Here is a 57,671-nt window from a genome sequence, read left to right as displayed (position 1 = left end):
AGCCTCTACGGTCCGGACACCCTCGAGCAGGTAGCAGTCCAGTCCCGCGAGATCGCCGACAAACTCGATGCAGCACTTCCGGTCTCGGTGGTCTGGAAGCCGGTACTGCTCGACGCGTCGTCCATCCTGCGCGCCATGCGCGAGGCCAACGCCGCCGACGAGTGCGTGGGTGTGGTGACGTGGATGCACACCTTCTCCCCCGCCAAGATGTGGATCGCCGGCCTCGACGCGTTGGACGTTCCGCTGCTGCACCTGCATACGCAGGCCGGAATGTCGTTGCCCTGGTCCACGATCGACATGGAATTCATGAACCTCAATCAGGCCGCCCACGGCGACCGCGAGTTCGGGCACGTCGAATCCCGGGTGGGTGTTCTGCGCACGATCGTGGCGGGCCACGTCGACAATCCTGCGGTTCTCGAGCGTGCGGAGCAGTGGGTGCGAGCAGCTCTCGGCCGCGCGGAGCTGAGGTCACTGTGCCTGGCACGTTTCGGCGACAACATGCGTGACGTCGCGGTGACCGAGGGCGACAAGGTCGAAGCGCAGTTGCGATTCGGAGTGTCCGTCAACACCTACGGGGTCAACGATCTCGTCGAGGTCGTGGACAGCGTGAGCGATTCCGCGATATCGGACCTGATCGACGAATACCGGTCGTCGTACGACATCGCACCGAGTCTCGACATGGGCGGTGACCGCCATGAATCTCTCCGCTACGGGGCCCGCGTCGAGGCCGGGCTGCGACAGTTCCTGACCGACGGTGGCTTCAAGGCCTTCACCACCAACTTCGAGGATCTCGGTGGGCTTCGTCAGTTGCCGGGACTCGCAGTGCAACGGCTGATGGCCGACGGGTACGGCTTCGGCGGCGAAGGCGACTGGAAGACCTCGATGTTGTTGCGTGCCATGAAGGTGATGGCCGATGGCCTTTCCGGCGGAACCTCCTTCATGGAGGACTACACCTACAACCTCGTTCCCGGCGCGGAGAAGATCCTCGGCGCACACATGCTCGAAGTGTGCCCGTCGATCACCACCTCGCGGCCCACGCTCGAGATCCATCCGCTGTCCATCGGCGGCCGCGAGGACCCGGTGCGGCTGCGCTTCACCGCTGACCCCGGCCACGGCGTTGTGGTCGGACTCTCGGACGTGGGAGAACGATTCCGCCTGACTGCCAACGTGATCGATGTCGTCGAACCCGACGAGGCACTGCCGAAACTACCCGTGGCGTGCGCTGTATGGGAACCGCAGCCGTCGCTCTCGGTCTCGGCGGAATCCTGGCTCACGGCCGGTGCACCACACCACACCGTACTCAGCACCGCGATCGGTTTGCCTGTGCTGGAGGCATTCTCGGACATGATCGGTGTCGAGCTCTTGGCCATCGACTCCGACACCACGACGCGCGGATTTCAACAGACATTGCGATGGAACGCGGCGTACCACCGGCTCGCTGCGAAATTGTGAGCTCCTGGCGTTCCGATCACCCATGTCGTCGACGGTATTCCTGTTCGGCTCCGGGATGGAGGGGGATGCTGCCGGTCATGACGAGCGACCGCGCGTCGAGAAACTGGCTACCGATCGCCTGACCGGGAACCAGTTCGGACGACTGATCGAGAAGCACACTCACCAGTGCGGCGACCACACGGTCCGGCACCTCCGGATGTGCCAACAGAAGATTCGGAATGCCGACGGTGGTGACCTCCGGGTGTTCGCCGTACACGTTCGCCGGAACCCGCACCGCCTCGTATGCGGTACCGAATTCGCGTCTCAGATCGGCGACGACGGTGCCGAGATCGAGTAGACGAATCGCAGCTGGAGGCTGAGCAAATGCCGGAGTCGGCAACCCGCCCGCCCACATCACGGCGTCGACCTCGCTGCTCGACAGGGCATCTGCCGCCGAGCTCATCGACAGCTGAACCTGCTCTACTGCACCGGGTTCCGCCACCCCCGCCGCGCGGAGGACTCGCTGCGACACTTCGGTCGCGCCAGATCCCGGGGCACCGATGCTCACGTTCCGGCCGCGCAGATCGTTCATGGTCTCGATGGTCGAGTCCGCTAGCACGGCAACTTGGAAGTAGTTCTCGTAGACGCACCCGACCGCCGCCAAGTCTCCGCTCGGATGACTGTAGGCGGCGTCTATGAGCGTCAGGGCCAGCTCGGCCCGGCCAGATCCCAGCGCCTCGAGGTTGTCGACCGAGCCGGCCGTCGTGAGGGGAACGATCTCCGCGACATCGGTTTTCGAGGAAGCGTCGGACAACAGCCCGGCGAACTCCCAGAAGAAGCCGCCGACCTCACCCGCCGCGAGACGCAACTGCGTCGGTGAATCCGGCGAACACCCCACTGTCGCAGCGCCGAGCACAGCCAGCACACCGGCCTGCAGCGCCGTTCTACGCGAGAACGACGCTGCGGGCGGAGTCATATCAGTCACCCTATGGCGTGGTGGACTGCTCGAACGCTCGACCCTGCTCGCGGTCCAGGACGGTCTCGGTCTTGTTCCGCAGAACGAAGACGTACACCAGCAGCGAGATGGCGATGACGATCGTGACGTAGAGGATGAACCAGCCGACGTGCCCGCCGTTCTTCGCGGCCTGGTAGATCAACGGAGCGGTCCCGCCGAAGGCAGAGTTCGCGAGCGCGTATCCCAAACCGACGCCGAGTGCACGAATGTGCGAGGGAAACAGTTCGGCCTTGACGATCGCATTGATCGAGGTGTACCCGGTGAGAATGACGTAACCCACGCAGACCAGCACCAAGGACTGCACCACCGACGTCGCCGACGGCAGATACGTGATGAGCACGTAGGTGTACAGCACCCCACCGACTCCGAAGAAGACGAGCAGGGGCTTGCGACCGACCTTGTCGCTGATCAACCCGCCGATGGGCTGCAGCAGCATGAGGAAAACCAGCCCGAACAGGTTGATCCACGTTCCGGTCATTCCGCGGTCCTCGTACGCAGCCTTGATCATCGAGGGAGCGTTGACGCTGTAGGTGTAGAACGCGATGGTGCCACCGGCCGTCACCATGAAGCAGATCAGCAGGGCGCGCCAGTGCTTGGTGACCAGTTCTTTCATGGATCCCGAAGATTGATCGGCTCCGCTGCGCACGGCCTCGAGCTGATCCTTGGTCAGCGACTCGTCCATGCTGCGGCGCAGCCAGAAGACGACCACTGCGGCGACGCCACCGATGAAGAACGCGATCCGCCAACCGAAGTCCTCGATCTGTTCCCGCTCGAAGAAGACCTGCATCACCAACAGCGTCACCTGCGCCAGAACGTGTCCGCCGATCAGCGTGACGTACTGGAACGAGGAGAAGAAACCGCGACGCTCACGGGTGGCGGCCTCGGACATGTAGGTGGCCGACGCTCCATACTCACCGCCGGTGGCGAAGCCCTGCACCAGACGGCACATGATGAGGATGACGGCGGCCCACACGCCGATGCTCTCGCGCCCGGGGGTGAACGCGATGACCATCGAGCAGGCCGCCATCATCGAGACACTGAACGTCAACGCGGCACGACGGCCTCGTCGGTCTGCATAGCGTCCGAAGAACCACGAACCGACCGGACGCATCAAGAACGTGACCGCGAAGATGCCGTAGACGTAGATGGTGGAGTTCTTGTCGGCCGAGTCGAAGAACTGATTCTCGAAATAGGTCGCGAAGACGGTGTAGACGTACACGTCGTACCACTCGACGAGGTTGCCCGACGACCCCCGCAACGTGTTGTACACGGCACGACGAGTGGCCGCGGGAGACGAGACAGGCGGTGTCGGGCGAGCCGATCCGGCAGTCGAGGTGGCCTCGTTGGCCATGGTTGGTCCTTCCACGATGAGCGGGTCGGGTTGCCGAGAGAACTCGACAACCGAAGTCCCCCTACTGTGACGGCAAGCACAGCCTGGAACCAAGCCGATTCGGATTTCCTAACACTCCCTTAGGAATCGGTGGTCGGTAGACGCAGCTCGATCCGCAGTCCCGATGGCCGACGCGCACTCACCTCGAGACGACCACCCGTCCGCTCGGTCAATGCCCGCACGATGGAGAGGCCGAGACCCGTGCCCGCGCCGTGCGCAGTCGACGCCCGGAAGAATCTATCGACGATCATCGGCAGCTCGTCCGCGGGTACACCCGGTCCGGTGTCGGCAACCCAGACCATTGCGTCGGTGCCGAGTGTGCGGTAACCGATCTCGACATGGGCACCCTCGCCGGCGTACTTGGTGGCATTGCTGAGCAGGGCGTCGAGAATTCGGATCAGATCGTCCTCCGGTATCGCAACACGGAGCCCCACCTCGAAATCCGGCTCGTCGAGGCGAACATCGATGCCGGCCGCAGTCATTGTGCTCGACCAGAATTCGACTCGATCGGTGGTCACTGCTCCCAGCTCGCATCCGATCGTTCGGCTGCTCGCCGGTGTCTCGGCGGCGGCCAGTACGAGCAGATCTTCGACCACCGAACTCAAGCGGTCGACTTCGACGGTGGTCCGAAGGTGCACCTCGTGTGCCGAATCGGGAATCCGCATTCCCAGCACGTCCATTCGAATCCTCAACGCTGCCAGTGGATTGCGCAGTGCATGAGCAGTGTCGGCCACCAGTCGACGCTGCGCCGCGGTGGCCGCCTCGACATCGTCGGCCATGGCGTCGAACGCGCGGGACAGTTCTCGAACTTCCGGCGGCCCGTCGTAGGCGGCCGGTTCGGTCGTCGGGACCTCGTCGATCGGTAGCTGATCGTGGAACTTGCCGCCGAACGAGTGAACGCGCGAAGACAGGGCGGTCAATGGTCGAACTACCCAGCGAGACAACGCAACCGCGATCGCCGCCACGGTAGCGAGAATGAGCAGGGCACCAGCGGCGATGACCATCCACGCGAACGCGACGTCACGACGCGCCGAGTCGGTGGATGCCGCGAGGACCACCGCGCCGTCGACCTGCGTTCCCCCGCCGACCGGTGCAGCGATCAACACCGTTGATTGCGACCACGGCGTCAGACTCGACGGGAGGTCACCGCGCTGATTTCGCAACGCACCTGCGACGGTCTGTTGCACGTCCGCACGCGTCAGGTCCAGGCCCGACAGAGCCCGAGCCGCTCCGGTCCGATCCACGACGGCGATCCCCTCGCCGTACAGATCGTTGTAGCGCCGCACCGACTCCAGCAGACGAGGCTCACCCGATTCGTCCTCGCGCAAACTGAGATCGGCAAAGAACGTTGCCGCGGAGGCCCTGTTCTCACCGAATCGTTGCGCCCGCTCCCGACCGACCAGCAGTGCCAACGGCACCGACAGTGCGAGCACAACGACGGTGGAGTAGATCATCAACACCAGCAGAATGCGGCCGCGCACGTCAGGTGTCCCAGCGGTAGCCGAAGCCGCGAATGGTGACGATGGTGCCGGGTCGGTCGAGTTTGGAACGCAATGCCGTCATGTGCACATCCAGCGTCCGCGAAATCGCCACGTACGCGTCGCCCCAGATGGCATCCATCAATTGCTCCCTGCTGACCGCTTCGCCCCGTCGCGTCACGAGGTGAGCCAGAAGGTCGAACTCCTTGGTCGTCAGCGCTATATCGCGCCCGCCGATTTCGACACCTCGACCGACGAGGTCGACGGCGATGTCGCCGAGAACCAGCCTGTCTGCGGCGGTGTCGTTCGTCGCTCTCCGACGACGCGCGGCCACTTCCAGTCTGGCGTGCAGTTCACCCAACCGAGCGGGTTTCACGACGTAGTCGTCCGCACCACCCCGCAGTGCCCGAACCACCGAGCGTTCGTCGTCCCGTGCAGTCAACACCACCACCGGGACCGAACTCAGAGTCCGTAGTTTGCGCAGAACCTCGAGGCCGTCCATGTCGGGCAGCCCGAGATCGAGCAGAACGACATCCATCTCGTGATATCCGAGCAACAGGTCGGCACCACGACGCATTCGAACAGGTGCGTGCCCCACCTCGGTCAGCGCGTCGACCAACGCGTCACCGACTCCGTCGTCGTCTTCCACCACAGCAATGCGCATCGAGATCAAGATAGGCCACGGGACGCTGCCGGTGCGGCGTGAGCTGCTGGCTACGGGGCGGGGCACGCGCCCGCACGTGAGTGTTCACGATCGGGTGGAATGCGCGGGATCCTGCCGTTGGGCAACGGTAATGAACGCTCAGGTTCGGCATGGATCGACGAAGATGATCAGCGTCGCTCGACACCCGCGGCCCGCGCGAGCACCCAGTTGGTCAGGCGGGCGCGCTTGCGCGAAAGCCGGGTATCAGCGCGATATCGATTGCAACCCCCTTGCTTGCGCACCCGCACGCGTTGATGCAAGGTGGCTGGCGTGAGCAATGAACCCGGCTCGACCCCAGTGCCAGTCCGCTTGGAGGGCGTACCGGTCAACGAGATTCCGGTCGTGGTGCCCTTGCGGCTCGTACTCGCGCACACCGACACCATTGCGGTATGGCTCACCGGCGCACACATTTACAGCCGTTGCGTGACGTTGTCGGTCGAAGCCGCGGTCCCGATGACGGATCGCTTCCTCGGTATGTACGGCTTCGGAAAGCCCGAATCCGGCCATACCCCACCCATGTTGATCGGCTTCGAGGATGCACAGGGCAATGTCTCCAACAACCTTCCCGGCCGACCCGGAAGCCTACAGGCGAACGGTGGCAACGGAAGCGGCATTCACGGGCGGATCGGACTCGTGCTCACGGCTGTACCTGCCCCCGGCCCGATGAGCATTCACTTCGCGTGGCCGTACTTCGGAATAGACGAAACGCGGTACATCATCGATGCCACCGAATTCGCCGCTGCAGCGCGAGATGTGACGACTCTGTGGGACGATCCCGATCCCGAAACCGCGACGCAGATCGACATGAGCAATCGCGAGATTCCCGAAATCGACATTCCCGAAGGCGGTTGGTTCGCCGCTGCTGCCGAACGGCAGAAGCCACCCCCACGCGACCCCGACGCACCGAGGCGAATCAACTTCGCGCACGTCGACGATCGACCCACATCGTTCCCGTAGTGTCCTGTTCGTGATTCGATCGTGGACCGTGAAAGTATCCGTCGTCGGAGCCGCACTCGCGGCAGTTCTTCTCGGCGCACCCTCGGTGGCATCAGCACACCACCAAGAGTTCACTCCCCTCCCCTACAACATCTCACTGGGACAAGAGCTGTCTTTGCCGTGCGCCGGCGAGGTCGGTGGCAACGTGTACACCCCGCATGACCGTCCGGGCATCGCAGTAGTGACATTGACCTGGCAGACGTTTTTCGTCAGCAACTGCCCACTCACCGTGTACGTGAACATGAACAACTTCGACGCACCGTGGGTCGATCCGTACAGCGGTGACAAGCCGACCGGCGGCACGTGGCTGGTCCACCTGAACTCCGCATCTGTCGGGGCGGTTCCGCCCGAAGGTAGCGAGTGGAGCAAGCAACTCGCCATCGACATCGGATCCGGCAACGCCGGGCTGACGGTGACAACGGACTCACCCCTGAACACCACTCTGCTCGACCCGGCCGGAAACACAGTGAGGTTCACCGTGGCCTGAGGACGCCCCGGACCCAATTCGTTCTGGGGCAGGTTGTTTCGGTAAAATCGAACTCGAAGACCATAGCTCCTCTTGATCCCGTGATCACGGGACAAGTGTCTGCTCCAGCGAACGACCGACGCTCAGCAGCGGCTTCTCGACGCGCCAATTGGTCAGCACCGCACCGCCGAGACAGCCGGTGAGCACGATGGCACCCATGGTCGACGTTGCGGAAATTACGTAGAGAACCGAGACGACCAGGATGACGATGGCGGTGCTCGGAGCCATCTCGTCGCGCAGCACGAGGTCGACCGATGCATTGTTCACCACCTGCAGGTTCAGATTGTGGCTGACCGCATCGAACAGGAGGCAGCCCATGACGAGGATCTGCAATACGAGGCCGATGCGGGGGGCAATCTTCCCCGGCGCGGCGTCTCGGTGGCGGTCAAGGCTGTCTACTGGGTAGCGGTCGATGTCACTTCTTCCACCCTGGCAAACCGCCGAAGGCACCGGCACGCCCCAGTCAGTAAGGTCGAAGAATGAGTGTGCGAGCGGGTGTAGTGGTCACGGGGACCGAGGTGCTGGCCGGTCGGGTCGCCGACAGAAACGGCCCGTGGGTGGCCCAGCAACTCCTCGAGCTGGGCGTCGACGTCGCACACATCACGATCTGCGGCGACCGACCCGATGACCTGACGGCACAGGTGCGATTTCTCGCGGATCAGCGCGTCGATCTGATCGTCACCACCGGAGGACTCGGTCCGACCGCCGACGATCTCACGGTGGCGACTGTCGCTGCGCTGTACGGCCGAGAGATGCACCTCGATGTTCGACTCGAGAAGCGGATCTCGGAGATCGTTGCGCGTTGGCGCAGCCGGCTCAGCTCGGCTGTCGACTCCGAGCCGCTGAAGGCGGGAATTCGCAAGCAAGCTATGGTTCCCGAAGGCGCGCAATCGATTTCACCGACCGGAACTGCCCCCGGCGTGGCGATACCCGCCAACGATTCCGGGACACTTCCCGTGGTGCTGATACTGCCCGGACCGCCTCGCGAACTGCAGGCGATGTGGCCGGAGGCACTCGACAGTGCGCCCGTCGCCCAGGTATTGACGCGACGCTGTCGGATCCGTCAAGACACGATTCGCGCTTACCGGTTGTCCGAGGCCGACCTCGCCGCAACGTTGCGGACGGCAGAGATCGAGATCGAAGGATTCGACGCTCTCGAGATCACCACGTGCCTGAGTCTCGGAGAGTTGGAGATGGTGACCCGCTATGCGGAGTCGGCAGCAACCGCATACTCCGATCTCGTCGCACTCATCGACAAACATCATGGTGCACAAGTCTTTTCGACCGACGGATCCACCATCGACGACATCGTGGCCGGCCGATTGACCGGCCGAAGAATCGCCACAGCGGAATCGTGCACCGGCGGCATGATCGCGGCACGACTCACCGACCGCGCAGGCTCGTCGGCGTATGTGATCGGCGCTGTTGTGTCGTACGCGAACGAGGCGAAGACGGGTCTACTCGACGTTCCCGCCGAGTCCATCGAGCAGCACGGAGCCGTCAGCGAGCCGGTGGCTGCATCGATGGCCGAGGGCGCTCGGCACCGATTGGGCGTCGACATCGCGGTATCCACCAGCGGAATCGCCGGACCGGGCGGCGGCACCGAACTCAAACCGGTCGGCACCGTCTGCTTCGCAATTGCCGCTGCCGACCGACCGACCGTCACCCGCACGCTCCACCTCCCCGGCGACCGAGCAAGCGTGCGTGCGCTGTCCACCACAGCGGCAATGCACATGATCGCCGACGCGTTGCAGTCGGAATGGTGACGAACTCGCCGAGTGACCGGCGGGGTGTAGTTCTTCGCTCGGCGGGGCACTCCCGAAAGGTCCTGATACCGGCGACCGGTCGCCTCGACCACTAGGAGATTCCATGACGATGCCGAGCGATGCAAGCGAAGCAGTCCCCTCCCACGGCAGCAACGACGGCCCGCGGGACCACACGCCCGAGACCGATGCGGTCGAAGGCGCGCACGTGGACGAAGAGAACGTGCCGCACCCTCCGGAGGACGGCAATCCACAGCACTGAGCTGGTGCCCGATGGCTACCGGTCGGTCGAGTCGCATGGCGACGTCGATCTTCGGTGCCATCGTCCTCACCGACGACCCGAGCCGATGGCAGAACTCACCGCAACTCCCCGCCGGAGAATGCTGATCCGGCAATAATTCGGTACCGCCTGCGAGCCGATACGTGCCAGCCTCGAGTCATGTTTTGGCCGATTCACGAGTACGTCGAGGAGTGGCGGCTACCGTTCGTCCCGGATTCCGGTGACGGAGCACCTACACAGATTGTCGACGCGTGCGGTGCCGTAGGCCGTGATCTGTACTGCCGCAAGCACGGCACCGACGAACACATCGAGCGGTCGCAGTGGACGATCGCACTCCTGGAGTCTGGAGACTGCCATGTCGGACTCGAGCCCGGCCCGTGGCACGCGCCTGTCGGCCTCGAACAGTTCCGAGGATTCACTTTCGGCGCAGTGCACATCGATCAATCAATCGCCGACGCCACCGTTGTCATCGCCGACGCGGTGCAGGGCGAACTTGCGGGCTACTACCCGTACATCCAGTGGCCGATTCAGGAAAAGCGACTGCTCTTGCCTGTGGTCCGCGACGGCACGGCGGTGTGGCGGGATCCGCGCACCGACCTGATCATCGCCGAGATAGGGCTACTGACCGACTGACCACAGATCCATCACCCTCAGCAGGAATCCACGGACAATACGGTCTGTCATGTACAAACGTTGTGGACCACGACAATCGACTTCACAAGTACACAGATTGTCCGCGAAATCCGTTACGTCCGAAAACACAAAGCCACCGATGCCCGATCCGACCGAATCCCAGGCACCCTATGAAGCTCAAATTGATTGCCGTCGTTGGGGTATCGTACATGTTTGCTGCTGTCCTGTTCGCCTGGTTTGCGCAGACTTACGACACTGTGTCGTGGTTCCTGGATCCGCCTCCGAACATTTCGGTGGCGGGCCGCAACTACAAGCCGAGCAATTTCCCGCCTTCCACGCACCTCCCCGACAGGGAGGGCATCGAGTGGGAAGTGAAAGGCCACATGTGGCCGCTGGGATACGACATCTACGGAGCACGCGGATACCCGACACCCACCGAGATGGAGCTCGAGTGGCGAGACGGTTCGTACCACCAGTACACGTTGCAGGGAGGCCCCTGATCGAGCCGGTGCCATTGCCGGCAAGTCCCGACTTGTCAGGCTCCCGACCACGAGAGCACAATTTCCCACCATGGCATTGATCTCGAAAGGCTTCGTGGGCCGACGACGCGGCGACGACGGGCGCACTCCCCCCGGTCAGTATCTGACCAAGGATTTTCCCGTCCTCGCGATCGGGCCTGCGCCCGTGGTCGCGACCGACACGTGGTCGTTCTCGATCACCACCGAACGGGGCGAGACTCGCAGCTGGACCTGGGACGAATTTGCCGCACTTCCGCACGACACTCCGACCGTCGACATCCACTGCGTCACCAAGTGGTCGAAGCTCGACACCACGTGGAAGGGCGTCAGCCTGGACGTTCTGTTGGACGGACTCGACACCGATGCCGGGTACGTCGTTGTGCACGGCTTCGACGGCTACACCACCAACCTCCCCCTCGAGGACCTGAGGGATGGGAAGGCCTGGCTGGTCACCGAGTTCGACGGCGCTCCCCTGGCTCGCGAACACGGTGGTCCCGCACGGCTTCTCGTCCCGCATCTGTACTTCTGGAAATCGGCGAAGTGGATCTCACGCATCGAGCTCACCGTCGAGAACGAACAAGGCTTCTGGGAGCGCGGTGGATACCACGACTACGGAGATCCGTGGCGCGAGCAGCGCTACCAGGGCGACTGACGTGACACAGGTAGCCGGCGCAAAACCCTGGCTCGTTGCCACGGTGGCGGCCGTGCGGCGTGAGACACCCACCGCGTCCACCCTCGTTCTCGACGTCGAAGGATGGCCCGGCCATCTTGCCGGGCAGCATGTGGACGTCAAGCTCACTGCAGAGGACGGCTACAGCGCGCAGCGAAGTTACTCCGTGGCGTCGGCTCCCGACGGCACGTCGCGCATCGAGATCGCGGTCCAGAATGTCGCAGACGGCGAGGTGTCGCCCTACCTGGTCGAGTCCGTCGAGGTCGGAGATCGCATCGAGATCCGCGGGCCGGTGGGTCGATGGTTCGTCTGGAGACCGTCCCAGCCCTCCGAGACCGCTTCCCCGCCGATCCTGTTGGTGGGTGGCGGTTCCGGCATCGTCCCGCTCCGGGCGATGGTTCGCGCGCAGGCTTCGGCGACGGGCGGTCGGGTGCCCTTCCGGGTGCTGTACTCGGTGCGCGAACCCGCGGAGGTCTACTTCGCCGACGAGTGGGCTCACCCTCCGGCCGGCGTGGACGTCACCATGATCCACACGCGGCGCGCTCCCGCCGGTGCCCGGCGGCCTCTCGGCCGCATCACGGTCGCAGACCTCGACGCCCATGGATGGCCGGCGGAGTTCGAGCCGCGATGCTACATCTGCGGCCCAACGAGCTTCGTCGACACAGTGGCCGACATGCTGGTGGAGCGAGGTCACTCGGCAGCGAACATCCGAACCGAGCGTTTCGGACCGAGCTGACGGAGGCCCCCAGCTAATCGATCGAAGTCGTCCACGCTGCGGTGAGACCGCGGTCGACCACGCGACGCCAGCCGGGCGGTGCCGCCTCGTCGCGGCTCGACGTGCCTGCCATCCACAACATCGCCATGAGGTCATCCGCGGTGAACGACGTCGAGAGCACCCCGGCGGCATGTGCCTCTTCCACGAGTCGACCGCCCAGAGCCGTAGAACGCTCGCAGGCGTCGATCAACGTGGTCGCGTTCGGAAACCGTCGGAGCATGGCGTCGTTCAGCGCCGGGTCGCTCAGCTGAAGATCGATCATGCCGGAGACGAACGTCTGCAACCTCGCGCGGGGCGATCCCTGGGACAGCGTGTGCGCGGTCAGTGCCTTGAGCTTCTCGCCCGCGACAGCGGGAACGACCGCGTCGATGAGTGCTTCGCGCGATCCGACACGGTTGTAGAGCGTGCCGATGCTCACGCCTGCTTCCCGAGCAATGTCCTCCAAGGGAGCTCCCAACCCACGCTCGGCGAACACTCGAAGAGCCGCCGAGTGGAGCTTGCTCAGGTTCGCCTGCGCGTCTCGACGAAGGCCTTTGTCGGGGACCATGCCAACTCCTAGATGTTGAGTACGGCCTCAAGTTAAGGCATGAATTAGATGAGGCCGACCTCAACTTAGCCCATCACGTACCTGCGCCGCCTATTCGGCGGTTCGCGAAAGGATCCACATGCCTCTCATCACCATCATCGGTGCCGGCCCCGGCCTCGGTCTGGACATCGCTCGTGCCTTCGGCCGCAAAGGCTTCGACATCGCACTCGTCGCCCGCAACCAGGCCAAGCTCGATGCCTTGTCCGACACTTTGACCGAGGAAGGATTCCGAGCTCGAGGTTTCGCCGCCGATGTGAGTCGGCCCGACACGATCACCGCCGCACTCGGCCGGATCAAGGCCGACCTCGGACCGATCGATGTGCTCGAGTTCTCCCCGGCGGACCCAACTCTCGTTCCCGTAGATGTACTCGACGTGACCCTCGAGAACCTGCAGCCGCAGATCGACTTCTATCTCGGCGGAGCGCTCCGCGCCATCGGCGACGTGATTCCCGCCATGGTCGTCGCCGGCACCGGAACCATCCTCGTGACCACCGGCGGCGGCTCGATCAGTCCGATGCCGTTCCTGGGGAACATCAACATCGCCGCCGCGGGTCTTCGCAACTGGACACTGAATCTGCACAACGCCCTCGAACCCAAGGGCGTCTACGTCGCCCATGTCGGCATCACCGCCCTCATCGGGGGAGGTCACCCCGAGGCAGAACCGGACATCATCGCGAAGGCGTACACGAAGTTGTACGACGAGCGCCGGGATGCCGAGTTGCACTACGTCGCGTACGACGCTTGATCCCCCTTCGGGGATTCGGGATGGATCAGACGACGTCGCGAAGGAACTCGATTTTCGACCGGTTGTACTCTTCGGTCCATCGTGATCCCGTCACCATGAATGCGTGGTCTAGTGTCGCCTCGTTCCTGCTGTACAAGTTCAGGCGATTCTCGACACCCACTCGGTCCAGCGTGGCACTCAACTCGGCTGCCTGGTCTGGGAAAGTCCCGGTGTTGCCGTCGGCGATGAAGCTGGGCGGGAAGTCGGATGTGGCGTGGTCGACGACATTGGCCAGCGCCAACGACTCTGCATCGGTGGTGTCCAGGTAGCTGCGTGCACCGAGTTCGTATCCGAACCCGTTCGACGGACTCGGGGATTGCGGCGTACCGGCTCTACCGACATCGAGGAGTGCGCTGTCGAACACCATGGCCTTCAACGCGCTTCGATCGATCGTGGGTTCTATCCCCACAGCGCGGGCATACTCGGGGTTGGTCTGAACGTTGGCGTAACTGCCCACGATCTGGCCGCCCGCGCTGCTTCCGGCGAGCACGATACGGCTCATGTCCAGACCGTATCGGTCTGAGTTCGCGTTCAAGAACTGGAGCGCCTCGCCCAGTTGCCTTGTCTGCGTGGGAAAACGGTACTCCGGTGCGAACGCGTAGTTCACGGACACCAGGTTGTAACCGGCACCGAGCACTGGACCCGCTCCCGCAGCGAAGTACGGACTTCCCGTCGACGATCCAGGATCACCGTCTGCCTTGTCGCCGGCAACCCATCCTCCACCGTGAACCATGACGTATGTGGGCCGACTTACGGAGCGATCGTTGTCGGCGATATATACGTCGAGATACGAGTTGGGAAGCGTCGACCCGTACTCGATGTCACTGGTCAATCCCGCTCCAGCGAAGATTGTCGTGCTCATCGGCGTGCGGGACTCGAAGGAATTGCTGTCGGCGAAATCTTGCAGCGCTCGAACCACCGGTGCTGGACTCGCCGCCAGGGTGATCATCAACGCCGATATCAGAACTGCGCCCCCGGCGGCACAGCCGATCGGAATCGCAATTGCGACCTTCACCGCGCGACGAGCCCGACGCCATCTGTCGGTGGTTCGCATCGACCACGCCGCAACGAGCGATGCGAATCCCGACGCGATCGCCACGATCGAACAGATCACCCCCAGCGGGTGGATGCCCGTTCCCAACCAGGCGACCTGCGTGATCACGACGGATACACCGAGCGTTGTCCCCACCACTGCGAGCTTTCCGCCGACGCGCGATCGGACGAGAAAGACGGCAAGAAGCGCCACCGCGATGATCCACAATCCCAGCGCGAACCGGTGACGGATCAGGACGATGTCCAGCCATGCCAGCACGACACCTACGGAACCGGTGGCTGCGAGGGAGGCCACCGTTGCTCCCGTGCGATGCCCACCGCCGATCTCATGTGGCACGTTCCCCCCAGCATTTGCACATCGACGACCGATGATCACGTACGAGCGTAGGTGGGTGGCGTGCGCAACGATGTCTCGGTATCGCGGTCAGCCTGCGTGCTGAGCCACCCAGCCGCTGAGCAGCACCGTCGACGGATCGACCGGCCCCGCCATTTTGCCCTGTTCAGTGAAGAAGTCGACCAGGTTCTGAGCTTGCTGGACGTCCGCTTCGGTGAAGTCTCGACCATCGAAATCGATCTGCGACACCCGATCCTGCGCTTCGGCGGCATCCATCTGGATTTCCGAGGACACCGCCCTCGCTGCACGAGCCGGATCGGTGTTCACGATGGCAGACGCCTCGGCAATTACCGAGAACACCTTTCCGGCCAGTTCCTCGTTCGCCGCGAGCCAACCCTCGGACGCGATGATCCACTGCGAGTACTTCGCACCGAAGTCACCGGTCGTCGCGACGACTGTCGACCCGGCATCCTCCGCTTGCGCTACCCACGGGTCGAACGAGATGAGTCCGTCGATGTCACCGCGCGCCAACAGCGCCGGCTGCTCCGGCGGGCTCGTGGTCACCAGAGTCACCGAAGCGGGATCCTTCCCCAGGCTCCGGAGGTACAGATCGGTGAAGTACAGGCCGATACCGGGGAAAACCCCCATCGTCTCGATGTCCGCCGGTGCGACCCCGTCCCGAAGGACGACCTGGAAGTAGCGGTCCGAATCCTGAAACACCCCGAGGGCACGAAGACTCGGGTTCGCGGCCATGACGGTCAGTGCGGTGGAATCGGCATTGCCGGACAGCTCCGACGTTCCTGCCACCACGTTCTGCGCACCGGCCGCACCGCCCTCCGTCTGGATGACCTCGACATCGAGGCCTGCGGCCTCGAACATTCCCTCACTGTCGGCGAGGAAGATCGGCGCGTACGACGGGTCGACACCGACCGAGATTCGTACCAGATCAGCGGTCGCCGCTGCTTCGGTGGCCGGTCGCGAGCAGCCTGCTGTGAGCACGACCACCGAGGCCACGACGACGGCCAGCGCCCGACCTACGGTCGGGAAAGTGCGTGTGAAGAGCATATTTCACCTTTCGATGTTGAGTGCGGTCGAAACGGATGCGGCAGGAGTCCCTTGTATCGGAAAACATGATGATGTCGGCATTCGCGCTGACGTGTACGTCCGACGGTCCGGCCACCAGACCCCACTACGAATTCATCCGACATCGTCAAGCGCTGGGTTTCGGCCACGTTAAAGACATCGGTCGGGTCCGCACGGTGGACCGCGTTGGTGGGCGTGGTCTCGGACCGCCACTAGCTTTGCTTCACACCACCGCGAATGCGGTCCAGATCACAGTAAGGAAAGCGTGCGCCCATGGCCCCACGATCGACAATCGGCAGATCGAGTCTTGTTGCAATCGCCGCAATCACCGCTTTGTTCGCAGGTGCGTGCAGCCGCCCAGCGACCGAGTCCGCGGCTGCGGCCAGTTCCACCGGCAGCATTCGCATTGCTGTCGGCATCGACGCGTCGTATGCGCCGTTCTTCTTGGCCGACGAACAAGGCCTCTTCGAAAAGGCCGGTCTGGATGTCGAATTGGTTCAGTTCGGCCGAGGTGGCGAAGCAGTCGATGCACTGTCCACCGGCCAGGTACAGATGGCAGGTAGTTCGGATACGACCACGATCGCTCAGCTCCAACAGAACCCCGCGCTTCGTGCCATGTACTCGTACGAGTCGTCGGGCAAATACATCAAAGTCGTACTCCGCAACGGCGTCGACGGTCCGCAATCGATACGCAAGCTCGGCATCGTTGCCGGACTCAGCCAGATCTCGACCGTCAAGTACCTGGAAGCGAACGGTGTTTCCCCCGACTCCGTCGAGATGATCTCGGCAACCCCGACCGACATGCCCGCACTGCTCAGCCGCGGTGACATCGACGGATACGTGATGTGGGAGCCCTGGCCGAGCGCTGCGATCGACCAGGGAACCGGCAGGGTCGTCGCGACCACCGGTGACTTCGATTGGTACTACCACCATTGGGCGATCACGACCCAGTCGTGGCTCGATGGCAACGAGGACACCGCACGGGCAGTTCGAGACGTGTTGTCCGAGGCAACGGCAGAGGTCGAAGCCGACCCGCAGGCCGCGGCGGCGGCGACGAAGACCGCAGTGAATGTCGACGAAGCCCAGACGGTGAAGTCGATCGACGAAATCGATTATGCAGTCGAGGATTTGACGCCGACCAGTGTTGCCGATGCACAGAGCGTGGTCGATTTCTACACCGAGATCGGCGCCATGAACAACCAACCCGACCTGAACACGGCGCTCCTCGTCGGTTGGTCGACGGAGGGATCGCGATGAGTGTGGACACAGTGGAGGGCGTTCCGATCGAGGCACGCGACGTAGCCATCAGATTCGGCGAATTGGAGGTGGTCAGCGGCATCGACCTCGACATTCGACCGGGCGAGTTCGTCTGTCTGCTCGGGCCGAGTGGGTGCGGTAAGTCGACGCTTCTGTCGGCCCTGGCCGGGTTCGTGTCGGTGGCAGCCGGCGACATCAGTCGCGACGGCGAGTCGGTGAAAGGAAACAACACCCACGCCGGCATGGTGTTCCAGAGTTCCGAAGCATTGTTCGAGTGGATGACCGTCAGCCAGAACGTTGCTTACGGCCCCCGAATGCACGGATCGAACAAGTCCGAACAGGCTCGTATCGCAGCCGAGTACCTGGCCATGGTCGGCCTGAAGCACGCGGGCAGCAAGTACCCGACGCAATTGTCCGGTGGTATGAAACAACGTGTCCAGATCGCGCGCGTGCTCGCCAACCAACCTCGCCTGGTGCTGATGGACGAGCCGTTCGGTGCCCTCGACGCCCAGACGCGTCAAGTTCTCCAAACCGAACTGGATCGAATCTGGCGGCGCACCGGATGCACCGTCGTGTTCGTCACCCATGACATCGACGAAGCGATCACCCTGGCCGACCGTGTCGTCGTCATGACGGCCGGTCCGAGCGCTCGCATCAAGAGCGTGTACGAGGTCGATGCCCCACGTCCACGTGACCGCAATCATCCCGCCGTCGTAGAACTCTACGAACGACTACGAGACGACATTCGAGCCGAAGTGGTCGCCTCGCTTCGCAATCAAGGTATCGAGGAGGAAACGCTATGACCGCCGTGATCGCTGGACGCACCGAGGCTGCGTCGCCGACCAAGCCTGGTCGGGGCAACCGAGCATGGGGTGCGGGAAAGTCTGCGCTGCGTACCGCTGCTCTGTTCATCGTCTCGGCAGCAATCGGTCTGGCACTCTGGTCGTTCCTGGCGTGGTGGTACGGACCGACGACGATGGCATCGCCTGCGGCCGTCGTCTCGGCTGCGAAAGAACTGTCCGACACCGGGGTCCTGTGGACATCGATTCAGGCGTCCGGGCAACGCATCCTCATCGGGTGGGTTCTTGGCGTGATCGTGGGCGCGCCGGTGGGAATCCTGATGGGCCGCATCAATATTGTCCGCCAGTTGCTCGATCCGTATATCGAATTCTTCAGGTTCATCCCGCCCATCGCGTTCGTCACGCTGGCGGTGGTGTGGTTCGGCATCGGCGAAACGTCCAAAGTCGTCCTCATCTTCTACACCTCGGTGTTCATCGTGACCGTGAGTACGATCGCTGCGACAGTTGCGATCAGCGAGAACAAGCTGCAGGCGGCGACGAACCTCGGCGCAGGCAGGCTACAGATCATGAAGACGGTGGTACTGCCGTCCACGGTCCCGGGAATCGTCACCGGAGCTCGGTTGGCCATGGGTAACAGCTTCTTGACCATCGTGTCGGCCGAGATCGTCGCCGCCGATGCGGGCATCGGCTCCATGATCTGGCAAGCGCGAAATTACGGACGCATCGACTGGACGTTCGTCGGCATCATCACCCTCGGAATCATGGGCTTTCTGTTCGACCGCGTACTGAGGTTGCTGTCCAGGCGGTTCCTCGGCCGTTACGGAGTCAAGTGATGCCGGACTCGGCCGAATCCATTGCCGAACTGGCCTCGATACCGGATGCACCCGTTGGCCTGAGCAGCACAGAAGAGCGGACTCGACGCAAGATCGCGGTAGTGGGCGGCTATCGCATATTGTCGAAATTCGGCCTCGACGAGGGCATCTCTGGCCACATCACCGCCCGTGACCCCGAAGATCCCGATACGTTCTGGACCGCGCCGTTCGGACGCCACTTCTCCCAGGTGCGGCCCGAGGAGCTACTGCACGTCGGCGCCGACGGCACCGTTCTGTCCGGATCGGGACCGCTGAATCGAGCGGCCTTCGTCATCCACTCCAAGGTGCACGAAGCCCGCCCGGACGTGATCGGAGCCGTACACGCACACGGGCTCCACGGAAAAGCGTTCTCGTCCCTGCACCGGCTACTGCAGCCGATCACTCAGGACGCCTGCGCTTTTCACCATGACCACGCACTGTACGACGAGTACCACGGAGTCGCGCTCGACGCCGAGGAAGGGTCCAGAATTGCCGCGGCGCTGGGTACGAACAAGGCCGTGATCCTGTCCAATCACGGCCACCTCACCGTGGGAACCTCGGTCGAGGCGGCCGTGTGGTGGTACGACTCGATGGAACGGTCGATGCAAGCCGAGTTGGCCGCGTGTGCGGCCGGAGATCCGGTGGTGCTGCACGACAAAATTGCGGCACAGACGTTCGAGGCGGTCGGGGTGGACAAGGTGGGCTGGTTCGCCTACTCGACCATCATCCAGAGAATTGCTGCAGAGGAGTCGGACATCTTCGACGCCCGGCCCTCGATCGAGAACTGATCGCTACCGGCCATCATTGTTAACACCTCGAAACGGGTTCACTCAGTGGACCCCGAAACCCGAACAAAAAGTGAACGAGGGCCTAACGTCGATGTTCCGGGGGGATTCAGACATTTCGACGTTAGAGGTGAGCATGTCTTCCGCACTCTCCGCACGATCTGCGCAAAGTCCTCGTCCGCTGGACATCGAGCCGACTGCGGACATGACCTCGGTGTTGGCGAAAGCCAGGCTGATCGTCGACGCGTTCGACAGTACGAACACCGACCTTTCGCTGACCGAGCTCACTCGTCGCAGCGGAGTGTCCAAAGCCAGCGTGCATCGACTGGCCGGTGAGTTGGTCGAATGGGGTTTGCTCGAACGTGCAGGCACGAAGTACCGATTGGGGCTGCGGCTGTTCGAGTTGGGACAGATGGTCCCCCGGCAGCGGATTCTTCGCGACGCTGCCTTGCCGTACATGGAGGACTTACTTCTCGCGACCCAGGAGACCGTCCACTTCGCTGTGCGTGAAGGGTTCGACGTGCTCTACATCGAGAAGATCGTGGGCCATCGTGGTTTGAACGAGAACTCGAGGGTGGCGGGGCGACTTCCGCTGTACAGCACGGCAACGGGAAAGATCATGTTGGCGTTCTCGCCACGAGAGGTCTTCGACGAGGTCGTCGCGCAGGGCTTCGTCGCACATACCTCACGCACGACGATGTCGGTCGCAGTCCTCGCGCAGCAGCTCGAGCGAATGCGCAAGGATCAGTTGGCGGTGGAGGTAGAAGAAACGCGACTGGGCTATATGAGTGTCGCAGTTCCGGTTTTCAGCGGTAACGCTGTTCTGGCCGGTGCCCTGTCGGTGACCGCACCGACCTCGAGAATGAACGTCAATCGCGTTGCCGGAGCGCTGCGCACTGCCGGAATCGGCATTTCCCGCAGCCTGCAGGCAATGCGGTGCCTCCAACCGGCGGGCGCTGCGCGCGGAGACGGAACGTGTCATCCCACCGTGTGTTCATTCAACGGCTGCGGCAAATAGTTTGGAAGAGCGGCTTCGCCGCATGTGAGTGGAAGTTCTTAGTGGAGACCGAGTTTCCGTGCACGTGCAGCGAAGCCGCTCACTCACGGCGATGGACGAGGCTTCGGCCCACCGCCGTGCGGACGTGGCCGGCTAGGCGAGGTTGATGAATGTCGTCTTGACTTCGGTGTAGGCATCGATCGAATGGGAACCGAATTCACGGCCCCAGCCACTCATCCCGAAACCACCCCACGGTGATGCCGGATCGAGCAGAGGCAGCTGATTGACGAACACCGTGCCGAAGCGCAATCTGGGCGGGAGTGTGAGTGCGGAGTCGAGTGCCTTGGTCCACACCACCGCAGCCAACCCGTACTCGGTGTCGTTCGCCCGGGCGACGACCTCGTCCTCGTCGTCGTACGCCATGACCGACAACACCGGCCCGAAGATCTCCTCCCGGGCGATGGTCATGTCGTCGCGCACTCCGGCGAATACCGTTGGCTTGTAGAAGAAGCCGTCGGCCAGATCGCCCTGGACGCGGCTTCCGCCCGTCACCAATTCGGCTCCTTGTGACCGACCGGATTCCACGTAGGAATGCACTCGATCAAGATGTTCCTGGGATACCAGGGGGCCGATAACCGTCGACGGGTCGAATCCCGGACCGATCGGCAGCGCGTCGGCTGCTGCGGCGATCTTGGAGGTGAATTCCTCTGCGCGTGAGCTGTGTACGAAGAACCGGGTGTAGGCACCGCAGGCCTGACCCGTGTTGAACACAGCGCCCTGCAGGTTGCCTGCGACGGCAGCGTCGATGTCGGCGTCGGCAGCGATGATGCTGGGGGCCTTGCCACCGAGCTCGAGCGATACGCGCTTGAGGTTTCCGGCCGAGGCTCGAACAATGTGCTGCCCGGTTTCGGTCGAGCCGGTGAACGACACCTTGTCGACACCGCGATGGGACACCAACGCTTTACCGACTTCGGGTCCTCCGGTCAACAGGTTGACCACGCCCGCGGGCACTCCTGCTTCGAGGCACAGTTCCACCAGCTTCATGGTCGACAGCGGCGTCTGTTCGGCAGGCTTGAGGATTACCGCGTTGCCCGTGGCCAGGGCCGGGGCCAACTTCCACGCAGCAATAGCCAACGGGAAGTTCCACGGGGTGATCAGCGCGCAGACACCGACCGGTACCCGCTGCTGGAAACTGAGGTTTCCGGGAATGGACACCGGCGAAACGGTGCCCTCGATCTTGGTGGCATAACCCGCGTAGTACCGGAAGACCTGAGCGGTCAGCGGAAGGTTGACGCCGACGCTCATGAACGTCGGCTGTCCCTGGTCGGCAGTTTCGAGTGCTGCGATTTCCTTGGCGTCCCGGTCGAGCAAGTCGGCGATCCGCCACAGGAGCTGCCCTCGGGCATCCGGGCTCATTCCCTGCCAGGCATCGGACTCTAACCCCACACGTGCTGCGGCCACCGCAGCGTCGACATCCGAGATCGTGGCCTCGGCGAACCGTCCGATCACCTGGTTCGTCGCCGGATCCACGGTCTCGCCGGTACGGCCATCGGAGGCATCGACCCACTCGTTTGCGATGAGCAATTGCGTGTTGTGCATGTGTTCCCTCAACATCTCGTTCGGCGAGCGCCATATCGGACTTCGACGGTCCAATGTGCCAGCCGCGGACCGACGCCGTATCGGGGAGTTTCGGTGACCGAACCGACCCCAGATATTCGACGCGTCGTAAACAACGCGTTTCGATCCGCTCACCGGGCTGGACATTGTTATCCATCTGGATAATGATGGTGGATGTGATGGGGCGCACACCCGTCACCCGTGAGCGCAGGAGGCAATCATGTCCGTGTTGGCACACCCGTTCGACCTGGACGAGGACTCACCGCTGGCTCCGCCCAACTCCGTGCTTGGAAAAGCCTTTTCGATACTCTCGGCCTTCGATGGCGACAGCGACTCGCTCCGTCTGGTCGACCTCTGTGAGCGCAGTGGCGTTCCCAAGCCCTCGGTCTACCGGCTGGCGCAGGAGTTGGTCGCGCTCGGCTTGCTCGAGCGTGTCGGTCACGAGTACCGAATCGGGTTCAGCGTGTTCGCCCTGAGTCAGCGTGCAGGCAGCACATCGTTGCTTCGCCGAGTGGGCCGGCCGGTCCTCGTCGATCTCGTCGCGTCGACCCGGGGCACCGCACACCTGGCGGTTCGCGAGGGCACGCACACGTGCTACTTGGAGAAGCTCGGAGGAACGCGAAGCGTGCACTCGCTCTCTCGTGTCGGCGGCCGTCTCCCACTGACGTGTACAGCGTCCGGAAAGCTGCTGCTGGCAATGGCTCCCGACTCCAACCGACTGCTCGAGCAATTGGTGGAGAGCGACTTTCCACGGCTGACCGCGCAGAGCGCGCGAAGCATGCACGCCGTCCGCCGCGAGATGGTGTCGATCCGTAATCAGCGCCTGGCCACGGAGCGCGAAGAGGCTCTGGTCGGATACAAGAGCTTCGCAGTGCCCATCTACGATTCCGGCGACAACGCCATCGCGGCACTGTCCCTGACCGTGCCGGTGGACCACACCGGTGACGCCGCATTGATCAACGCACTGCGGCTCGCCTCGCACGCCATCACCCGGCAGCACACCCACGCGGCCATGAGCACGCCGAGCGTCTTCCCGGCGCAACGTCTGGCATAGGCCGTATCGCTCAACGGACCCGATTCGTGTGTCGATCGCCGTTCAGCTGTGAAGCTGGAGCAGTTCTGCCACAACGGCAGTGACGCCGCAGTCCGTGAGTGAGGTAAGCCCATGCCAATTGCCACCAGAGTCGCCATCATCGGATCTGGGAACATCGGGACCGATCTGATGATGAAGATCGGCCGCTCCGAGGTACTCGAGATGGGTGCCATGGTCGGGATCGATCCCGACTCCGACGGCCTCGCGCGTGCTCGAGCACTCGGTGTACCCGTCACCAATCGTGGCGTCGAGGGATTGATCGAGCTCGACGGGTTCGACGAGATCGACATCGTGTTCGACGCGACGTCGGCAAAAGCGCACCAGGCCAATGCAGCTCGGCTCGAACCACTGGGAAAGACGATGATCGACCTGACCCCGGCCGCGATCGGGCCGTACGTCATCCCGGCCGTCAACCTCGAAAACCACATCGACGCACGCAACGTCAACATGGTCACCTGCGGTGGGCAGGCAACCATTCCGGTGGTCGCGGCCATCAACCGCGTCGTTCCCGTTGCCTACGCCGAAATCGTGGCGTCGATCGCCTCTCGATCTGCGGGGCCGGGAACCCGCGCGAACATCGACGAGTTCACCGAGACCACATCCGCCGCGATCGAGACGGTCGGCGGCGCAGCACGCGGTAAGGCGATCATCGTGCTCAACCCGGCCGAGCCGCCGTTGATCATGCGCGACACCGTGTTTGCCCTCGTGACCGACGACGGTCGTGGTGCTCTCTCCGAACGTATCCGCGAATCCGTGTCCGCGATGGTGGCCGATGTGTCCGCCTACGTGCCCGGTTATCGGTTGAAGCAGGAGGTCCAGGTTGTCGCGGTCCCCGACGATCAGCCCGTCGAGACGTTGCTTGCCGACCCGTCCGCACCGCGGCCCACACATCAGGTCTCGGTGTTTCTCGAAGTCGAAGGCGCTGCAGACTATCTCCCCGCCTTCGCAGGCAATCTCGACATCATGACCTCCGCCGGCATCCAGGTCGCCGAACGCATCGCAAGCCGAAAGGTGGCACTCCGATGAGCACCCCCATCTACGTTCAGGACGTCACGTTGCGGGACGGTATGCATGCCGTTCGGCACCGCATGTCCCCCACCGACGTTGCCCGCATCGTCGTCGCGCTCGACGCTGCCGGCGTCGACGCGATCGAGGTGGCGCACGGCGACGGGTTGGCAGGTTCGTCGCTGAACTACGGGCCGGGATCGCACAGTGACTGGGCATGGTTGGAGGCTGCCGCGTCGGTGATCCAGCGCGCCACCCTCACCACTCTCCTGCTCCCCGGTGTGGGATCGATCCACGATCTGAAGCGGGCATACGAGCTCGGGGTCCGGTCGGTACGCGTTGCCACTCACTGCACGGAAGCAGACATCTCCGCCCAGCACATTGCGGCGGCCCGCGAGATCGGGATGGATGTGTCCGGCTTTCTGATGCTGTCGCACATGGCAGAACCCGAGGCTCTGGCACGGCAGGCCAAGTTGATGGAGTCGTACGGTGCCCACTGCGTATATGTCACCGACTCGGGTGGTCGCCTGACGATGGGCGACGTCCAGGCTCGAGTTCGCGCCTACCGCGATGTGCTCGGACCGGAAACCCAGATCGGCATCCACGCCCACGAGAATCTGTCTCTGTCCGTTGCCAATTCGCTGGTAGCGGTCGAGAACGGCGCGTACCGAGTGGACGCGTCGCTGGCCGGGCACGGAGCCGGGGCAGGAAATTGCCCCATCGAAGCCTTCATCGCTGCTGCGAACCTGTCCGGATTGACTCACGGAAGCGACCTGTTCGCGCTGCAGGACGCCGCCGACGACATCGTTCGTCCGCTTCAGGATCGACCGGTCCGCGTCGACCGCGAGACGCTGACGCTCGGCTACGCAGGCGTGTACTCGAGCTTCCTTCGGCATGCGGAGGCTGCCTCGAGTGCCTACGGAGTCGACGTTCGTGATCTCCTGATGGAATGTGGCCGTCGCAGACTGGTCGGTGGCCAGGAGGACATGATCATCGACATCGCTCTCGGTCTCGTGGCCGAAAGGGAAGCACTCCCGGCGTGATTGCCCCGACCTCGTGGGCCGAGGCAGTCGAGCTCCGCGCCCACGCCGACGCCGACGGTGAAGTGATCCGTCGCGTCGGCGGGCCGAGCATCAGCGCCGGTCGGCTACTCGAGGACGCCCTGGCCATGGCCGGCTCGATGGCCGGTGTCGTCGGTGCCGGCAGCGTTGTCGCGACCGCGTGTTCGTCCGGACCCGCGGCCGCGACACTCACCACGGCCATCTCCTGGCTCGGAGCGATCGAGCTGCCGATCCCGACGGCACTGGATCCCGATGTCGCTCGTCAACTGATGACTGCGGGCTCCGCTGTGCTCGTTGTCGCGTCTCCGGCGCGGCTGGCCATGGAGCCGCATCTGATTCGGCTCGGCGAATCCGTCGGTGTCGCAACGATGACTGTCGACGGCCACGTCGACGGCCTGGCTGCGGTGACGGACGGAACCGAGACCACACCGTCGCGTCATCGGACGTCCCCGGGCGACCCGGCCGCGATCATGGTCACGTCGGGCACCGGAGGGCGCCCGAAAGGCGCTCTCCTGTGCAATGGCGTCGGGCTCGGTCAGGCCCGACGTGTCTCCCGCGCCATGCATTACGGCTCCGACGACGTGCTGCTCAATGTGTTTCCCTGGCAACACGTCAATGCCCGTCATGCCGCGTTCCTACCCGCGGTGATGTCCGGGGCCCGCCTGGTTGTCGACGACTTCTCCGCACGACGGTTCTGGCGTACCGCCAGGGAAGAGCACATCACCGCCTTCAACTTCATGGGTGCGGTGTGCGCGATACTGCTTCGCTCCCCCGCCACCGAAGACGATCGCGCTCACACCATTTCGCGCGCCTACGGCGGACCTGCACCGGACTGGATGTTCCACAGCGTGGCGGAGCGCTTCGGTGTCGAGCTACGGCAGGCGTATGCATCGACCGAGCTCGGTGACGTGGCCACGACCGATGTGGCGCCGCGCCCGGGCGCGGCCGGTCGAGTCGTCGACGATTATCGAGTGCGCGTGGTGGACGACGACGGACGTACGGTGAACGACGGAACGCCCGGCTCGCTCGAGGTACGGCCGTGTGGCGAGAACCTGACCTTCACCGAATACGTCGGAGAACCCGAGATCACCCGAAAAGCCTGGCGTGACGGTTGGTTCGTCACCGGTGACTGTGGGCGTCTGGTCGACGGGTGGCTCTACTACGAGGGGCGAACCGCCGACACGATCCGACGCCGGGGTTTGACTGTCGACGCCGAACGAGTGGAGTGGGTGGCGTCCGGCCACCCGGACGTTGCCCAGGCTGCTGCGGTCGGCGTGCCGTCCGAGCTGACCGAGGACGAGGTACTGCTCGCCGTCGTCCCCCGTCACGGACGACACATCTGCCCGCGCGATCTTCTCCGATACTGCGCGCAGGAATTACCGCGCCACGCGGTCCCCCGGTACGTCAACGTGGAGACGGCCTTGCCGACCACGGCCAGTAAGAAACTGAACCGGCGCGCACTGCGCGATCGCGGTATTCCGACCTCCGCGTTCGATGCCGAAGCGCACCAACAAGATTAGGAGCTTTCACTTGTCCGTTCCTGCGATTCGCGTACTGGACCTCACCGACCGGCTCGGATACCAGGCCGCGCGTGTGTTCGTCGGCCTCGGTGCCGACGTGGTACGGGTAGCCCTCCACGATAGTTCGGATTCGGCGGCAGACCGACTGCACTGGCACGCCGGGAAGAAGGTCCTTCGACATTCGGGGACCGTCTCGGACGCCACGTTGATCGAACTGATCGCCCAGGCCGACGTGGTGCTCGAGTCCGGCCCCGCACCCGGGCTTCGCACCCTTGCTCTGCGCGAGAGTAGGCCGTCGCTGTGGGACGCGGTCGTGCACACGGTGATCACCCCGTTCGGCAATTCGGGCCCACGCCGAGAGTGGCTCGGCGACGACACCGTGATCACCGCAGCAGGCGGGATGGCGTGGCTCTGCGGAGATGCCGGACAGGCCCCCGAGCCACCGCCACGCGAGCAGGGAACTCAACTCGCCGGCACCCACGGTGCCATCGGCGCATTGCTCGCCCTCATTGCACGACGTCGAACGAACGCAGGGCAATTGGTCGAGATCTCTGCGCAGGAGGCCGTCGCGGCCACCCTCGAGATCGGTGCCATCTCGTGGATCCACGGCGGGACGATTCCCGGGCGCACCTCGGGCATCTACGGTCACGTCGCCCACCGAGTGTTCCGGGCATCCGACGGGTTCCTCGCCGGCGGTTATTCCGGATCCCCCCGTATGTGGACGGACCTTCTTGCCTGGATGGTCGAAGAGGGCGAGGCCGAGGATCTGGCGGACGACCGCTGGCAGGACAACGAGATTCGGTGGCGCGAGCGAGCACATGTGGATGCAGTGGTGTCCCGCTTCACCGGTCGACGCTCGGCCGGACCGTTCGCCAAGGAGGCCCGTCGTCGAGCATTGCCCTGGGCCGAGGTGGCGAACGGACCTGCGCTGCTGGACAATCCGCAGCTACTGGATCGACAGTTCTTCGTCCACAGTGGAAGCAAGGGCAGCTACCGGGACGTCGGCTTCGGCTGGGAGTCACCCGCGCTACCGAGACCCGTCCGCCTCGCCGAGCCTCGCGATGTCACGGCAGCCGAAGCCTGGGCCGTTCCGCGACCGAACCCGCGCGACGACGCGGCCGAGGTACGTCGCGACGAGCGCGCGCCGGCCGACGGGGCGAGCACCACCGGCGCACTGAACGGAGTCCGCGTTCTCGATCTGACCTGGGTTCTGGCCGGCCCGTACGTCACCAAGACATTCGCCGAACACGGCGCCGACATTTTCAAGGTGGAGTCGTACCACCGAAAGGACCCCACCCGCTTCTCGCCGGGGATGAGACTGCGCCCCGACGCCGGATTCGACGACGGTGGCTACTTCCTCAACTTCAACCGCAACAAGAGAAGCGTTGCGTTGAATCTGAAAACCGAAGCCGGCCAGGATCTCTTGCGTCGCCTTGCCGCGGATGTCGACGTCGTCGTGGAAAATTTCAGCCCGGGCGTCCTGGCGCGATGGGGGCTCGACTACGAACAACTTCGCAAGATCAACCCCGGCGTCGTGTTGGTGTCCATGGCCGGGACCGGCCAGACGGGACCGTGGCGCGATGCCGTGACCTTCGCCGACACCCTCGCGGCCATGTCCGGACTGACAGCGGAGACAGCACGGGCCGATCGCGATCCACAGGGGCTGACGTTCGGACTCGGCGACATGGTCGCTGCGAATTCGGCTGTCATCGGCGCACTCGAACTGCTCTATCGCGGTGAAGGTGGCCACGTCGACCTGTCGCAGCTCGAAGCAATGGCCTCGAATTTGGGCACCGCGGCTCTCGAAAGTCAAGTGGCAGGCGATATTCCGACCGATTCGGCACGAATCCTGAAGAGTCTCGGTGACGATCGATGGATAGCGGTGGGGAGTTGCACTTCCGACGCGCTGAACGACGCGCTCACGTCGATCGGGACGGCCGTCGAGCACGATCCATGGGAAGCGCTGACGCAGACGGCCGCGACGACGGACGCCGACGTGCTCGCGGAGCGCCTGCAGAGCCAGGGAATCGCCGCATATCCCGTCCGCGACGGACGAGACCTGGTGGACACGGACGCACAGCTGCGCGCCCGCAATTTCTACCCCACCCTCGAACACCCACTGGCGGGATCCGTTGCGCACGAGGGTCTCGTCGCCCACCTGTCCGCTACCCCGGGCGGATTACGCACAGCAGCACCACTTCTGGGCCAACACACCGACGACATCCTCGTCGAACAGCTGGGTCTGACTCCGGACGAGCTGGTCGACCTGCACAACGAAGGAGTTCTTTCATGAGTACCGAACCGACCGGCCACCGCTACGAGCGCGACGGCGACATCGTCACCGTGGTGATCGACCACGGGCCGATCAACATCGTCGATCCGGAACTGATCGAATCGATGATCACACATCTTCCCACCGTGCTGGACGACCCGACGGTGCGATGTGTGGTGGTTCGCGGCAAGGACCGAATCTTCGTCGGTGGAGCGAATCTGCGGGTCATGCAACGACTCGATCCCGATACCTATCGGCACATGCGTCGATGGGTGGTGGTGCAACGCTTGCTCGAACTGGCTCCCAAACCGGTGATCGCAGCGCTGAACGGCCATGCACTCGGTGGAGGTGCCGAACTGTCGCTGGCCTGCGACCTGCGAATCCTGCACGCAAAGGCCATGTTCGGATTTCCGGAGACAGATCTCGGGATCTTTCCCGGTGCCGGTGGATCGCAACGGCTGCCCCGCTTGGTCGGGGCACATCGGGCCAAACGATTCATCATCGACGCCACCAAGTTCACGGCGGAGCAAGCTCTACGAGAAGGCTTGGTCGACGTGGTCGCCGGTGACGATTTCGAGGACGTTGTTGCCCGCGAAGCACGTCGACTCGCCGACCGTCCCACCGCCACGATCGGTTTGGTGAAGTCCGTGATCGATCGCGGCCTACACCTGCCCATCGACGAGGCCATGGCGGTCGAGGAGCAACACGTCATGGCCAACCTCGAGCTACGCGACGCCGCCGAGGGCATCGGATCGTTCCTCGACAAGCGTGCTGCGCAGTTCGAGGGTCGATGAGCTAGGGGTCAGTTGACCACGCCGGTAGCAGAGACGTTGTCGCTCAGCGACTTCACCAGCGTGGCCAACTGCGGCAGGTCCGATCGGGCGGCCGACGCAGTCAACGACACCGCCGCCAACAGCAGGCCGGTGGGCCCGAAGATGGGCGCAGCGACCGAGCAGTAACCTGCGGTCATCTCTTCCCGTTCGGAGGCGTACCCGTCGGCCCTCGCTCGGCGAAGTTGCTCGGCCAACATGCCGGGTAGCACGATCGTCGCCGGGGTCACCCGCTCCAGCGGGCCCCTGGCAAGCAGATCGTTGAACAGCTTCGGCTGCCCGAATGCGAGCAGCACCTTCCCGGTGGCCGTCGAGTGCAGCGGAAGCCGACCCGCGATCCGTGACGGGCGGGCGGAAGTGGGGCCGCCGGCGACCTTTTCGAGGTACAGAACTTCGTGGCCGTCGAGCACCGCCAAATGCACTGTCTCGTGGGTCCGGTGATGCAGGGTCTCCATGAACGGCCGGACGGCGTCGCGCAGAACACGTAATCTCGGGACGCGGCTCCCCAACTCGAAAGCCCGCATGCCGAGGCGATATTCGAGACCGGACCGCTCGAGCATTCCCCATTCGAGGAGTTCCCGGCTGAGCCTGTGTACCGATGCTTTCGATATCTGGGTGCGCTGCGCCAATTCGGTCAACGTGAGGCTGTCGTCGTCGAGTCGAAACGCTTCGAGAATCAACCGCGTTTTGCCCAGCACCGAGTTCGCGACGCTGGGTGCGGCGCAGTCATCCTGCTCGGGCACTGTCGTCTTTCGAGGGCAGGAGGAACACGGTACGGATCAGAATTTCTGCCAACCGCTGCATCTCTCGGACGTGCACCAGGTTCATGCCACGCGTGAAGTCGATGCTCGAACCATCGGGAACCGCAGCCACTTTCGGCATTCCGACCCGAGCCGTGGGCACACCGCGCATGCGAAGAATGTTCGCGTCGGTGGCACCGCTGTTGTCCATGATGATCTGGTGCGGTGAACCGGAGACCGTCTCGAAGGCATCGACCGCCGCCAGAATCACCGGTGAGTCGGGGGGCGTGTGGGTCGCCGGAATGGCCGCCACCGCTCGTGCCGACACCTCCACGCCGAGCTGCTCGCTCACCCCGGCCAGCATGGCGCGAACTTCGCGCAGCACCGTGGCCGGCGTCTGTCGGGTCGTCAGCCTCAGATCGAGCCGAAGCGTCACTGCCGCAGGGGTCGACGCCGCGAGCCGGCGAAGGCCGCCTCTGATCGACGAGACAATTCCCTGGGGCGTCATCGTCGAATATCGATGGCGCTGTGCGTATTCCTCGAGCCAGTCTTCGAGGGCGACGGCCACGCGGCCGGCCGACGCAACTGCGTTGCTGTACGGAATGCGGTGGCGACTGCCAACGTAAGTGTGTCCACCGTGCACGGTCACGTCGATCCACACGAGCCCGACCTCCTCGTGCAGCACCGTCCAACCGGGCTTGGCGATGACTGCGAAGTCGGTGGTGTACCCACGTTCGAGCATGAACCCCGCGCCGACACCGTGACCGGTGTTCGTGCGGTCCGGCGCACCGACTCCCGACACCGCGAAACTCGGCATGCCGCCGGCTCCGAAGCCGCCCACGACGTCTCCGGGCGGAGTGACGCCGGCTGCGTGCAACGCATGCAGTACAGCCAGCACCACTGCGCCGTGGCCCTTGGGATTACCGGCTCCGAGTCCCTCGACGATGTCGCCCGAGACCACCGACCGCGGTGCGAGATCCGGCCGCCACGACACGGCCGCGCCGGGGATGTCCAGCGCGGGATCACCGGTGGTGAACGTGTCGATCGGGGCGTAGAGCAGAAGGGACGGTCCGACGCCGCCGGGGATGGTCGCGACGGCATTCGCCTGGCTCGAGTCGATGCGCTGGACCTCGGCGTCGACCCCGGCCGAGGCCAGATCCGACGTGATCCACTCGGCCAGCGGTGCTTCCCCGCCGGTGGGGCTGGGAATGTCCACCATTGCCCGAACGGCAGCGAGCAGTCGTTCTCGCGTGAGATGTGCGAGAACGCGCTCGATGGCCTCGTCGGCGGAGTCCCTTCTGCTCACGGTCGTCACTTGGGAATGACCACCGCTCGTCCACGGACCTTTCCCGCGCCGAGCTTGTCGAGCGCAATCCCGGTCTCGTCCAACGAGAAACTCTCGTAGTCGAGCGTCAGATCTCCTGCAGCCAACAGAGCAGCGAGTTCGGGAACCGTGGCACGCGCGGACTGCTCGCGCCGAATCATGTTGACCGGCAACAGCGCAACGTCGTCGAGCAGCCAGTTCGACAGCCCGATCGACACGTCGTTGCCGGTGACGTATCCGATCGATACCGCGCGGCCGCCGGGGCGCACCCAACGGGATCTGACGATGAGATTCGACCCGCCCAGTGTGTCCACCAGCAGGGTGGCCGCGCGCTGCTCGGCGAGTACGGCGAACTGCTCGTCGTCACCGGCGACCAATGCGGTGGCACCGTCAGGGACCCGCGACGCCTGCTCGCGGTCGGCTACGAGGGCCGTCACCGTGGCTCCGTACCGCAGGGCCAGCTGGGTGACCATCGAGCCTACGGCACCGGCGGCACCGGCCACGATGACGTGTTCCTCGGCAGCGCTGCCGACGTCGGGCAACCACGAACCGAGTCGACCGACGTCGACCAGTGCAGCGCGGGCGGTCGTCGTCGGAACCCAGAATGTCGCTGCGACCTCGGGTGAAAGACCGTGGGGCACCTCGACCAAAGCCTTGTCCTTGACGACGACGTACTCGGCCCACGTTCCGTTCTTGAACAGTCCGAGGCCACCGCCGCGCACAACGACCTTGGTGCCGGGCTCGAACACGGCGGACTCGACGACGACGCCGCTGCCCTCCACGCCTCCGGTGTACGGCAACGTCGGCTTGATTCCGAACTCACCACTGGCGACGGTCACGTCGAGGTGCGCTACCGATGCGGCCTCGACGCGGACGAGTGCCTCGCCCGCTGCCGGCACCGGCACGTCGACGTCTTCGACGACCGGCGCTTCGCCCCACGCGTGCACCCGGGCTGCGCGCATCGTCGCACTCATGCGATCGGGTGCTTCTCGAGGAACGCGAGACTGGCCGCGTTGTACTCGTCCGCGTGCTCACGCTGGGGCCAGTGGCCGCAGTTCTCGAACAACAGAAGCTCGGATCCGGCGATGTTCTGGTGCATCGCGTGTGCCTCCGGAATGTCGCCGAACGGGTTGTTGCGCCCCCACACGACCAGGGTGGGAACAGTGATCTGAGCGAGGTCCTCGGGTGTGAGGATGTTCCGCAGCCGAGTCTCCATGTTCTGCAGCGACAGGAGATTGTCGATACCTGCGATGAAATCCGGCTGGTGATAGATGGTGTGCCGAACCGAGATCAATTCCTCGCTCGCGTTGGCCGGATCGTGCATCAGCAACTGCATCCGACGGCGCGTCAACTCCACGTCGTCGGTCTCGACGGCCTTTCGCGTACTCGTGCGAATGCGATCCATGACCTCCGGATTGGCCACTGTTCCACCGGCCGCGATCATCTGCAGCGAAGCGACACGATCGGGGTTGTCGATTGCGGTCCGACCGCCCACCCAACCGCCCAGTGACTCTCCGCCGATGTGCGCCTTGTCGATACCGACGGCATCGAAGTACGCGAGCAAGTGATCCCGGTAGCGCGGAATTTCGTACGGGTAGTCCGGCTTTCCGGTGTACCCGTGGCCGAGCATGTCGATCGCGTGAACGGTGTAGCGCTCCGCGTGCGGCTTGATGTTCTGGACGAACGCTTCCAGGTGCCCGCTGGTGCCGTGCAAGAACACGATGTGCTCGGCACCGTTACCTGCCCGAAGCGATCGGGTGGGGATGCCACCTGCGTCGATGGTGCTGACACTGAAGTCGAGCCCCGCCAGTTCCGTCCAAATTGTTCGTGCGAGTTCCTGCGTCACGTTGGATGCTCCTACTCAGTCGATACGGTGCTATTGATTGATGCGATGTACTTGGGTGTTGACGCGTGCCAACGGGTTCGGGATCAGACGCTGGTGGGTGGCCAGGCGCCCGCTGAAGTAGCGCAGCGCGCCGATCCCGGTACCGATGGCCAGCGGGATGTACAGAATCTTCACGACGGTGTCCTCGTTCGCTCGATCAGGGATGTTGGCTGGCAGTGAAGAATCCGGACACCACCGCGTGGTACGCAGCGGGCCGCTCTTCCTGCAGATGGTGCGAGACGTTGTCCATCACATGCAGATTGCCGCGTTTGATCATGCGCGCGAGCATCATTGGATAGTCGGGCGTGAGGAATGCATCCTCGCGGCCCCAGATGAACAAGGTGGGCGCCTCGATCAGGCCCAATTGCTGTGTCAGGTCCTGCCATTCGCCGCGTGGGCTGTCCGACATCGCAGCGAGTGCCGTTTCCTCGGGATCGAGGCTCTGCTGGTAGCGCATGTCCAGGGTCTCCTCGGGGAGACGATCGGGGTCGCACCATTCCAGGCGGGTGATCAGCGTCCGCATCTTCTCCCGGGTGGGTCCTTCGCCGCCGTAGTAGACGTCCCGTGCGGTCCGTCCCCGATGACCGCGCTCGGGAAGTGGTGCCAGTGGACCGTAGAACACCGGCATACTTCCGGTGATCACCAGTGAGCGAACACGCTCGGGGTGCAGGGCAGCGAAGTTCAGGGCGATCGTTCCACCCCACGAGTTGCAGACGAAGTCGGCTTGCTCGATGCCGAGTGCGTCCATCAGCGCCACCGTCTTGGCCGCATGGAAGTCCCACATCGGGCCATCGATCAGGCACTTCTCCGACTGCCCGTACTGCAGGATATCCACCAGCACGCAACGTCGGTCTGCCTCGAAATACGGTGCGACGGGGCCGAAGTCACTCCACGCGGTGCATCCTGGGCCGCCGCCGTGCAGGAAGATCGTGTCCTGCCCGGTGCCGATGTCGTAGTAGTGGTAGGTGGCACCGTCCGCTTCGATGAAGCGGCTTTCCGGGGGTGCCGAAGCGGCGGGCGACTTCCCGACCGCAACCGGTGATGCGACAGTCATGAGTTCTTCTCTCCTGGCAAGGTGTGGGGTTCGATCACTGCCACGCCCATTCCCGTCAACCATTCGGGCATCGGCGAATACGCAAGGGTCTTGCCCGGCGCGAAGCCGAGAGCAGCAGCCATCATCAGCCACGTTCGTAGCTCCTGGCCACCGTTTCCTGCATTTTCGGCAATCTGCTCGGACGTCCACTGTGTGTATTTCTGCAGATCTCCGTGTTCGAGATCGCGCAGAAACTGTTCGTCGAATTCCGGGAATATGGTCGGCTTCGCTCCGACGATGATTTCCCGTCGCCGCTTGTCGTAGCGTTCCCATTCGCCGCGCCCGTTCAACCAGGCTTCGACCAGGAACTCCTCGTCCTCTCCCTCGGGAGCGGTCCAGTCACTGGGCCACGGCAACTGGTGTGACAGTCCGCCCGAGGCGACGACCACGACGCGGCGGTCACCGAAGCTCTCGATTGCCGCGGCGATATTGCGACCGAGCTCGGCGACACGAGGAAGTGTCGGCAGGGGCGCGGCGAACACGTTGACCACCAACGGCACCACCGGGACGTCGATCCCGTCGAGCAGGTACTGAATTGCGTGGGACTGACCGTGGTCGATCTGCAGGCGTGCCGAAATGGCGACTTCGGTGCCGGCATCGACGAGGTACTGAGCCAACGCACCAGCGAATTCGGGATCGGTCTTCTGCGGGCCCTTCGGTGTTCCGCCGTCACCGGCGGCAACGACCTCGCCGACGCCCATGGTGAAGGACGGGATCATGTCCAGCCAGAACCCCCGGAAGTGATTGGATCCCACCAGAACCACGACATCCGGACGTGCTTCGACGATGCGGTCGCGGGCCGTCGCGAGTCCGTCTCGAAACGCCTCGGCACGCTCGGTGTGAACGACCTTGTCCCAGTGGGTGTTCATCAACGTGGAGTGAGATGCCCCGATTCCCAGCACGATTGACATGTTTTGCTCCTTAGGTCGAGCTCGAATCAGAGGGTGAGATCATTACGGGGTCGGTACGTCGATGCCCTGTTCGGCCAACGCATCGATCCGATCCTCTGTCGTGTCCTCGGCGAGCTTGCGCCACTGCAGAAGCGAGTCGTCGGGCCGGTACAGCTTCTCCGGCGGTGCATCGGTCACCTCGACCATCCACTTGTCCTGGCTGGAGAACTGACCGTGGAACAGCCAACGGACCGCTCCGAGGTACTTGAAGTAGAAGGGAATGGTCTTGAGCCCCTTCTGGAAATCCGCCATCACTCCCACGTAGAGGTGGTTGTCCTCGTCCACCGGTACGTAGAACTCGTAGTGAATGAAGGTGGGGTAGGCGATACGCAGAACACCCGGCATACTCACCGACGCGAAACCCGGGAACTCCTGTGCCGCAATCACCGGGTTCACCTCACGGTGTGAACCGGTGTTGCCGATGTTCGTGGTGGTCTTCGGCGGGTTGCTCTTGAACCACGCCTTCCCGGTCCACTTGCCGAGGCCGGGGAAGTCCGCATCCCAGAACTGTTCCAGCTGAACTCGGTAGATCCAGCGACCGCGCTTGACGATCTTGGTGGTGTTCCACACCGGCATCGCCTTGAACAGCCGCCACAGCGCCGTTCGGTGCAGGTACTTCGCGTGTCCCTCGTCGTACCCGTTCTCGCAGGCGAAGCGCCAGTTGCCTTCTCGCGGCATGATTCGCGATCCGATGACGGCAGCGTTGCTGACGAGTTCCTCGGGCAGCTGCTCGTCGATGGGGTGTGGCTCTTCACCGTCGCCGACGAAAATCCACACCATTCCCAGTCGTTCCTCGACGTGGTAGGTCGGTTGGGTGACCTTGCCGCAGATCGGCGACTTGGGACCGTCGGTGATGGCGGCCTTGAGGTCGCCGGTCTCGAGATCGAAAGTCCAGCCGTGGTACACGCACGAGATCGTGCCGGGAAACTGCTTGTTCCCGTAGCTCAGCGGCACTCCGCGGTGGGGGCACCGATTGGCCATGCCTCGAACGACACCGCGGTCGCGGATGACGAAGATGTCCTCGCCGAGCAGCTTGACCCGTACGGGACGCTCGCCGACCTTGGACGAGAACACCACCGGGTACCAGTAGCCGCGAAAGCCTGCTCCGGCTGCCTGATACAGGGGCCAACTCGACCAGTCCTGCCTACCGGGCAGGTTGCCGTCCTTCTTCTTCTGGGCCGGCGTCTTCACTCGGTCCGCTTCTTTCGGCGGTGTCGCGACGGTAGGGCGCGATACCGTCGACGCCGCGCGGGGTTCCAGCGTCTCGCTCATATGTGCTCTCCAGGTGCAGTTCACTCGTGTCGTGGGAAGCAATCGACTTCTCGACCGATCGCTCCGAGTCGGCACAGCACATCACTGCGTTGCGGACACCACAATCGAAGCGGTCCGCCTACCGGAATTTGTCCACGCGCCCGGCCTTCTCGGACCGAGAACCCCGCCCGGTTCCGCTCAGCGGTCCAATCCACGTGATGTATCCGACGGCGGCGCCTACTGTCCCTAGGACCCAACGAACTCGAAGGAGACCCGATGACCATTCAGCCCTCGGTCGTCACGACCGACGTCGCCATCGTCGGTGCTGGCCCGACCGGACTCTACGGCGCGTACTACGCCGGCTTTCGCGGGCTGGAGACCGTAGTCATCGACGCTCTCCCCCAGGCAGGAGGGCAGGTGATGGCCCTGTACCCGGAGAAGCAGATTCGCGACGTGGCCGCGCTGCCGTCGATACGGGGTCGTGACTTCGTCGCCAATCTCGTGGAGCAGGCCGGTGCCTTCTCACCGACTTATCTACTCGGCCGTCAGGCCATCGAGCTGACCCACGAGGACGGCCTGCCGGTCCTGACCCTCGACGACGGCACGATCGTTCGTGCCGGTGCCGTCGTGCTGACCGCCGGTATCGGTACCCCGACGCCGCGGGCGATGGAGACCGGTACCGAATGGCTCGGATCCGCACTCTCCTACTTCGTCACCGATCCCACGGTCCATGCCGACCAGGATGTCGTCATCGTCGGTGGCGGTGACTCCGCGCTCGACTGGGCAGATGCACTGGCCTCGATCGCCCGATCGGTCACGTTGGTCCACCGCCGAGCCACGTTCCGAGGTCACGCCGCGACTCTCGAACGCGTGCGTTCGGGCAAGGTCGCCATCCACACGGACACCGAAGTCCTTGCCCTGGTGGGCGATCTGGAAACCGGGTCGTTGTCGAAGGTGGCGCTTCGGGCGAAGAACGGCGAGGAAACCGTCGTCGCGGCCGATCATGTGATCGCCGCTCTCGGCTTCATCAGCAATCTCGGCCCCATCCGCGACTGGAACCTCGAACTGCGAGGCCGTTCCATCGCCGTCGACCGTTCGGGTCGAACCAACCTGCCCCGCGTCTACGCCGCCGGTGACGTGACCGACTACGACGGAAAGGTCAAGCTCATGTCGGTCGGATTCGGTGAAGTCGCGACCGCGATGAATCACGTTGCGGTCGACCTCGACCCCGACCTGGTGCTCTTCCCCGGACATTCGACCGACGGCGCCTGAGCGCCTCACCACACCAGACCTCACCACACCAGGAGGAACCAGCATGTCCTACGTCATCGGAATCAACTGCATCGATCAGCTCGATCGGTCGTGCATCGAAGTGTGCCCCGTCGACTGCATCTACATCGGCGACCGCCGCAGCTACATCAACCCCAACGAGTGCATCGACTGCGGGGCATGCGAAGTGGAGTGCCCGGTGGACGCCGTCTTCGTCGACCGAAAAGCGCGCAAGGATCCCGAGCTCGCAGAATTCGTCGCAGATTCCATCGCCTTCTTCAACGAGCCGTTGCCGGGAAGAAGCGAGCCGATCGGTGATCCGGGCGGATCTCAGAAATTGGGACCGTTGGGCGTCGACACCGAATTCACGGCGAATCACTGAGCGATCAGCTCGCGACCAGACGCCGGAGGACTTCTCGCAGCTGCTCCAGCAGCTGCGAGGTCCTGTCGTCGTCGGAGAAGACCATGTGCTGCATCACCAGTCCGTCCAGTGCCGAGAACACCAGCTCCGAGATGCTGCCGTCGGGGTCGGGCACGCCGGCATTGTCGAGCGTGTGTCGGACCTGAGCCGCATACCGCCGGTACAGTCCACGCACGTTTTCGATCGGTAGATTACCGCGGACCGCCTGAGTGGTCTCGTCGTATTGAAGCAACTGGCGCTTACGCGAATTATTGAGTGTTGGAACGAGATTGGAGGCAAACTCGTCGATCGAGTTCGCCTCCAGCCCGACGTCGTCCGAATCCTGTTCCGCCGCTCGGCGAAACGCTTCGATCAGCAACTGCTCCCGGGTGCCGAAATGGTGCCGGACCAAGCCGTGCGCCATGCCCACGCGGGCAGCCACGGCCCGGTAGGTGACAGCCTGTACACCGGTCTCACCGGCGATATCGATGGCCGCATCCAGCAGTCGATCCCTGGTGGACTGATCGGATTCATGTTCCGTCGAGTCGTCGGCAGCGTTCATCCTCACAGCAAACCACGCTACGGACGACCGCGTCGCTACTGCCCGGCCAATCCCCACAGTGGTGGTCGATCGCCTCCGAGATCGATGTTGACCGACTTGACTGCGGAGTACTCACGGAGTGTCTCGAACGACAACTCACGTCCGAACCCGCTGTCACCTCGGCCGCCCATCGGCATCCCGGGCGGCAGATCGAACCATCGGTTCACCCACACGATTCCCGCGTCCAGGCGATCTGCGAACTGATGCGCGCGGCGCAGGTTCTGTGTCCAGACCCCGGCCGCCAAGCCGTACGGCGATGCGTTCGCGCGAGCGATCGCTTCTTCGTCGGTTCGGTAGCGTTCCGCGACGGTCACCGGACCGAAGACTTCGGTCCGCACGATCGTGGCCTGGCCCTTCGGATCGGCCAGCAGCACCGGACGATGATAGAACCCACCGTGCAGAGAGTCGTCCAGATCGAGTGGCTCGTCTCCGACGACCACCGAGACACCCTCCGCGCGCGCCCGCTCGACGTGTGCGCTGACCAGTTCGAGTTGACGACCCGACACCAGCGGTCCCATCTCGCTGCTCGGATCAGTCGCGTCGCCCACCTTGATCTTTCGGGCCACCGCAGCGAACCGCTCGACGAATTCGTCGTGGATGTCGTCGTGCAGCAGTAGACGCGAGGCTGCGATGCACGCCTGACCGTTGGCCAGATAGATCCCCATCAGCGCGTCCTGAACCGCGAGTTCGAGGTCCGCGTCGGCAGCGACGATCATCGGTCCCTTGCCGCCGAGCTCCATCAAACTCGGCCGCAGTGTGCGCGCTGCGGAACCGAGAATTGCCCGGGCAGTGTCCGGACCACCGGTGAACGTTATCTTGGCGACGTCGGGGTGCGAGACCAGAGCCGCTCCCGTCTCGGGGCCGAGACCGGTGACGATGTTCAGCACACCGGCCGGCAGGAGGTCACCGATCAACCGGGTGAACTCGAGAATGCTCGCAGACGCGTACTCCGAGGGCTTGACGACGACCGTGTTGCCGGCGGCCAGCGCGGGTGCCACCTTGTTGGCGAAGGTGATCAACGGCGAATTCCACGAGATGATCGCCGCGACCACGCCGAGAGGTTCGCGCTTGGTGTAGAGCAGGGTGTCGGGGTTCGACAGCGGAATCTGCTCGCCGTTGAATGCGCGAATGACGCCGGCGTAGAACCTGAAAATTGCCACAACCGTAGGGATGTCGGCAATTCCTGCTTCGCGCACCGGTCGGCCGTTCTCGGTCGCCAACAAGGCACCGAAACGGTCGCCGTCGGCCTCGAAGCGATCCGCGATCGACAGCAGGATTGCTTGTCGCTGATCCTGCGTCGTCCTGCGCCACTGCCCGAAGGCGCGGACGGCCGCCGCCACGGCGGACTCCGCGTCCTCGGCCGTGCCCTGCGGCAGGACCGCCCACGGGCTTCCGACGCTGGGGTCGACCGCTTCGAAGGTGCTACGGGCGCTCACCCAGTCGCCACCGATGAACTGCTGATAATCCCCGTTGGGGACGAAAGCCGCGCGGGCTGTTTCCGACGAGAGAATGGACGACATTGTTCTCCTTCTGACGTGACACGTTGCGAGTACAACCTGCATCCGTAGCGCGATACACGGAGAAGGGTTGTCCCGGTTTACTACTGGAAGGAAGCGCTCACCGATCCGAGGCCGGTCAGGGTGGCCGTGACCGACTGTCCTGCTGCGACCGCCCGCATCGGTCCCAAAGCTCCGGACAGAACGACCTGGCCGGCACGCAGCGGCCGACCGAGGTCTGCCGCGGTCTGTGCCAGCCAGACGACGGCTGCGACCGGATCGCCGAGGCAAGCGGCACCGGTGCCCTCGGACACCTGAGTTCCGTCGATCGACATGGTCATCTGCACCTCGGTGAGGTCCAGATCCCCGAGCAACACTTTCCGATCACCGAGTACGTAGGCACCCGCCGACGCATTGTCGGCCACGGTGTCTGCAAAGCTGATGTCCCAGTTGCTGATTCGGCTACCACATACCTCGAGGGCGGCGACCACGTAATCGGTGGCTCGTCTGACGCGATCTGCGTCGAGAGGCCCGTCGGCCAGATCTTCGCGCAATACGAAGGCGATCTCGGCCTCGACCCGCGGTTGTGACACCTGCTCGGCGGGAATGACGGCGTCGGCACCGTAGGCCATGTCGTCGAACAGCATTCCGAAGTCGGGACGGTCGACACCCAATTGCGCCTGAACGGCTTTCGACGTCAAACCGATCTTTCGGCCGACCACGACCGCTCCGGAATCCAGACGCTCGTTGTTGAGAATCTCCTGTACCGCATAGGCCGCCGTCACGTCGTCACGGCCGATCAGGTCGCGGACCGGCTCGCAGGGCTCGCCGCTGTTCGCAGCGTGATTCAGCCGCCCGGCGGCGGCCTCGATGTTGTTCTGGCTCACAGTCACGACGCAAGCTTCGGACACGGGGGCGTCACCGGCAACAACTGCGTCTCGCTCAGCGGTCCTCACCGTCGGTCCGGTGCCGACGAGAACCAGCACCAAGGCAACCGACGCCGCGAAAGCCATCATAGTCGCCACTGCGAGGGCGTCGTTGCCGAGGAGACCGACGACGGGTGCGGCTGCCGCTGCGAAAGCGAATTGGACGCCGCCGATCAAGGCCGACGCGGTACCGGCCAGGGACCCGTAGCCGGCCAGTGCTTGCGCCGGAGCATTCGGTAGGACCGTGCCCATCACTGCCAAGATCAGCAGCACCGGCACCCCGAAACCGATCAACCCGCCCGTATCGGTCGCCGCCAAGACCACGAACACGACGGCAACGACGGTGCCGATCAGCAGCGCAGAGAGCAGAACGGTTCGAGTTGTCCATCGACGAAGAACGACGACGTTGAGCTGCGAAGCTCCGATCAAGACGACTGCGCCTGCGGCAAAGGCGATTCCGAACTGTTGCGGAGTGAGTCCGAAGCTACCTTGCAGCACGAACGGCGAGGCAGAGATGTACGCGAACATCACCACTCGGCCCAAGCCGCACACGAGCACCATCGAGACGAAGGCTCGATCCGTGCCGAGACGCGCGTAGTTCCGCAGAACCGTGCGCGCACTGTTCTGCTGCCGTGCAGCCGGGGGCAAGGTCTCGGGCATTGCGAACGCGCCGATCGCAACGGCGGTCAGTCCCAGAGCCGCGAGAATCACGAAGATCACGCGCCACGTCGACAGTTCGACGACCAGGCCACCGATCGACGGTGCCAGGATCGGTGCCACACCCATCACCAACATGAGCCGGGACATCATGACCGCAGCGGCGTTGCCCTGGTAGAGGTCTCGCACCACGGCCATGGCCAGGACGGCTCCGGCTGCACCTCCGAAACCCTGCAGGACCCGAAGCACTGCCAGCACCTCGATACCCGGCGCGACCACGCACCCGAGAGAGGCCGCAACGTGGAGCAGCGACGCCACGATCAGTGGACGTCGCCTCCCCAGTGCGTCCGACATCGGACCGATCACCAGTTGGCCGACGGCGAATCCGATCAGAGTGCCGGTCAGGGTGAACTGCACCGCCGTCTCCGATATCGCGAATTCGGTTGCGATGACGGGAAAAGCCGACAGATACATGTCGACGGTGAACGGGCCGAGTGCGGTGAGGGCACCGAGCATCACGACTAGGCGAAGACGGTGCCGACCCGACGGAGCCGTCACCGCAGACGCGGAAGCCCCGGTGCCGTCGGCACCGGAGTTCCCGTGTTCGCTCTCGGTCGCGGCGATGGATCTACTCACCGCCGGCACGCAGGGCACGCACCGATGCGCCCACTGCCAACACGACCTGAAGGGCTGCGAAGAACAACCCGGCCTGCATCAATCCCTCGAACGACTGCGCGGACAGAACACTGCCGGAGCCTGCCATGTCCATCGCTCCGTGCCCCATCGCAGCGTGATCCATGGCGCCGCTTTCCGCCGCCGTGTGGCTCGAGTGGCCCAGCGACGTCGACATCAACGCCCAGTGCACAGTGAGCATCGCGATACCGAAACCGGCGGTCACCGCGTACTCGCGTACGCGGTGGCCGTTGCCTTTCCTGCACGTGAACGCCACGCACAGGCCGGACAGAACGAGCATCGGCACAACCATGCCGAGCATCGCCGTGCCCGTGACGATGAGCAACACGACGTGCACCACCAGACACAGAATCGCAACAGCGGCGAGGACGGCATCGACCAGATCGACTCCAGCCCTGATTCTTTCGCGCCCGGGTGGCATGCCCACCACAGGCCCGAGGGTCAGTGACACGACGCTTCGCCCGGCTGGTCGTCTGCAGCGCTCCCGCCGTGTGCACTCGACGAAGCAGGCACGTCCAGCGCCGGGTTCTTGTCGAAGAAGTTCACCGGCAGCAGGTGGAAACCGACGACCTCGGTCGGCATGACCGGCCAGTCCTCGGCGCGCGGAATGTGTGTCACTCCCAGGGTGTGCCACAGCACCACATCCGTGTTGTCGGTCGCGCGATTTTCCGCAGTCCATCGGGGAAGACCGTCACCGGAGCGGCTCTGGTTCGGGAAGTCACCCGAGGGGCGCATTTCAGCGGGCGAGTACGGCGTCACCCACATGTTGCGGGTGCCGAAACCGGCTCGCTTGGCAATCAATGAGGGATCCTGCGCCAGCATCGTTGCCGAGGACCAACCGGGCAGGAACTTGTAACTGACCGGATTGCCCCAGGCGTTCTTCTTGGCGGTGTTCATGATCTGCCAACTGCGAGACGACTGCGTGTTGGTGTGGTCGTCACCGGTCAATTCGCGGTCGATGACCGTTTTCTTGACTCCAATTGCGTTGCCGTAGGGATTGTCCGGGCCGACAGGCACGCCGTAGGCATCGTTCTGTACGACGGTGTTCTGCCATCCGTCGATTTCGGTATCGAGCCGGAACGAGAACAGATGCTGGTGGTAGCTGGACACGATGTTCTTGGCGATCCGGGTGCCGTGCGCAGAGGTCTCGCCCTCTTCGACCGAGCGGGTCTGCACGATCCCCAGTAGCTTGACCTCCATCTGAATGGAGGCGTCCTGGTAGAAGTTCCAGTAGAAGCCGTAGTGGTAGTTGCCGACGGTGGCGATGAAGCTGACGACCAGGCGACGCGAGCGACGTACGTCGACCTGGCCGGTCATCCAGTCGGTGTGCTTCCACAGAATGCCCGCGTCCTCTTCGTGGATGCAGATCGCATTCTCGATAGTGGTCGGTTCACCGTTCTCGCCGGCATTCTCCGCGTCCAGGTACACGATCTCACCGAGGCAGTCACAGCCGAGTCGAAGCGAATTGGCGAGCTTTCCGAGGCCGAACTCGCCGGCGTCGAATGCGCTGCGCCAGAAGTGCTCCTTGGACGGGTCGCCGTAGGGTACGACCATTTCGCCCAGGGACGCGCGGTGCAGAACCGAGCGGTACTCGTCCCCGTCCAGGTACTCCACCGCATGCAGCACCAGCCCCTCGAGCGGATGCCAGTTGATCCGGAAGCGCCACTTCTGCCAGGTGAGCTCGCGGCCGTCGATCTTGAATCCGACGCCCTCGGGCTGAGTGATGACGAGCGGGGCGACGTCGGAGCGCATCGGCTGGTTCGCGTCCGCCGTGTAGTTGGCCTGCTCGACGTTCATCGGCCGAACGCCGAAGTCGTGGACGTCGATGACCTTCAGCGCCACCAGATCGACCACAGCGATGACACCCTCGATGGGGTGCGCGTACCCGTTGTCGTCGGGAAAATCGCGGTAGTACGAGACCGAGCCGGCCAGACGCCGGCCGTCGACGGGGTAATCGAGCACGCCGGGCACGGCCATGTTGCCGACGCCCCACGGATCGATCTGGACTTTGTCCATGTCGGTGATGCCGCGCAGCGCAAGCGCCTCGACGTACCGCGGATCCTGCTTGATCAGGTCGGGAGCAAGATCGAACTCCTCGAGCAGGACGGGTGCAGCACCGTCGGTGATAACGGAGGACGAGACCACGGCGTCGGCATCGAGATCGACGACGACATCGTGCGTCGTTCCGGAACCACGATCGACCAACAGAACCCTTGCGCGACGGGCGATCTCGTGACCTTCGCGGAGCAGTCGCTTGTCCGGCTCGTCGGTATAGACCGCGGCGAACCCCGGCCTTTCTGCGATGGCCTCACGACGAACGACATCTGCGACGCGGCGAAACTCGTCGGATGTCAGGGAATCGAAGAGCGGATGACGCACGGGTGTTCCTTTCATAGCATTCATCTGGTCGAGATCTCGAGTCGCCAGCGTGTGCTTCCTACACAACCAGTGTGCGGTCGAGCGCGCAGCTCGATGTTTTGCTCAGCGGTCCTCGAGGCAGCCGGGCCTTTGTGTCGCGAGCTCCGCCCGGGCGGCCGCCGCACGCAGTATCGCGGGGCATCTGCCCCGATCACGCTGTGCCGGTTCGCTCACCGAGACTGCGGGCCCTGCGATCGATGGTCGAGGTGGACACTGGCGAATTCTGACTGAAAGGAGTTCTGGTGACTGTCGATTCCGCACGATCATCCTGGGACCGCCGTGTTTTGGCCGCACTCTGCGACACTCTGATTCCGCGAATCTCTGCGCCACATTCGGCCTCGACGGAGGAGCAGGTGTTCTGGAGCACGAGTGCCTCCGATCTCGCCGTGGACCGGATTCTCGACTCGGTCCTCCCACTCTGGGCCCCACATGTGCACATCCTCGTAGGCCGTACCCTCGACGCCCTGTCGGAATCGTTCGTGGACTGCGCGCCTCACCGACGCGACGAGCAGTGGCTGACGGTGCTTGCCGACCCGTCGACTCGTCCTGGCGCTCTGATAGTGCAGAGCACGGTGTTGGCAATGTTCTACACCGTGCCGGACGAGGCGTCGAAGAACCCGACGTGGCCGGCCCTCGGCTTTGCCGGTCCGTTGCTCGAACCGCCGACCGCAGTGCAGTTTCCGAAGACCTTGACCGTGGCCGAGCTACCCGACAACGGGTCGACCACGTTGTCGGTCGATGCGGTGGTCGTGGGTTCCGGTGCGGGCGGCGGCGTTGCCGCGGCCCGTCTTGCGGCCGCGGGTATGAAGGTTCTCGTACTGGAGAAAGGTGGCTATCGGAACGAGCCCGATCTGCCTCAGTTGGAGGCGTCGTCGTTTCCGAATCTGTATCTCGGCGGTGGCTTCGTCTGGTCGACCGATGCCAGCGTCGGCCTGTTGGCGGGCTCGACTGTCGGTGGCGGAACCACGGTCAACTCCATGGCGTGTCTCCCGACGCCCGAGTACGTACTGGACGAATGGGTCGAGGCAGGCATGGAGGGCGCGTCCTCGGACGAGTTCGGCCCGCACATCGAATCGGTGATGCAGCGGATCAACGCTGTACCCGCCAATACCGTGCACAACAGCGTCAACCGAATTCTCAATCGCGGCCTCGACGCTGCCGGACTCCAACGAAATACCCTGGCACGCAATGCCAAAGACAATGACGACCGATTCTGCGGCGAGTGCAATGCCGGTTGCCTCGTAGGATGCAAACAATCCACGATGAAAACGTTCCTTCAGGATGCAAGCGACTCGGGTGCGCAGTTGCTACCCCAGTGCGACGTCCAGGAAATCGTGCACGCCGATGGCCGCGCAGTCGGCGTCCGAGCGGTGGTGAACACTCCCGACGGAGACCGGGACGTACTCGTGGAGGCACCGATCGTCGTGGTCGCCGCGGGCGCGCTCGCCTCGCCCGTTCTCCTGCAACGTTCCGGGCTGGGTGGGCCGAGCGTCGGTCGAAACCTGCACGTTCACCCCTCGTACTTCGTCAGCGGAGTGTACGACGAGGTCGTGAAGGGCTGGGCCGGGCAGATTCTCACCAGCGTCAGTCACGACTTCGAGCACGTGGAAGGCGAACACGGATTCGTCGTGGAAGCCGCGCCCATGGGTCTCGGCTTCTGGACGGGCCTCACACCGTGGCACTCCGGTGAGCAACACAAGCAGGAGCAGTTACGCCTCGAACACGTCTCCGGGGTCTGGGGCTTCGTTCGAGATCACGGCTCCGGACGTGTGGAGGGCGACGCTCACGGAATGCCGGTCATCACATGGGGTCTCGACGATCCGGTCGATCTGGCAGTCGTCCGCCGTACGCATCAGGAACTCGCGCGCATCCTCCGGGCATCGGGTGCCGAAGAAATTTTCACGTTCCTTCCGTCCGACCCTCGCTGGCGTCAGGGCGATGACTTCGATGCATTTCTCGACACGCTCGGCAGCTTGGACGCCGCGGACATCCTGACGTTGTCGGCACACCAGAGCGGCTCCTGCCCTACCGGCCTCGACCCGACGACATCGGTGGTGAACGGCCGCGGTCGCCTCCACGATTGTTCCGGAGTCTATGTCGCGGATGCGAGCGCGCTACCCACTGCGCCTGGGGTGAACCCCATGGTGTCGATCGAAGCCTACGCACGCAGAACAGCGGAATTCATTGTGCAGGAATGGGACTCCGAAATACCCTGACCGTCGCAGCGCACAAGCTCGAACGCCGGTGTGCACTGTGCACACCAGCATTCGAGCTTGTCGATCTCGGTTTCAGCGATCCTTGGGCGTGTGCGTGTCGAGGAAGCCGACGACAGCGTCGGCCACCGGTGTCGGTAGTTGCTCCACCATGGGAATGGTGCCGCCCTCGATGACCACGATGTCGACCGTCGCTGCCTGCACGAGACCGTCCCGCACGAGGCCGACATCGGGGAAGGAGAACGGGTCCGCGTCGCCACCGAGGATGAGTACCGGGGCCGTCACCTCGCCGATCCGATCTTCCATGACGTACCGCGAACACGCGATATGTCCCTCGGCCGGATCCACCCCCGGCGCAAGCGCGTCGCGTACGAAGCGATCGAGTAGGTCCGGGCGATTCGGCGGATAATACGGTTCTCGCTGGCCCCACCACGTCGTGAGATGGCCACCGTGCGAGTCGATTTCCGCGACGTCGACGCCGGGGCCGTCAGCGTGACCGGCACGGTATTCGGGGCCGGTGTAGGACGGCGACGACAGGATCACGGACTTCACCCGACTTGGTACCGCACTGGCAACCTCCACCGCGACCACGGCCCCGGTGTGGTGACCCATCACCGAGAACTGATCGAGACCCAACGCATCCGCTAGATGCAGAACACCCGAGGCATACTGCTCGATCGTTTGCGGGCCAACAGGTTTGGCGGACTGCCCGAATCCGTACATGTCCATGGCGATGATGCGACGGGACGGGCCGACGAGGGGCATCAACTCGGCGAATTCGTCCCACGAACGCGGGGTCTGGTGCAGGCAGATCAACGGGACTCCCTCGACTCCGGCTTCTGCATAGTGCAGTTGACCGAGCGGGGTGTCGGCGTAGCCGAAGCGCACGAGGGTCGTGGTGTCGTCGAGCACGGCTTCAGTCGACAAGGGTTCGGCCCATGTTCGCGTAGGTGTCCTGCCGGTTCTTGCGTGCGTACAGCGCAACCCCGATCGCCACCACGATCGTCGCGAGATGCAGCAACGGTAGACCGTTGATGATCACCGAATCGGTACCGGTGATGGCCGAGAAGTTGGACAGCGCGAAATATGTGATTGCTCCGAAACCGATCAGCGCCAGGGCAGGCGCAACCGTGTGGCCCCAACCGAATCGACGCTGCCGAGCGAAGAACACCAGCACTGCCAGCGATGTCGTGGTGATCAGGACCATCAGACCGACCGCTCCGAAACCGGTCAGCGCGGACGTGAGGGTCGTCAGAGGGTCGAGCCCGGCGACGGCGAAGACGATGACGACCGCCGTCTCGATCACATAGCTCGTCGAACCGGCAACCACCGGCGACTGATGGCGCGGGTGCAGGGTTCGCATCGACCGCGGCAGGAAACCGTCCCGGCCCAGTGCGAACAAATACCGTGACGCTGCGTTGTGGAAGGCAAGCACTCCGGCGAAGCAACTCGTCACGATCAACGCCTCGAGTGTCGTGGTCCACGCGGAACCGACGAACTCGTCGCTGAGGTCGTAGACGAATGTGCCCGGGCTCGCGGCTGCCGCGGCGGTGGCTCCAGTCGAACTGGCCAGGAATGCCCAGGACGTCAGGACGAAGAAGAAGCCGATACACCCCATCGAAATGTATGTCGCGCGAGGAACGGTGCGTTTCGGATCGCGTGCTTCCTCCGCGTAGATCGCTGTCCCTTCGAAGCCCTGGTAGCACGAGAACGCGAAGATCATCGCCACGCCGATGGCTCCGGGAACGAAAACCTGACTGGGACTGAACGATTCCATCGGAAAACTGCCGATCCCGTTTCGCGCGATGATCGCGATGTCGAGCACCAGAATGACCACCAGCTCGACGACGAGGGCTACTCCGAGTACGCCTGCGGCAAGCGTGATCTTGCGGTAGCCGAGCAGGAACACGATCACCAGACCCACCACGGTGTAGATCCACCACGGAAGATCCACGCCGAAAATCTTGTTGACGCTACCGGAGGCGAAGAACCCCATCGCGCCACTGGTTGCGCACGCCAGTGCGATGTAGGCACTGGTAGCGATGTAGGCACCGGCCAACCCCACGGGACGCCCCAGACCTCGCACGATGTAGGCGAAGAAGGCTCCGGCGTTCTGCACGTAGGGAACCATCCGGGTGAAACCGACGGCGAACAGGAGCATGATCGCCAGCACGAACACGTACATTCCTGGTGTACCGACACCTACCCCCAGTCCGATGGCAAGGGGCAGAATCGCGACCGCGCCTCCAGCGGGCGCAACCGTGGCCATCACCATGAACACGATGTGCGCGACATTCAGGCTTCCCTGCGCGAGCTCGGTCGACCCCTCAGTCGTCGATGCACTGTTCTGCGTACGTGGCACCATAGATTTCAACTCCTCCTGCGAACACCAAGGACGACGAGCGCCGTCGAATAGCGAACAGTGTGGAGAGATATTCACCTGGTCGCCATGTGAAAGGTCCGCTCAGTGACACCGAGGCCGACCTCGACCACCTCGAACCTGCCGTGAGCACCCGGTTTCGACGATTTCGGACCGACGGTGAGCGGTTCGCTGACCGGAATTATGCCACCACTGGTCATGCCCTACTTCGCGGGCGTGTTCCGGTGCTTGTGCAGTTCACGAACGGCGTCGCTGAACTCGGCCACCGGTCCGTCGACCACGATCCCGGGAACGATCTGCTGGATGGGCGACGCCGTGATTGCGAGTGGTGCAGCACCGAATTCTTCGAGCCACGTGAGCAATTGAGCCGTCGACGTGGCGTAGACGATGCGGCCGAGTCCGACTATTCCGTGGCTCGCAGAGCACATCACGCAATGCTCACCGGAGGTGTAGACCGTCGCCGTTCGCCGCTGAGCGGGATTCAGGTTGGTCGCAGCCCACCGAGACAGTGCGATCTCGGGGTGCTGGGTGGGATCATTCAGGTCGCCGACCCTGTTCCTGTCCTCGGCCAACAGCTCGCCGCTGTCCGACACCAGCACCGAGCCGAACGGATCGTTGCCCGTGCGCGCCGCCTCCGCCGCCAAATCCACCGCGCGGGCGAGGAATGCAAGGTCGCTCGAGGAGACGCTCACATCGCACCGGTGCCGACGATCGAAGTTTTCACGCCCTCGACCGTACCGCCTCGAAACTCACCGCCTGCTGGACCAGTGGTGCGGCACCGATGCTCGGTATGGTCGGCGGGTGACCTTCTCGGTACGGCCCGCCACGTCGTTTTCGGATCTGCACACGATTCTCGGCCCGAAGAACCCGACGTCGTCGGTCTGTTGGTGTCTGAGCCACCGCGTCGATTCCGCGACCAACAAGGCGCTCGTCGGCCCTCAGCGCGCCGAATACGTGGAGAAGCTGACCCGTCGAAAAGTGGCGCCGGGCGTGCTGGCCTACGACGGGGACGAGGTGGTCGGCTGGGCCGCGGTTGCGCCACGCTCGGAGTTGCCGTTCGCGCGGTCCAACAAGATTCCCCACGTCGACGATCTGCCGGTCTGGACGGCCTGGTGCTTCCGCGTCAAAGCCGGACATCGCAGACGCGGGATTGCGCACGTGTTGTTGGACGGTGCCGTTCGCTTTGCGGCCGATCACGGTGCCCCGGCGATCGAGGGATACCCGGTTGCACAACAAGGGCACCAAGGTCGATCTGACGATGGCCTATGTCGGCACACGCGGACTGTTCGAGTCGGCGGGCTTCGAGTTCGCCGCCGAGACGACGTCGGTGTCGGGCGGTATCCCACGAGTGATCATGCGAAAAGATCTGCGCCGCTGAGCTGGTGTGGGGGGAATCCGAAGCCTCACCTTCTCGTGCGTCCGATATGGATCATCCGTCCATAAACTCGCTCGCACGGCGTGAAGAAGATCCATGACGCCTGCGACGGGCTTGCCATACTGTCTGCAGACATGACCATCGATCGAGTACCGGTATCCGGCGGGCACCTCGCCGTCGAAACACACACCGGCACCAGCGAGCCCATCCTCGTGGTGCACGGTGTTTCCAGTCAGCGCATGCTGTGGAGCTGGCTGCGGGCGGAGTCACCGCACCTGACACTCGTCGCCCCGGACCTTCGCGGCAGAGGTGACAGCGTCCACGTCACGGGACCGTCCTCGTTGGCCCAGCACGCAGACGACCTCGACGCCGTCCTGGACGCATTGGGGCACGACGCCGTGCACGTGTGCGGGATGTCGATGGGCGGATTCGTGGCGGTCGAGTTCGCGGCCCGGTACCCGTCCAGGGTGAAGAGTCTCGTCCTCGTCGACGGGGGCGTTCCGGTGGCTCCGCCGGCCGGTCTCACGCGGGAGACCGTTGGGGTTGTGTTCGGGGACAAGATCGCTCGAACTCAGCAGCACTGGAACGACATCGGCGACTACGTCGAGTTCTTGGTGTCGACATCGCTGCCGCTCCTCGACCCCGCCGATCCGCTCTTGCGGACGTACGCCGAACACGATCTGGTCGACGGATCGGTCCGGCTGTCGTCCGATGCGGTCGTCGCGGACGCCACGGACGTCTTCTTCGGTGCCTCGCGGTTCCGGGAACTGACGATGCCGATTCGATTCCTGCACGCGCAGTGGAGCGTTGGCACCGATTCCGCGCCGATGTACTCGAGCCAGATCGTCGACGCGCTCGACCTGACGTCCATCACCGCGATGCCGGGACTCGATCACGCCGGGACGATCATGACCTCGGTCGGTGCCGCGGCCGTCGGAGCGACCGTCGATCAGGCTCTACGAGGCGAATGACTGCCCGATTCGAGCCGTCGACACGAAACGGCCTCCTCACGCTCTACTGGGTTCGATCCCGAGCCAGGATGCGTTCGAGGTAGTCGAGATCCTCGCGGAGCATCGAGATGGCCCGCTCGGGCCCCTCCGGGACGACGGGCTTGCCGCTGTCCTGAGCAACGGTGCGCAGTGCCATGTCGGCGAGTTGAGTGGCCACGCTCCGATCGGCGTCGGGGTCACCGCTCTGGTGCCACCACGCGACCCAGTTGAGCATGCCGATGATGCCGAGTGCCGCAGTGCGCGGATCGACCGGCCGGAATTCCCCTGCCTTCACACCACTGTCGACGACCGTCACGAACTCCTTGAGCACGTGCCGGCGACTCTGCTGGTAGGTGTGCGACATCTCCTCGGGGAGATCGGCTTCCGATCTGATGATGAGCTTGAAGCGATCGGCGCTCTGAGCCTGATTCAGTGCGATCGCGGTCGCCATCTTCCGTAGCTTCTCCGTGGGCCTGAGGTCGGATCGCTGGTTGATCTCGTGCAGAACTGCCGCAGGCGTCTCGGTGCTCTCGCTGATGAGTCGCGAGAGCAACTCGTCCTTGTTCGCTACGTAGTGGTACAGCGCCGGCCGAGTGAGACCGGTGGCGTCGGCGATGTCCTGCAGGGTGGTGCTGGCGAAACCCTTCTCGGCGAACAACCGCGTGGCCTGGTCGAGAATTTGCTTCTCGACCAGCTCCCGACGCGGATTGCGCGCCGATCCCCGTGGTGAGTCCTCGCGTGTCATGACCGAAGAATAACCGTCGCTCTCGTCAAGGACCGACAGACACCAGGTGGGTGCGCGCACCGACGAGACCTGCCACCGCGTCGGGCATGCACTCCTTCGGCACATCGACGACGACGAGTGCGCTGGTGTTGCGCATCATTCGCTCCGCGACATCGAGACGAGTGAGGACGTGATCACGCTCCTCGGACCCGGTCAACCACACCGTTGAGCTCGCCTTGGCCTCGTCGACGACGGCCGTCGCCTTCTCGTTCCACGCAGACTCGACGTCCACGAAGACCACCGTCGTCGTCGGATCGTCGCGAAGATCGGACGGGGCGAATCGGTCGGGGAACGACCGCCCACCGTGGTCGATGGGCCGCGAGAGGATCCACCGAGATACGTCGGCGGGAACCTCCGAGTCTGCCGGGACCTGTGCGTAGCTGGCAATTCCCTTCCACGCCACCTCGGGGGCGGAGTCGAGAAACCGCTCGAGACCGACCTTCCCGGCTCGCGTCATGTACGCAACCATCAGTTGGTCCACGGGTAGATCCATCCGCTGTGGGAAGGACTCCCACCACTGTTCACTGCGCACGGCGATCTGCTGGAGGTGTTCGACTGCGGGGCGACGCACCCGTTCGTACTCGGTGAGGGCATCGCCGACGGTGGCAGCCGACGCCAGCGCAGCATCGAGGGCGATGGCGTCTTCCATGGCGAGCTTCGTTCCCGATCCGATCGAATAGTGGGCGGTGTGGGCGGCGTCCCCGAGGAGAACGACGTTGTCCACCGCCCACTTTCGGCACTTGACGGTTCGGAACTGCATCCACCTGGTCCGGTTGCCGATGAGGCTGTGATCCTGGAGTGTCTCGGAGAATGCCGTCTCGAGGTAGCGCAACGACGCCTCGTCGCTGTCGGCCGAGCCCGTGGCAGCCGTCGTGACGTCGAATCCCGCCCGGTGCCACGTGTCGAGATCGGTCTCGATCAGAAACGTACTGCGATCTGCCGCATAGGGATACGCGTGGGCGACGAAGGTGCCGTGTTCGGTGGTGACGGGTACGAAGATGGCGCTGGGCAGTGCGAAATTCGTTCCGCACCAGAGGTAGAGACCGGTTCCGGTGGTGATGTCCGCACCGAAGAGGTCGTCGGACGTGCGTGTTGCACTGTTGATTCCGTCCGATGCGATCACGAGGTCTGCATCGAATTCCTTCGGCTCGTGGCGTTCGCCGAACACGAGCCGAACCCCGGCGTCGCGTGCTTGCTCCTGCAGCACGGACAGCAATCGGGCGCGGCCGATCGCGAGGAGATCACCGTGGGCCAAGCGTGCCGTCCTGTCGCCGACCTGCATGGACATCTCGTGCGAATAGGATTCGGCCACAATCGCATCGAGAGATCTGGCGTCGGCCTGCCGAAGGTTGCGTTGCGTCCTCGACGCCAGCCCGACTCCGAAGCCGAACGTGGTGTCCGGTGAACTCTGCTCGTAGACCGTGATCTCCGCGTCGGGATTGGACAGCTTCAACAGCCGTGCGGCGTAGAGCCCACCTGGGCCTCCGCCGATCACTACGACGCGGTCGAGTTTCATCGTTGCCTCTCGAGCTTCGCGGCGATATCGAGCCGCAAACGCTTCTTGTCGATCTTGTTGACGTTGGTTCGGGGAAGCTCGTCCACCCATTCGAGACGCTCGGGCCACTTGAACTTGGCCACACCGAGCCCCGTGAGATGCTCCTGCACGTCGGCCATCGACAACGGCGCACCGTCGACGACGAGATACGCGCACGTCTTCTCACCCAGTCGAGCGTCGGGCATCGCAACCACGGCCGCTGAACGAATGGCCGGATGGTCGAGCAGAAGAAGCTCCACCTCCTCGGCGTTGATCTTCTCGCCGCCGCGGTTGATGAGGTCTTTGATACGTCCCTCGATCGTGACGTACCGCTCGCCTGCAACGACGGAGATCGACGCCAGATCTCCGGTCCGGTAGAAGCCGTCGGAGGTGAAGGCAGTTCGATTGTGCTCGGGGGCACCGAAATACCCGGTGATCGTGTACGGGCCACGACAACACAATTCACCCACTTCCCCGTCGGGTAGTTCGATCTCCGTGCCGGGATCGAGGATGCGTACCTCGTCCTCCGCGCAGACGGGGGTGCCGACGGTGGTGATGCGAGCGTCGCGAGGAGCGGCGACCGGGGTGACGGTGAGCAACCCCTCGGACATCCCGAACAGCTGACCCGCCCAATGATCTCCACCGTCGTCGACGCGGTCCATCAGCGCCGGTGACACTTTGGCACCGGACAGGATCACGTGTCGCAGACGCTCACGCGCCCGATCGAAATCGGGACTCGACACGGCCTGGTAGTGACCGTGGCCGATCAACACCTCGGTGGCCTCGGCGCGTTCCATGAGATCGAACGCCGATCCGACGTCGGCGGTCGCGAGTACGAGACACGCGCCGACCGAATGCGAGGCGTGCAGACCGCAGGCAATCCCCGCGTTGTGCACGATGGGGATCAGATGGGCGACGCGGCTGTCCGAGGTCCACTCGAGCCGTTGCGCGTACATGAGTGCGTTGTTCCAGTACTCGGCATGGATCCGCGGGATGACCTTCGGTACTCCCGTTGTCCCGCCGGACAATTGGAATGCGACGACGTCCTCGGGATCCGTCTCGGCCTCGATGGCGTCGACGAAGGCTCGGGCCTCGGTGGGATCGATATCGAGGCCCAGGTCTTCCACCCGCAGTTCGTCACCCTCCGCTGCCCCGACGGTCAGCACGTGGCGAACGGTCTCGCTGCCCGCGGCATGTTCGTGGGCGAACGACACCAAGTCGAACGACGGCAGACCGGCCTCCACCACGTGCGCGACCGCGCCCACCGCGGCACCGATGTGCGCGATCTCGTGCATTCGGTGCGCGGTCAGCGTGGCGACCGGAACCAGCCCGGCCTTGACGCAGCCGTACCACGCCAGCACCGTCTCCAGCCGGTTCGTCAGCTGGAACAGCACAGGATCCAGGCGCGTCAGACCCAGTCGAACCAATCCGGCGGCGATGGCATCGGTACGACGGTCGAGTTCGGCGAAGGTCATGGAACCCTCGGCGCTGATGATCGCCAACCTGTCGGGATACCGAAGAGCGACGTCGCGGAAGCGGCGGCTCGTGGGTAGTGAACTCCACGAACCACTCCGGCGGTACTGCTGCGCGCGGTCCTCCGGGTATCCCACCAGCCTGCCGTCCCAGTCCGAGTGGGTCGCCTCGGTGGTCACAGTCATCGCTGAGCCACCGCAGGAAGCAATCGAGAGATCTCCAACGAATGATCAGGATGGTCGGCCGGAACGATTCCCGAGTACACGGCCGTCCAGCATCCGGGGCAGCACAGTTGACGGAACACGATGGGAGTGTCGACGTACTCTGCCGGGTCCGAGGTCACCTGCGGCCCCGCGGCCGAGGAAGGGCCCTCGTAGCGAGCCAGATCCAATACGCCGCTGCTCTTCTCGTCACCGAGGAGCCGTCCGCACTGCGCGCAGGCGATGACCCGAAAATCCCCGACGGTCACCTCGGACAGGTTGTCGTCGAGCCGCCTGGCCAGCGAGAGATCCATGATGGGAGCGTCGGAGTGTTGGGTGGATCGCGTGCGCCGCTCGTCGATCATGTCTCGACGTCGTTGTGCCGTTGCGGCCTCGTCCACCGTTCCCGCGTCGATCACCACGCCGTAGACGACGTTCGCCCCCTCCGCGGTGACCTTGCCCTCGCGTAGGTCCACGACCACGGCCGCCGGATCGCGATGCAACGGATCTCCGTAACCGCCGCCGCCCTGCCAGTGCATGTACAGCACTTCACCGGGAGCGACATAGCTTTCGGCATAGCAGGCTCCGAATTCCTTTCCGCCGCCCAGATCTTCGAGAGCCCCGGGAATCTTCCCCGCCGCGAACTGCTCGATGACGTCGGTACTGCGCGCCAGAATTTCGAGTCCGGTGTTACCCGGGTATCCGCCGGCGAGGCCGTTGTTCTGCGCCACGGCTTTACCCGCCGAGGCCAGGACGAGGCCCATCGGGAGCGAGGTGCCGTACGGCGTGACAGCGAGCGATGCACTGACGCCACCGCGTTGACGACCGGGTCCACCGGAGTCGGGCTCTTCACGACGCCACAGCGTGAGCAGCGGGTAGAGGAACTCGGTCATTTCCGTGTCAGGGATGCGCCC

Annotated in this window: 54 protein-coding genes and 2 pseudogenes (2 of these 56 running past the window's edge); 26 read left to right on the top strand and 30 right to left on the bottom strand. The window is 64.1% G+C overall.

Annotated features, from left to right (window positions below; translation table 11 throughout):
* Positions 1-1,452 carry the 3' portion of an L-arabinose isomerase gene (gene araA / locus CH275_RS21510; RefSeq protein WP_094680230.1) on the top strand. It extends 33 nt beyond the left edge of the window, so 1,452 of the gene's 1,485 nt are visible here — the last part of the coding sequence; its start codon lies beyond the left edge, outside the window; the stop codon is at positions 1,450-1,452.
* Positions 1,453-1,468: 16 nt separating this feature from the next.
* On the opposite strand, the gene CH275_RS21505 is transcribed toward araA, so the two are convergent.
* From CH275_RS21505 to CH275_RS21490, 4 genes are all read right to left on the bottom strand, one after another.
* Entirely contained in the window at positions 1,469-2,407 is a 939-nt protein-coding gene (locus tag CH275_RS21505; protein WP_094680229.1) for a TAXI family TRAP transporter solute-binding subunit, read from the bottom strand.
* A gap of 10 nt (positions 2,408-2,417) precedes the next feature.
* Entirely contained in the window at positions 2,418-3,797 is a 1,380-nt protein-coding gene (locus CH275_RS21500) for an MFS transporter (RefSeq protein WP_094680228.1), read from the bottom strand.
* A 119-nt stretch (positions 3,798-3,916) separates the two neighbouring features.
* Positions 3,917-5,305, bottom strand: a complete 1,389-nt coding sequence (locus CH275_RS21495; RefSeq protein ID WP_094680339.1) for a sensor histidine kinase — start codon at positions 5,303-5,305, stop codon at positions 3,917-3,919.
* Positions 5,306-5,318: 13 nt separating this feature from the next.
* Positions 5,319-5,978 carry a response regulator transcription factor gene (locus CH275_RS21490; protein ID WP_094680227.1) on the bottom strand — a complete coding sequence of 220 codons (660 nt, stop codon included), beginning with the start codon at positions 5,976-5,978 and terminating at the stop codon, positions 5,319-5,321.
* 309 nt (positions 5,979-6,287) lie between these two features.
* Here CH275_RS21490 and CH275_RS21485 point away from each other — a divergent pair, with 309 nt between their 5' ends.
* Positions 6,288-6,974: a hypothetical protein gene (locus CH275_RS21485; protein ID WP_143546848.1), complete on the top strand. Its 687-nt coding sequence runs from the start codon at positions 6,288-6,290 to the stop codon at positions 6,972-6,974.
* Positions 6,975-6,984: 10 nt separating this feature from the next.
* Entirely contained in the window at positions 6,985-7,500 is a 516-nt protein-coding gene (locus CH275_RS21480; protein WP_094680225.1) for a hypothetical protein, read from the top strand.
* Positions 7,501-7,584: 84 nt separating this feature from the next.
* On the opposite strand, the gene CH275_RS21475 is transcribed toward CH275_RS21480, so the two are convergent.
* Positions 7,585-7,995: a hypothetical protein gene (locus CH275_RS21475; RefSeq protein WP_143546847.1), complete on the bottom strand. Its 411-nt coding sequence runs from the start codon at positions 7,993-7,995 to the stop codon at positions 7,585-7,587.
* A 23-nt stretch (positions 7,996-8,018) separates the two neighbouring features.
* On the opposite strand from CH275_RS21475, the gene CH275_RS21470 reads away from it, so the two are divergent.
* The 6 genes from CH275_RS21470 to CH275_RS21450 all read left to right on the top strand — a co-directional run bounded on the left by CH275_RS21470 (position 8,019) and on the right by CH275_RS21450 (position 12,139).
* Positions 8,019-9,305, top strand: a complete 1,287-nt coding sequence (locus CH275_RS21470; RefSeq protein WP_094680223.1) for a competence/damage-inducible protein A — start codon at positions 8,019-8,021, stop codon at positions 9,303-9,305.
* A 103-nt stretch (positions 9,306-9,408) separates the two neighbouring features.
* Positions 9,409-9,564: a hypothetical protein gene (locus CH275_RS29625; protein ID WP_179276267.1), complete on the top strand. Its 156-nt coding sequence runs from the start codon at positions 9,409-9,411 to the stop codon at positions 9,562-9,564.
* 177 nt (positions 9,565-9,741) lie between these two features.
* The gene (locus tag CH275_RS21465) at positions 9,742-10,215 is read left to right on the top strand and encodes a hypothetical protein (RefSeq protein WP_094680222.1); all 474 of its coding nucleotides are present in this window, start codon (positions 9,742-9,744) and stop codon (positions 10,213-10,215) included.
* Between the two features lie 209 nt (positions 10,216-10,424).
* A complete protein-coding gene (locus CH275_RS21460) occupies positions 10,425-10,715 on the top strand; it encodes a hypothetical protein (protein ID WP_143546846.1) in 291 nt (96 codons plus the stop codon).
* Positions 10,716-10,785: 70 nt separating this feature from the next.
* Complete coding sequence (locus CH275_RS21455) at positions 10,786-11,385, top strand: sulfite oxidase-like oxidoreductase (protein WP_094680220.1); 600 nt, start codon at positions 10,786-10,788, stop codon at positions 11,383-11,385.
* Position 11,386: 1 nt separating this feature from the next.
* Positions 11,387-12,139 (top strand): ferredoxin reductase, encoded by a 753-nt coding sequence (locus CH275_RS21450; protein WP_094680219.1) that lies wholly within the window; start codon positions 11,387-11,389, stop codon positions 12,137-12,139.
* Positions 12,140-12,152: 13 nt separating this feature from the next.
* Here the strand turns inward: CH275_RS21450 and CH275_RS21445 are convergent, their stop codons facing one another.
* Positions 12,153-12,725, bottom strand: a complete 573-nt coding sequence (locus CH275_RS21445) for a TetR/AcrR family transcriptional regulator (RefSeq protein WP_094680218.1) — start codon at positions 12,723-12,725, stop codon at positions 12,153-12,155.
* 118 nt (positions 12,726-12,843) lie between these two features.
* On the opposite strand from CH275_RS21445, the gene CH275_RS21440 reads away from it, so the two are divergent.
* Complete coding sequence (locus CH275_RS21440; protein WP_094680217.1) at positions 12,844-13,509, top strand: SDR family NAD(P)-dependent oxidoreductase; 666 nt, start codon at positions 12,844-12,846, stop codon at positions 13,507-13,509.
* 25 nt (positions 13,510-13,534) lie between these two features.
* On the opposite strand, the gene CH275_RS21435 is transcribed toward CH275_RS21440, so the two are convergent.
* On the bottom strand, positions 13,535-14,896 hold the full coding sequence (locus tag CH275_RS21435; RefSeq protein ID WP_143546845.1) for an alpha/beta hydrolase: 1,362 nt from the start codon (positions 14,894-14,896) through the stop codon (positions 13,535-13,537).
* Positions 14,897-15,025: 129 nt separating this feature from the next.
* Positions 15,026-16,000, bottom strand: coding sequence for an ABC transporter substrate-binding protein (locus CH275_RS21430; RefSeq protein WP_094680215.1), 975 nt, complete (start codon positions 15,998-16,000; stop codon positions 15,026-15,028).
* Between the two features lie 291 nt (positions 16,001-16,291).
* Here CH275_RS21430 and CH275_RS21425 point away from each other — a divergent pair, with 291 nt between their 5' ends.
* The 5 genes from CH275_RS21425 to CH275_RS21405 all read left to right on the top strand — a co-directional run bounded on the left by CH275_RS21425 (position 16,292) and on the right by CH275_RS21405 (position 20,729).
* Positions 16,292-17,275, top strand: a complete 984-nt coding sequence (locus CH275_RS21425; protein ID WP_094680214.1) for an ABC transporter substrate-binding protein — start codon at positions 16,292-16,294, stop codon at positions 17,273-17,275.
* Complete coding sequence (locus CH275_RS21420) at positions 17,272-18,078, top strand: ABC transporter ATP-binding protein (protein WP_094680213.1); 807 nt, start codon at positions 17,272-17,274, stop codon at positions 18,076-18,078. The genes CH275_RS21425 and CH275_RS21420 overlap by 4 nt, the downstream gene beginning before the upstream one ends.
* Positions 18,075-18,908, top strand: coding sequence for an ABC transporter permease (locus tag CH275_RS21415; RefSeq protein ID WP_094680212.1), 834 nt, complete (start codon positions 18,075-18,077; stop codon positions 18,906-18,908). Before CH275_RS21420 ends, CH275_RS21415 begins: the two co-directional genes overlap by 4 nt.
* Positions 18,908-19,714: a class II aldolase/adducin family protein gene (locus CH275_RS21410; protein WP_094680211.1), complete on the top strand. Its 807-nt coding sequence runs from the start codon at positions 18,908-18,910 to the stop codon at positions 19,712-19,714. The genes CH275_RS21415 and CH275_RS21410 overlap by 1 nt, the downstream gene beginning before the upstream one ends.
* Positions 19,715-19,916: 202 nt before the next feature.
* Complete coding sequence (locus CH275_RS21405; protein WP_179275106.1) at positions 19,917-20,729, top strand: IclR family transcriptional regulator; 813 nt, start codon at positions 19,917-19,919, stop codon at positions 20,727-20,729.
* Positions 20,730-20,861: 132 nt separating this feature from the next.
* On the opposite strand, the gene CH275_RS21400 is transcribed toward CH275_RS21405, so the two are convergent.
* On the bottom strand, positions 20,862-22,307 hold the full coding sequence (locus CH275_RS21400) for an aldehyde dehydrogenase family protein (RefSeq protein WP_094680338.1): 1,446 nt from the start codon (positions 22,305-22,307) through the stop codon (positions 20,862-20,864).
* Between the two features lie 238 nt (positions 22,308-22,545).
* Here CH275_RS21400 and CH275_RS21395 point away from each other — a divergent pair, with 238 nt between their 5' ends.
* The 6 genes from CH275_RS21395 to CH275_RS21370 all read left to right on the top strand — a co-directional run bounded on the left by CH275_RS21395 (position 22,546) and on the right by CH275_RS21370 (position 30,070).
* Positions 22,546-23,379 (top strand): IclR family transcriptional regulator, encoded by an 834-nt coding sequence (locus CH275_RS21395; RefSeq protein WP_094680209.1) that lies wholly within the window; start codon positions 22,546-22,548, stop codon positions 23,377-23,379.
* 111 nt (positions 23,380-23,490) lie between these two features.
* On the top strand, positions 23,491-24,444 hold the full coding sequence (locus CH275_RS21390; RefSeq protein WP_094680208.1) for an acetaldehyde dehydrogenase (acetylating): 954 nt from the start codon (positions 23,491-23,493) through the stop codon (positions 24,442-24,444).
* Positions 24,441-25,466, top strand: a complete 1,026-nt coding sequence (dmpG, locus tag CH275_RS21385; protein ID WP_094680207.1) for a 4-hydroxy-2-oxovalerate aldolase — start codon at positions 24,441-24,443, stop codon at positions 25,464-25,466. Before CH275_RS21390 ends, dmpG begins: the two co-directional genes overlap by 4 nt.
* Entirely contained in the window at positions 25,463-27,004 is a 1,542-nt protein-coding gene (locus CH275_RS21380; RefSeq protein ID WP_179276266.1) for an AMP-binding protein, read from the top strand. The genes dmpG and CH275_RS21380 overlap by 4 nt, the downstream gene beginning before the upstream one ends.
* A gap of 10 nt (positions 27,005-27,014) precedes the next feature.
* The gene (locus tag CH275_RS21375) at positions 27,015-29,297 is read left to right on the top strand and encodes a CaiB/BaiF CoA-transferase family protein (RefSeq protein ID WP_179276265.1); all 2,283 of its coding nucleotides are present in this window, start codon (positions 27,015-27,017) and stop codon (positions 29,295-29,297) included.
* Positions 29,294-30,070: an enoyl-CoA hydratase/isomerase family protein gene (locus CH275_RS21370; RefSeq protein WP_094680204.1), complete on the top strand. Its 777-nt coding sequence runs from the start codon at positions 29,294-29,296 to the stop codon at positions 30,068-30,070. Before CH275_RS21375 ends, CH275_RS21370 begins: the two co-directional genes overlap by 4 nt.
* Before the next feature lie 8 nt (positions 30,071-30,078).
* Here CH275_RS21370 and CH275_RS21365 read toward each other — a convergent pair whose 3' ends face one another.
* Genes CH275_RS21365 through CH275_RS21335 form a run of 8 tightly spaced genes read right to left on the bottom strand, consistent with a single transcriptional unit; the run spans position 30,079 to position 37,370 of the window.
* Positions 30,079-30,849, bottom strand: a complete 771-nt coding sequence (locus CH275_RS21365; RefSeq protein WP_094680203.1) for an IclR family transcriptional regulator — start codon at positions 30,847-30,849, stop codon at positions 30,079-30,081.
* Positions 30,833-32,152, bottom strand: a complete 1,320-nt coding sequence (locus tag CH275_RS21360; protein ID WP_256991147.1) for a M20 family metallopeptidase — start codon at positions 32,150-32,152, stop codon at positions 30,833-30,835. Before CH275_RS21360 ends, CH275_RS21365 begins: the two co-directional genes overlap by 17 nt.
* A gap of 5 nt (positions 32,153-32,157) precedes the next feature.
* Positions 32,158-33,144, bottom strand: coding sequence for a quinone oxidoreductase family protein (locus CH275_RS21355; protein ID WP_256991146.1), 987 nt, complete (start codon positions 33,142-33,144; stop codon positions 32,158-32,160).
* Complete coding sequence (locus tag CH275_RS21350; protein ID WP_032385612.1) at positions 33,141-34,016, bottom strand: alpha/beta fold hydrolase; 876 nt, start codon at positions 34,014-34,016, stop codon at positions 33,141-33,143. The genes CH275_RS21355 and CH275_RS21350 overlap by 4 nt, the downstream gene beginning before the upstream one ends.
* A 30-nt stretch (positions 34,017-34,046) precedes the next feature.
* Positions 34,047-34,190 (bottom strand): hypothetical protein, encoded by a 144-nt coding sequence (locus CH275_RS29620; RefSeq protein ID WP_155288885.1) that lies wholly within the window; start codon positions 34,188-34,190, stop codon positions 34,047-34,049.
* 22 nt (positions 34,191-34,212) lie between these two features.
* Positions 34,213-35,109 carry an alpha/beta fold hydrolase gene (locus tag CH275_RS21345; RefSeq protein WP_048319519.1) on the bottom strand — a complete coding sequence of 299 codons (897 nt, stop codon included), beginning with the start codon at positions 35,107-35,109 and terminating at the stop codon, positions 34,213-34,215.
* Positions 35,106-36,059, bottom strand: coding sequence for a catechol 1,2-dioxygenase (locus CH275_RS21340; protein WP_094680201.1), 954 nt, complete (start codon positions 36,057-36,059; stop codon positions 35,106-35,108). The genes CH275_RS21345 and CH275_RS21340 overlap by 4 nt, the downstream gene beginning before the upstream one ends.
* Before the next feature lie 42 nt (positions 36,060-36,101).
* Entirely contained in the window at positions 36,102-37,370 is a 1,269-nt protein-coding gene (locus CH275_RS21335; protein WP_080731842.1) for a Rieske 2Fe-2S domain-containing protein, read from the bottom strand.
* A gap of 255 nt (positions 37,371-37,625) precedes the next feature.
* Between CH275_RS21335 and CH275_RS21330 the strand changes: the two genes are divergently transcribed.
* Together CH275_RS21330 and CH275_RS21325 are read left to right on the top strand one after the other, a co-directional pair.
* Positions 37,626-38,621, top strand: a complete 996-nt coding sequence (locus tag CH275_RS21330; protein ID WP_032385614.1) for an NAD(P)/FAD-dependent oxidoreductase — start codon at positions 37,626-37,628, stop codon at positions 38,619-38,621.
* A gap of 43 nt (positions 38,622-38,664) precedes the next feature.
* Positions 38,665-39,000, top strand: coding sequence for an indolepyruvate ferredoxin oxidoreductase subunit alpha (locus CH275_RS21325; RefSeq protein ID WP_032385615.1), 336 nt, complete (start codon positions 38,665-38,667; stop codon positions 38,998-39,000).
* A gap of 4 nt (positions 39,001-39,004) precedes the next feature.
* Here CH275_RS21325 and CH275_RS21320 read toward each other — a convergent pair whose 3' ends face one another.
* From CH275_RS21320 to CH275_RS21300, 6 genes and pseudogenes are all read right to left on the bottom strand, one after another.
* Entirely contained in the window at positions 39,005-39,580 is a 576-nt protein-coding gene (locus CH275_RS21320) for a TetR/AcrR family transcriptional regulator (protein ID WP_032385616.1), read from the bottom strand.
* Between the two features lie 35 nt (positions 39,581-39,615).
* Entirely contained in the window at positions 39,616-41,139 is a 1,524-nt protein-coding gene (locus CH275_RS21315) for an aldehyde dehydrogenase family protein (RefSeq protein ID WP_094680200.1), read from the bottom strand.
* Positions 41,140-41,219: 80 nt separating this feature from the next.
* On the bottom strand, positions 41,220-42,026 hold the full coding sequence (locus CH275_RS30145) for a 2-keto-4-pentenoate hydratase (protein ID WP_256991160.1): 807 nt from the start codon (positions 42,024-42,026) through the stop codon (positions 41,220-41,222).
* A 75-nt stretch (positions 42,027-42,101) separates the two neighbouring features.
* Positions 42,102-43,256: pseudogene (locus CH275_RS29805) on the bottom strand (multidrug effflux MFS transporter); the annotation flags it as partial.
* Positions 43,257-43,326: 70 nt separating this feature from the next.
* A complete protein-coding gene (locus tag CH275_RS21305; RefSeq protein ID WP_094680199.1) occupies positions 43,327-43,842 on the bottom strand; it encodes a hypothetical protein in 516 nt (171 codons plus the stop codon).
* Complete coding sequence (locus tag CH275_RS21300) at positions 43,833-45,770, bottom strand: primary-amine oxidase (RefSeq protein ID WP_179276263.1); 1,938 nt, start codon at positions 45,768-45,770, stop codon at positions 43,833-43,835. Before CH275_RS21300 ends, CH275_RS21305 begins: the two co-directional genes overlap by 10 nt.
* A 281-nt stretch (positions 45,771-46,051) precedes the next feature.
* On the opposite strand from CH275_RS21300, the gene CH275_RS21295 reads away from it, so the two are divergent.
* A complete protein-coding gene (locus tag CH275_RS21295; protein WP_143546844.1) occupies positions 46,052-48,025 on the top strand; it encodes a GMC family oxidoreductase N-terminal domain-containing protein in 1,974 nt (657 codons plus the stop codon).
* A gap of 72 nt (positions 48,026-48,097) precedes the next feature.
* On the opposite strand, the gene CH275_RS21290 is transcribed toward CH275_RS21295, so the two are convergent.
* The 3 genes from CH275_RS21290 to CH275_RS21280 form a co-directional block, all read right to left on the bottom strand.
* The gene (locus CH275_RS21290) at positions 48,098-48,934 is read right to left on the bottom strand and encodes an alpha/beta fold hydrolase (protein ID WP_255182486.1); all 837 of its coding nucleotides are present in this window, start codon (positions 48,932-48,934) and stop codon (positions 48,098-48,100) included.
* Between the two features lie 4 nt (positions 48,935-48,938).
* Positions 48,939-50,387 carry an APC family permease gene (locus CH275_RS21285; protein WP_094680196.1) on the bottom strand — a complete coding sequence of 483 codons (1,449 nt, stop codon included), beginning with the start codon at positions 50,385-50,387 and terminating at the stop codon, positions 48,939-48,941.
* A gap of 218 nt (positions 50,388-50,605) precedes the next feature.
* The gene (locus tag CH275_RS21280) at positions 50,606-51,094 is read right to left on the bottom strand and encodes a nucleoside deaminase (protein ID WP_094680195.1); all 489 of its coding nucleotides are present in this window, start codon (positions 51,092-51,094) and stop codon (positions 50,606-50,608) included.
* A gap of 109 nt (positions 51,095-51,203) precedes the next feature.
* Between CH275_RS21280 and CH275_RS21275 the strand changes: the two are divergent.
* Together CH275_RS21275 and CH275_RS21270 are read left to right on the top strand one after the other, a co-directional pair.
* Positions 51,204-51,780 (top strand): annotated as a pseudogene (locus CH275_RS21275) (GNAT family N-acetyltransferase).
* 131 nt (positions 51,781-51,911) lie between these two features.
* Positions 51,912-52,748, top strand: a complete 837-nt coding sequence (locus tag CH275_RS21270; RefSeq protein WP_094680336.1) for an alpha/beta fold hydrolase — start codon at positions 51,912-51,914, stop codon at positions 52,746-52,748.
* A 43-nt stretch (positions 52,749-52,791) separates the two neighbouring features.
* Here the strand turns inward: CH275_RS21270 and CH275_RS21265 are convergent, their stop codons facing one another.
* The 4 genes in view from CH275_RS21265 to CH275_RS21250 are tightly spaced (at most 25 nt apart) and all read right to left on the bottom strand, a layout consistent with a single transcriptional unit that may run on beyond the window.
* Complete coding sequence (locus CH275_RS21265) at positions 52,792-53,511, bottom strand: TetR/AcrR family transcriptional regulator (RefSeq protein WP_179276262.1); 720 nt, start codon at positions 53,509-53,511, stop codon at positions 52,792-52,794.
* 25 nt (positions 53,512-53,536) lie between these two features.
* Complete coding sequence (locus tag CH275_RS21260; RefSeq protein WP_094680193.1) at positions 53,537-55,066, bottom strand: FAD-dependent monooxygenase; 1,530 nt, start codon at positions 55,064-55,066, stop codon at positions 53,537-53,539.
* On the bottom strand, positions 55,063-56,742 hold the full coding sequence (locus CH275_RS21255) for a (2,3-dihydroxybenzoyl)adenylate synthase (protein ID WP_094680192.1): 1,680 nt from the start codon (positions 56,740-56,742) through the stop codon (positions 55,063-55,065). Before CH275_RS21255 ends, CH275_RS21260 begins: the two co-directional genes overlap by 4 nt.
* Positions 56,739-57,671, bottom strand: partial view of a hydantoinase B/oxoprolinase family protein gene (locus CH275_RS21250; protein WP_094680191.1) — the 3' portion only. 1,389 nt of this gene lie beyond the right edge of the window; only the last 933 of its 2,322 coding nucleotides appear in the window; the start codon falls outside the window, past its right edge — the gene reads right to left on this strand; it ends in the stop codon at positions 56,739-56,741. Before CH275_RS21250 ends, CH275_RS21255 begins: the two co-directional genes overlap by 4 nt.

This window comes from Rhodococcus sp. 06-235-1A, assembly GCF_002258785.1.
GTDB lineage: Bacteria > Actinomycetota > Actinomycetes > Mycobacteriales > Mycobacteriaceae > Rhodococcoides.
This window is presented reverse-complemented; position numbering and strand designations above follow the sequence as displayed.

What these genes read in the sequence shown, in the direction of transcription:
- CH275_RS21500 (WP_094680228.1), bottom strand. Translation starts at nt 3,797, where the DNA reads ATGGCCAACGAGGCCACCTCGACTGCCGGATCGGCTCGCCCGACACCG.
- CH275_RS21255 (WP_094680192.1), bottom strand. Translation starts at nt 56,742, where the DNA reads ATGACTGTGACCACCGAGGCGACCCACTCGGACTGGGACGGCAGGCTG.
- CH275_RS21470 (WP_094680223.1), top strand. Translation starts at nt 8,019, where the DNA reads ATGAGTGTGCGAGCGGGTGTAGTGGTCACGGGGACCGAGGTGCTGGCC.
- CH275_RS21420 (WP_094680213.1), top strand. Translation starts at nt 17,272, where the DNA reads ATGAGTGTGGACACAGTGGAGGGCGTTCCGATCGAGGCACGCGACGTA.
- CH275_RS21340 (WP_094680201.1), bottom strand. Translation starts at nt 36,059, where the DNA reads ATGTCAATCGTGCTGGGAATCGGGGCATCTCACTCCACGTTGATGAAC.
- CH275_RS21345 (WP_048319519.1), bottom strand. Translation starts at nt 35,109, where the DNA reads ATGACTGTCGCATCACCGGTTGCGGTCGGGAAGTCGCCCGCCGCTTCG.
- CH275_RS29625 (WP_179276267.1), top strand. Translation starts at nt 9,409, where the DNA reads ATGACGATGCCGAGCGATGCAAGCGAAGCAGTCCCCTCCCACGGCAGC.
- CH275_RS21285 (WP_094680196.1), bottom strand. Translation starts at nt 50,387, where the DNA reads ATGGTGCCACGTACGCAGAACAGTGCATCGACGACTGAGGGGTCGACC.
- CH275_RS21260 (WP_094680193.1), bottom strand. Translation starts at nt 55,066, where the DNA reads ATGAAACTCGACCGCGTCGTAGTGATCGGCGGAGGCCCAGGTGGGCTC.
- CH275_RS21355 (WP_256991146.1), bottom strand. Translation starts at nt 33,144, where the DNA reads ATGAGTGCGACGATGCGCGCAGCCCGGGTGCACGCGTGGGGCGAAGCG.
- CH275_RS21445 (WP_094680218.1), bottom strand. Translation starts at nt 12,725, where the DNA reads ATGGTCCCCGACAAAGGCCTTCGTCGAGACGCGCAGGCGAACCTGAGC.
- CH275_RS21370 (WP_094680204.1), top strand. Translation starts at nt 29,294, where the DNA reads ATGAGTACCGAACCGACCGGCCACCGCTACGAGCGCGACGGCGACATC.
- CH275_RS21455 (WP_094680220.1), top strand. Translation starts at nt 10,786, where the DNA reads ATGGCATTGATCTCGAAAGGCTTCGTGGGCCGACGACGCGGCGACGAC.
- CH275_RS21440 (WP_094680217.1), top strand. Translation starts at nt 12,844, where the DNA reads ATGCCTCTCATCACCATCATCGGTGCCGGCCCCGGCCTCGGTCTGGAC.
- CH275_RS21430 (WP_094680215.1), bottom strand. Translation starts at nt 16,000, where the DNA reads ATGCTCTTCACACGCACTTTCCCGACCGTAGGTCGGGCGCTGGCCGTC.
- CH275_RS21325 (WP_032385615.1), top strand. Translation starts at nt 38,665, where the DNA reads ATGTCCTACGTCATCGGAATCAACTGCATCGATCAGCTCGATCGGTCG.
- CH275_RS21490 (WP_094680227.1), bottom strand. Translation starts at nt 5,978, where the DNA reads ATGCGCATTGCTGTGGTGGAAGACGACGACGGAGTCGGTGACGCGTTG.
- CH275_RS21425 (WP_094680214.1), top strand. Translation starts at nt 16,292, where the DNA reads ATGGCCCCACGATCGACAATCGGCAGATCGAGTCTTGTTGCAATCGCC.
- CH275_RS21320 (WP_032385616.1), bottom strand. Translation starts at nt 39,580, where the DNA reads ATGAACGCTGCCGACGACTCGACGGAACATGAATCCGATCAGTCCACC.
- CH275_RS21270 (WP_094680336.1), top strand. Translation starts at nt 51,912, where the DNA reads ATGACCATCGATCGAGTACCGGTATCCGGCGGGCACCTCGCCGTCGAA.
- CH275_RS21335 (WP_080731842.1), bottom strand. Translation starts at nt 37,370, where the DNA reads ATGAGCGAGACGCTGGAACCCCGCGCGGCGTCGACGGTATCGCGCCCT.
- dmpG (WP_094680207.1), top strand. Translation starts at nt 24,441, where the DNA reads ATGAGCACCCCCATCTACGTTCAGGACGTCACGTTGCGGGACGGTATG.
- CH275_RS21390 (WP_094680208.1), top strand. Translation starts at nt 23,491, where the DNA reads ATGCCAATTGCCACCAGAGTCGCCATCATCGGATCTGGGAACATCGGG.
- CH275_RS21395 (WP_094680209.1), top strand. Translation starts at nt 22,546, where the DNA reads ATGTCCGTGTTGGCACACCCGTTCGACCTGGACGAGGACTCACCGCTG.
- CH275_RS21315 (WP_094680200.1), bottom strand. Translation starts at nt 41,139, where the DNA reads ATGTCGTCCATTCTCTCGTCGGAAACAGCCCGCGCGGCTTTCGTCCCC.
- CH275_RS21410 (WP_094680211.1), top strand. Translation starts at nt 18,908, where the DNA reads ATGCCGGACTCGGCCGAATCCATTGCCGAACTGGCCTCGATACCGGAT.
- CH275_RS21465 (WP_094680222.1), top strand. Translation starts at nt 9,742, where the DNA reads ATGTTTTGGCCGATTCACGAGTACGTCGAGGAGTGGCGGCTACCGTTC.
- CH275_RS21505 (WP_094680229.1), bottom strand. Translation starts at nt 2,407, where the DNA reads ATGACTCCGCCCGCAGCGTCGTTCTCGCGTAGAACGGCGCTGCAGGCC.
- CH275_RS21405 (WP_179275106.1), top strand. Translation starts at nt 19,917, where the DNA reads ATGACCTCGGTGTTGGCGAAAGCCAGGCTGATCGTCGACGCGTTCGAC.
- CH275_RS21460 (WP_143546846.1), top strand. Translation starts at nt 10,425, where the DNA reads ATGTTTGCTGCTGTCCTGTTCGCCTGGTTTGCGCAGACTTACGACACT.
- CH275_RS21330 (WP_032385614.1), top strand. Translation starts at nt 37,626, where the DNA reads ATGACCATTCAGCCCTCGGTCGTCACGACCGACGTCGCCATCGTCGGT.
- CH275_RS21265 (WP_179276262.1), bottom strand. Translation starts at nt 53,511, where the DNA reads ATGACACGCGAGGACTCACCACGGGGATCGGCGCGCAATCCGCGTCGG.
- CH275_RS21415 (WP_094680212.1), top strand. Translation starts at nt 18,075, where the DNA reads ATGACCGCCGTGATCGCTGGACGCACCGAGGCTGCGTCGCCGACCAAG.
- CH275_RS21400 (WP_094680338.1), bottom strand. Translation starts at nt 22,307, where the DNA reads ATGCACAACACGCAATTGCTCATCGCAAACGAGTGGGTCGATGCCTCC.